Below are 56,856 nucleotides of genomic sequence, written 5' to 3' on the forward strand. Positions count from 1 at the left end.
GTCGAGTACCTCAGCGACGGCGACAGCGCCGTCGCCGCCATGCAGTACTCCTACCTGCCGAGCGCGATGTCGATGATCACCGACCGCGACACCCCGCGCGAGGCCGGCAAGGCGCTCTTCGACAAGGTGTATGCCGTGTGGCGCACCCTGCCGGCCGACCACCGTCCCCGGCTCGTCGTCGGCGGCGAGTCGTTGGGCTCCTACGGCGGCCAGGCGGCCTTCGCCGACGTCCACGACATGCTGGCCCGGGCCCAGGGGGGTGTCTGGGTGGGCACCCCGAGCTTCACCGACATCGCGGCGCAGCTGACCGCGCAGCGCACACCCGGCTCACCCGAGATCGTGCCGGTCGTCGAGGACGGTCTGCACATCCGGTTCGCGGCGAGCGGTGACCAGCTCACGCACGACTACTACGGCCGCGACTACGGTGCCTGGGAGTTCCCGCGGTTCGTCTACGCCCAGCACCCGTCCGACCCGGTGGTCTGGTGGAACCCGGCCCTGCTAGGCGCCGAGCCGGACTGGCTGCGCGAGCCGCGCGGGCGCGACGTCAACCCGGACGTCACGTGGATCCCGTTCGTCACCTTCTGGCAGCTGACCACCGACATGGCCGTCGGCCACGACCCGCCCGACGGCTACGGCCACCGCTACGGGCCCGAGCTCGTGCCGGCGTGGGGCTCGGTGCTGGGCGGTTCGCCCACCGAGGACTACTCCAAGGTCATCGCCGGGATCGAGAAGACGGTCAACCGGGTGGCCTGACGGGCGACGCGTCGTTCCTGTCGTGAGCGTCGTGCGCGTGCGCGTGCGACTCGTGGTCCCGTTCGGCGCGAAGGTGGTAGGGCACGCTCGTCACGACGACGCCGGGGAGGGTGAGCAGGCGCAGCTTGAGCCGCAGCGCGCTCTGGTTGTGCAGCATGCCCTCCCACCAGCGGTCGACGACGTACTCGGGGATGAAGACGACGACGAGGTCGCGGGGGTTGTCGGTGCGCAGCCTGCGGACCTGGTCGACGACGGGCTTGGTGATGTCGCGGAAGGGCGAGTCCAGCATGGTCAGCGGCACGGGCATGTCGGCGTCCGTCCACTCGCGCTCGATCGAGCGCATGTCCTCGGCGTCCACGCACACGGTCAGGGCGGCGAGCGTCGACGGCCGGGTGGCCCGGGCGTACGCGATCGCGCGCAGCGCGGGCTCGTTGACGCTCGAGACGAGGACCAGGGCGTGGACCCGGCTGGGCAGGAGGCGTGCCTGTCGCCTGGGGCTGAGCTCGCGGGAGACCTTGGCGTAGTGGTGGTTGACCCCACGCATGAGCAGCAGGAGCACGGGCACCGCGATGACGACGAGGTAGGCACCGCCGGTGAACTTGGTGACGAGGACGATCACGAGGACCAGCCCGGTCAGGGCGGAGCCGAACGCGTTGACGAGCCGGGCGCCGTTCATGCGGCGGCGCACTCCCGGGGCGATGACGATCCGCAGCTCGCGGTTCCAGTGCCGGACCATGCCGACCTGGCTGAGGGTGAAGCTGGTGAACACCCCGAGGATGTAGAGGTGCAGGAGCTGGTCGACGTCGGCGCTGTAGGCGACGACGAGCAGTCCGGCGACGAGGGCCAGCCCCAGGATGCCGTTGCTGTAGGCCAGCCGGTCGCCCCGGGTGCGCAGCTGGGTGGGCATGAGCCGGTGCTGCGCCAGCAGGGACGCGAGCATCGGGAAGCCGTTGTATGCCGTGTTGGCAGCCAGGACGAGGACGAGCGCGGTCGAGGCCTGGACGACGTAGAACATCACGCTTCCCGCTCCGAAGACGGCCGAGGCGAGCTGGGCGATGACGGTCGGCTGGGGCGCGGTGGCGCAGTCGCCCGGGAACCCGACGAGGTCGCACGTGGACTCGGCGACGTGGACCTGGGCGACCATGGCCAGCGCGGTGATCCCGACGAACATCGTGACGGCGAGGACCCCCATCGCCAGGAGGGTGCGGGCGGCGTTGCGTGCCTTGGGTGGCTTGAAGGCCGGCACCCCGTTGCTGATGGCCTCCACGCCGGTGAGGGCGGTGCAGCCGGACGAGAACGCCTTCAGGGCGAGGAAGAGCAGCGCGAGACCCGTCAGGCCGGTGTGCTGGGCCTGGACGGACCAGCCGGCGCTCTCCGCGACCGGGGCGTCGCCCATGAGCGCCCGGGTCAGGCCGACCCCGCTGACCGTCAGGATGCACGCCACGAAGACGTAGGTCGGAACCGCGAAGGCCCGGCCCGACTCACGAGTGCCGCGCAGGTTCATCAGGGTCAGGCCGGCGATGACGGCGACCGCGATGGTGACTCGGTACGGGTTGAGGCCCGGAACCGCCGATATGACGTTGTCGACGCCGGCGGCCACCGAGACCGCGACCGTCATGACGTAGTCGACCATCAGGGCGGCGGCGACGACCATGGCCGCGCCCTGCCCGAGGTTGTCGCGCACCACCTCGTAGGAGCCGCCACCGCTGGGGTAGGCCATGACGACCTGGCGGTAGGAGATCACGACCGCGACGAGCAGCGTCACCACGCCTGCCGCGATCCAGGGGGTCAGGTAGAGGTAGGCCAGGCCGCCGAGCGTGAGGACCTTGAGGATCGCCTCCGTCGCGTACGCGACCGAGGACAGCGGGTCCGACGCGAAGATCGGCAGGGCGATCCGTTTGCGCAGCAAGGTCTCCCCGAGGTCGTCGTTGCGCAGCGGGCGCCCCACGAGGAGGCGTTTGGCGGTGGTGAGCTGGCTGGGCACGCTTCGACGCTAGGAGCGGTCCCGCATGGGCGGCGCAAGGGTTTCGGCCGGGGCTGCAAGGGTTGCGCAAGGATGGTGGCGTGACCGAAGACGTGGCGCTGCCGCTGGGCGCGCTGCCCGAGCTGGCGCCGGCGAGCGGCCTTCCGCGCCGGCGACGCGTTGCGGGCCTGGCCCTCGGGTTGCTCCTGCCCGTCGCCCTCACCGCCGCGCTGCTGGAGCTCGGGTCGGCCGTCGGTCTCGCGGGGGACGCGCTGGTGCTCATGCTGGCGGTCGTCGTGACGGCCCTCGTCGGTGGGCTGTGGGCGGCCGTCGTCTGCGCGCTGCTGGGCTCCACCTTGCTCAACTACTGGTTCATCCCGCCCGTGCGCACGTTCCAGATCGGTGAGCCCCACAACTACTGGACGGTCGTGGCGTTCGTGCTGGTCGGCCTGCTGGTCAGCACCGTCGTCCACCGGGCCGCATCGACGGCGACCGCGGCGGCGCGGGCTGCTGCCGAGGCGCGCACGCTCTCGGACGTGGCCAAGGCGACGTTGCGGGGCGAGGACGCGCTTCCCACGCTGCTCGAGCACATGCGCCGCGCCTTCGGGATGACCTCGGCGAGCCTGCTGCGGCGGGATCCCGCCGGCTCCGAGAGGTGGCAGGTGGTGGCGGCGCGCGGCCCGGAGGCGCCGCGCGAGCCGGCACTGGCCGACGTGCAGCTGCCCGCGGGCGACGACCTCGTCATCGCCCTGTGCGGCCGCCCCCTCAGCCCGTCCGACCGGGCGATCCTCGGGGCCTTCGCCGCCCAGGCCCAGGCACTCCTCGAGCGTGACGAGCTGGCCCGTGCCGCCGCCGTCGCCGCCCGGCTCGAAGCCTCCGAACGCCTCCGCGACGCGCTGCTGGCGGCCGTCGGCCACGACCTGCGCACCCCGCTGGCCTCCGCGACCGCGGCGGTGACGAGCCTGCGCAGCCGGGACGTCACGTGGAGCGAGGACGAGCGGGAGGAGCTGCTCGCCACCGCGGACGAGTCGCTCTCGCGACTGGCCTCGCTCGTCTCGGACCTGCTCGACCTGTCGCGCCTGCGGGCCGGGGTGCTGTCCGTGCTGCGACAGACCCTGTGGCTCGACGAGCTGGTGCCGCCGGTGCTCGACGAGCTGGGCCCCGACGCGGCCGAGGTGGTCGTCGACCTGCCCGAGGACCTGCCCCCGGTCGTCGGCGACGCCGCCCTCGTCATGCGGGTCCTCGTCAACGTCGTCGGCAACGCCCTCCGGCACGCCCCGGCGAACGCGGCTCCGCCCCGGGTGACGGGCCGGCAGAGCGGCGACAGGGTGGAGCTGCACGTCGTCGACCACGGTGCCGGGGTCCCGGCCCGGGACCGGGAGCGCATCTTCAGCCCCTTCCAGCGGCTCGGCGACACGGACAACACGGCAGGCCTGGGGATCGGCCTGGCGCTGTCCAGGGGCCTGGTCGAGGCCATGGGTGGGACGCTCGAGGCCTCGGACACCCCGAACGGAGGGCTCACCATGGTGCTCGCCCTCCCGACCGCAACGGGGACCGCAGCCGCGGTGGCGCCCGGCACCTCGCCCGAGCCGGCGCCCGGTCCAGCACCCGGTCCAGCACCCGGTCCGGCGCCCGGTCCAGTACCCGGGGGCCGACCGTGACCCGCATCGTCGTCGTCGACGACGACCCGCAGCTGGCTCGGGCGCTCCGCATCAACCTGCGCGCCCGTGACCACGACGTCCATGTCGCCACGTCGGGCGCCGAGGCCCTGCGCACCGTCGCCGAGGTCTCGCCCGACCTCGTCATCCTCGACCTCGGGCTCCCGGACCTCGACGGCGTCGAGGTCATCCACGGGGTCCGCGGCTGGAGCGAGGTGCCGATCATCGTGCTGTCCGGTCGTGGTGGAGGCCCCGACAAGGTCGCCGCCCTGGATGCCGGGGCCGACGACTACGTGACGAAGCCCTTCGGCATGGACGAGCTGCTCGCACGGATCCGAGCCGTCACCCGTCGGTCGACCCCTGGGGACACCGTTGCCGCGCCGCGGGTCGAGTTCGGCGCGGTCGTCGTGGACCTCGCCGACAAGGTCGTCACGCGCCGGTGCGCCGACGGGACGACGGAGCCCGTGCACCTGACACCCACCGAGTGGAGCCTGCTCGAGGCGCTCGTGCGCCAGCCCGGGAAGCTCCTGTCGCAGCGGCAGCTGCTGACGCAGGTGTGGGGCCCGGCCTACGTCAGCCAGCCGGCCAACCTGCGGCTCTACATGACCCAGCTGCGCCGCAAGCTCGAGCCCGAGCCCACCCGACCACGTCACCTGCTCACCGAACCGGGCATGGGCTACCGGTTCCGCCCCGAGAGCCCGGCGTAGAGACCGCGGCCTGACCCGAGCTGCCTCCGCGGGCACCCTGTCCGAGGGCGAGGCTCAGCGGCCGCCGCGGCCACGACCCTCCCCGTCGAGCCAGACGGGCTGCTCGAGCAGGTGAGCGGTCCGGATGTCGTGCCGGAGCCGCCGCTGGTGGCGCAGCAGCGGCGCGTGGTGGTCGGGCGGGACGTCCGCGAGCAGGTCCGTCAGCATGCGGGACAGGCACCGCGTGACCTGGGGCTGGCCGATGCCGGCCTCGAGGACCTCGAGGAGCGCCTGGTCGACGACGTCGGACCAGGTCGCGGCCGGCAGGACCACCTTCCCGGCTCCCGCGTCGACGACGACGGGTCCGAGCGGCAGCTCGGCGGCCACCCTGAGCACCCCCTCCACCTCGGCGAGGGAGCGCGCCGCGGTCGTGGGGTCGTTGATCCCGGGCGAGAGGGCCTTGAGGGAGATGTCGGTCAGGATGCGCAGCGCGTAGAGCGGGTCGTGCTTCAGCGAACGCTCGTGCCGGACGAGGAGGCACCGGCTCAGCTCCCGGTCCGGGAGCCGCGTGCCGATGCGGGGGGCCAGCAGGGCCACGGCGGCGCCGACGGAGACGGGGTCGCCGACGCGGACCAGCACCTGCAGGTGGGCGCCGTGCTGCCGCGCCAGGCGTTCGAGGCGCTCGGCGTCCACGCCGACGACCTGGCCCGGGCGGCCGGCATACCTCACCGTCCTCGCCTCGTCGGCGAGGTCCGGCACCTCCCGGACGCGGCGGCCCGCGCGGCCGCGGGCGGCGGTGTGGTGCCGCCGCAGCTGTCGACGTGCCAGCGAGCCCATCGTCCCGATGAGCGAGTCGACGGTGACCCGTCGGGAGACGACGGTGATGAGCACGAGGAAGCCGATGAGGCTGAGGACGAGCCACAGCACCGCGGCGGCGACACCGAGGACGGGGACGGTCGAGGCCTGCCCTGCCGAGCCGATGCCGATCAGGGTCATGAACGAGAAGGTCGTGGTGGCGAGGAAGGTCGCCAGCACCCACTGGATGGAGCGAGCCCGCATCAGGTAGGTGACCGTCCGCGGCGAGTAGGCCGAGGAGCCGAACTGGATGACGAGGAGGATCACCGAGAAGACGAAGCCGGTGAAGGTCACCATCCCGCCGCCGATCGCCGCCAGCAGCGTCTGGGCGGAGGAGGCCGACAGGAGCGGCTGCTCGGCGGAGCCGATCGTCGCGTCGATGCCCTGGACGGCCCGGGAGGTCGCGAAGCCCAGCACGATCCCGACGAGCGGGATCACCCAGAAGGCGTTCTCCCACCACAGGCGCAAGCGCTGGAGTGGCAGCGTCACCTGCATGGGGCCCTCCCGTCGGCGCACCTGTGACGAGTGAATCGTCCCGGGGCGGTGGGCAGTTCGGCATCATCCTGGCGGGGTGAGAACCAGGCCCCTCCCGCCGACGCGACGGCCGAGGCAGTCAGCCGAGCGGTGGGCAGGAGGGCTGCAGCGGGGCGGCGCCGGTCAGCAGCCGGAACATCGCGGTGAGCTCGGCGCAGCTGCGGGTGCTGAGCTCCTGAGCCCGCAGGGGGTCGTCGCCGAGGCCCCAGGCGATGACGTCGGCCGCCTGCTCGATGCCGCGCTTCTCCCACGGGATGGCGGGTGCGTCCCAGCCCGGAAGCCCCACCCGGGTGACGAACTGCCGCTGGACCTCCTCGTCGAGGTTCTGCCACATCCAGGCGTGCGCCAGCTCGTGCAACGCCACGCTGCGCTGGAACGCCGTCGTGGTGCGGTCGACCCGCAGGCAGAGGTAGACGCGGGCGCTGGAGCCGGGCTCGACGGCCATGCCCCAGGTGCCTCCTGAGCACTGCTCCGGGTGGGCATCCCGGCCGAAGGCGACGAACGCGACCCGCGGCGCTCCGAGGCGGGCGGCGGGGAAGCGCGCCATCGCCCAGCGCACGAGCTTCTCGGCTCCCGCGGTGCCGTTGTGCACCTCGACCTGACGACCAGCGGCGGTGACGGTGCCGGTGACCTGGTCCTGGACCGGCGGCGGGATCGCCGCGTGGGTCCACCAGCCGTCCGGCAGCTGCGCCCTGTTCACGCAGCGGCGCATCGAGGCGACGTCGTGGTAGCGGCGCTCCGCCACGATCCGGCCCCGCTCGATCTGCAGCCGGGCGACGGCCCCTCCTGGACAGCCGTTGCCGTCGTCGCCGGTGTAGGCCAGGAAGACGTTGAGGTGGCTCTGGTAGCCGCTCCAGTAGGCGTAGACGGCCGGCCCGCCGCCTGCCGGGACGGGGGACGGCCGCAGGCGGGCCCCACCGTGAGCGGCGTCGTACGACGCGATCACGGACCGGCCCTTCAGGCGCACCCCCAGCAGCGAGTCGAGCAGGGTGGCGTCCTCGGCGTAGAGCCCGCCGACCGCGGCGGCATCGCGGCGCGACCATGCCGACAGGTAGCGGTCGATGACGGGTCGGGCGGCGCGCAGGTCGCCGCCGTACCAGGCGCGCCCGTCGTAGACGGGCGACTCGAGGAACTGCAGCGACGTGGCGTGGAGGGTCTGCGTCACGCCGCCGTCGCCGGCGATCTCGGACACCTGCGCCTCGTCCGGCTCGGCCGGCGGGGTGCCTCCCGAGGAACGCTCGACGGGGTCGGCGGGGAACCGGTACTCGACGACGGCGCCGGAGACGTCGACGTAGGAGCGCCCCATCGTCCCCTCCTCCAGCGACTCCCCGAACGCCATCGAGAGGAAGTCGGCGAGCGCCTCGCGGCCCTTGATCGGTTCGCCCTGGTTGCAGCACAGCAGGTGGACGGTGCGCGGCGAGTCGAACCGGACGAGCTCGGCGACGGACCGGTGCCCGGCGAGGTCCCGCGCCGCCATCCACTCCACGGCCTGCTCCGCCCACGGCGGCGCCTCCGTCGAGCCGGCTACCAGGACCAGGGACGACGCGGCGACGGCTGCGAGGACGGCTGCCGCCCACCGGCGACGACGCCGCGCTCCAAGCCGCCCCATCCCACGACCGTGCCGCCTGCGCCCGCCGCCGGCGTAGGGGCGAAGGTCCCTCGGTCGCTAGGCTCGGCAGGTGCCAGCGCAGCGCTTCCACGGACAGATCGCCGGTGTCGGGTCGGAGTCCGGCGTGCGCGTCGTCGTCGGCTCCTGGCACACCACACCGCTCGGCGCCTTCGGTGACGCGATGGTCGAGACGCCCGCCGGCCACCGCGTGCTCATCGCGCCGAGCCGGCCGGTGGCGGAGTTCATCGAGGCGACCTACGACTTCGACGAGGTGCGCCTCGAGCCCATCACGGTCACCTCCGACCGCGGTCGGTGGCGCGTCGTCTCACCGTCGCTCACGCTCGACCTCGCGGTCGGAGGGCGTATGCCGCTCGGCCGGCTCCTGCGCGCCGTGCCCGAGCGCCTCGCCGCCAGTCCGGCGTGGGCGACGCTCGTCGACCCGGTCGCGCGACGGGTGCTGCGCGGGGTCCGGACGCGCGGCACGGCGCTCGCCGGCCGGCGGGAGTTCTACGGGGCCACCGACCTGCACCAGGTGACGGCCCTGGAGGGCAGCTTCGAGGGTCGGCCGCTCGGGGCCCTCGCGCCCGTGGACCCGCCCTGCCGCTTCGGCTTCTCCTCGACACCGCGGCGCCCGTCCGTCACGACCGTGGTCACCACGGTGCAGGTCAGGTGCTCAGGGCACCGAAGCGGGCGACGTAGTGCCACACCCGCTTGAGGGCCTGCTCGTCGTGGCGGCCCTCGCGTGACGCTGCACCGATCACCTGCGGAGTGACCACGCCGTCGACGGCGAGCGACTCACCGAGGGCGACGAACTCGGCGCCGCGGTAGTCGGGATGGGCGCGCAGGGTGTCGACGTCCAGGCGGTAGCCCGGGTGCCACTCGACAGGCACGCCGATCCGGAGTGCGTCCGCCTCCACGTCGGTGCCACGGTAGCCGGGGTCGAGCACGAGCGCCTCGACGTCGGTGGCGAGGTCGACGACACCGTGGACGTGCGCCTCGACGTAGTCGTCGAGCAGGTCGTGGTCGGAGGCCGTCGCGAGCTCGGCCAGGACGAACGCCGTTGCGGTGCCGAAGTGCTCGGGCTCGAAGACGCTGTCGGGGAAGCAGAAGGTCGTGCGCCCCAGGGTGTCGGCCGCCAGTCGCAGGTGGGCTGAGCCGAAGCGGGGAGCCGCGCCGTGGGGCCGACGGTGCAGGTCGAGTGCGCCGTACTTCGGACGCAGTGCCGGGTCGGCGTCGTCGTAGGCCCCGCCGAAGAGCCTGCTCTCCCAGCGCCAGCGGCTCCCGCCCGGGTGCGCGGTGAGGCCGCCGTTGCTCGTGCTGGTCTCGAACTGCGACCGGTAGACGCCGTCACGGGCCAGCACGCCCAGGATCGGCTCCCCGGCGACCAGCCGGTCGGGATGGAAGTTCAGCGTCACCCGCAGCGCCGGGTCGAGAGCCGCCCCCGACGCGAGCCCGCGCACGTGCGCGAGGGCGCGGCGGACGGCATACGGCTGGGTCATGGCACGACATCCTCACAGAGGGGACGGGGACGATCGCGGCCCGACCGGGTACGAATGGGCAATGGGCACGATGATCGAGTTCCCCGAGCACGACCTCCACGCCTACCGCTCCGACCCGGAGGGGCAGCCGCGCGGTGCGGTCGTCGTCATCCAGGAGATCTGGGGGCTGGTCGACCACGTGAAGGACGTCGCCGACCGCTTCGCGGCGCAGGGCTACGTCGCCGTCGCCCCCGACCTGCTCGGGCACGTCGGCCTGACTCCCGAGGTCGGCGGTCGCATCTTCGACCTCATGATGCGCGGCACCGAGGAGGACCGGCTGGCCGCGCAGCCGCAGATGCGCGCGGCCACCACGCCGGCGCGGCAGCCGGAGTTCGCGGCATGGGCCGTGCCGGCCCTGCGACACGTCGTCGACTCGCTCGTCGGCGAGCCGGGCGTGGACGGCCGGGTGGGCGTCGTCGGCTTCTGCTTCGGGGGGACGTACGCCTTCGCGCTGGCGGCCGCGGACGACCGGGTCCGCGCCACGGTGCCCTTCTACGGCACCTTCCCCGAGAACGCCGACCCCGCCACGATCGCCTGCCCCGTCCTCGCCTTCTACGGCGAGGAGGACCACGGGATCACCGACCGGGTGCCCGAGCTCGAGTCGCGCATGGAGCAGGCAGGCGTCGACTTCAGCGCGCGGGTCTACCACGGGGTGGGGCACGCCTTCTTCAACGACACCTCGCCGTCGAAGTACGACCCCGAGGTGGCCGCCGACGCGTGGCAGCGCACCCTGGCCTTCCTCGAAGAGCACCTTTCGTCCCCACCGCCGCCCGATGTGCAGTAAGCCTGTCGCATGACCGACCCCGCCCCGCCGCAGGACCCGACCGGGCCGCTCGTCCTCGGCCCCATGCTCCGCTACATCGGCGAGACGGACGCCACGGTGTGGGTCGAGACCGCCGGCAGCGCCGTCGTGACGGTCCGCGCCGGCGGGCACGAGTGGAGCGCCCCGACGTTCCGGGTCGAGCGCCACCACTACGCGCTCGTCGTCGTCGACGGGCTCGAGCCCGGCGCGGACCTGGAGTATGCCGTCAGCATCGACGGCACGCGGGTGTGGCCCGAGCCGGGCAGCCCGTTCCCGGCACCGCGCATCCGCACCATCGACCGGCACCGGCCCACCCGGCTGCTCTTCGGCTCCTGCCGGACCACGGTGCCCCACGACCGTGAGGGGAACCGCACCAACGGCGTGGACGCGCTGCGCACCCTCGCCCTCGCGCTTGCCCGCGGAGAGCAGGAGTGGCCCGACCTCGTGGCCTTCCTCGGCGACCAGGTCTACGCCGACGAGACCCCCGAGGCGATGCGCGAGTTCATCGCCTCACGGCGCTCCCTCGACGAGCCGCCGGGCAGCGAGATCAAGGACTACGAGGAGTACGCGTACCTCTACTCGCTCGCGTGGGGCGACGACGCCAACCGGTGGCTGCTCTCGACCCTGCCGAGCTGCATGATCTTCGACGACCACGACATCCGCGACGACTGGAACACCTCGTGGTCCTGGCACGAGGAGATGGGCCGCACCCCGTGGTGGCACGAGCGCCTCATGGGTGGCCTGTCGTCCTACTGGGTCTACCAGCACATCGGCAACCTCTCACCCGGACAGCTGGCGGAGGACGAGGTCTACGCGCGCGTCCTCGAGGCCGCTGCGACGGAGGGCCCCGACGCCGTCGAGCTCGACCTCACCGAGGCGGTCTTCGACCTGTCGCGCCGCGTGGACCGGCACCCGGACGTCTACCGCTACAGTTACCGGCGCGACCTCGGCGACAGCCGCCTCGTCGTCGTCGACTCGCGGGCCGCGCGCGTCCTCGAGCCCGACCACCGCTCGATGCTCGACCCTGCCGAGCTGCGCTGGCTCGACGAGCAGCTCACCGGCGACGTCGACCACCTGCTCATCGGGACGTCGCTGCCCTTCCTGCTGCCGCCGGGCCTGCACGACCTCGAGTCCATCGACGAGGTCCTCGCCACCGGCGCCCGCGGGCGGCTCGCCGCCAGGGCGGCGGAGAAGGCCCGGCAGTCGATCGACCTGGAGCACTGGGCGGCGTTCAACGACGGCTTCGTCGACGTCTTCGACATGGTGATGTCGGTCGCCCGAGGTGAGCGCGGCGCCGCCCCGGCCAGCGTCGTGTTCCTCTCCGGCGACGTCCACAACTCCTACGTCGCCGAGGTCGTCGACGCGCGGTCCCGCCACGGCGCCCGGTCGCGGATCGTGCAGGCGGTCTGCTCGCCCATCCGCAACCCCATGCCGCGCACGGTCCGCGTCATGATGTCGGCCTTCGCCCGAGGCCTGGTGCGGCCGATGCGGTTCGTCGCCGAACGGTCCAAGCGCGTGCCCGACCCGCCCTGCACCTGGACGGTGACCGACGGACCGTGGTTCGACAACTGCCTGGCCCAGCTGACGGTGCAGGGCCGCGACCTGTCCATCGTCTGGCGCGGGGGAGAGGTGCGCGGCGGCGACGAGGAGCACCCGGTCCTGACGACCGTCGCCGGCGTGCGGCTCCCGGCGGGCGGCTGAGCAGCAGGGACAGTCGACGACCTGGCCGAACGCCTCTCGTCACAGCCGTCGCAGGTGCATGCTGGGATGAGCTCCCGCGGGAGGTGACCATGGCACGTCGACCAACGGGCAGCGCGAGCGTCGGCCAGCTGCTTGCCGCGGTCGCCTGCTGCCTCGTTCTCGCCACGGGGTGCACCGGGAGTGCGGCTCCGGGGCCCGGGACCGGCGACAGCGGGTCGACATCCGCGCCGGTCGACCGCTCGACGAGCCCCACCGGCGCCGGCGGGGGAGCCGGCAGCGGCGGTGACACCGCCAGTCCCAGCGGCGGTGACACCGCCAGTCCCAGCGGCGGCGCCGGTGACGGCGGAGGCGCAGGTGGCCAGGCGCCCGGCTCGCCGATCGACGTCCCCACGATCCCCCAGAAGGACGAGCCCATGTCAGGGCTCCGCGACGCCATCACGAGCCTCTTCGTCGAGGCGTGCGGCGGATCCGGTCTCTGCGTGCAGCTCGAGTTCGGCGACGGCGCCTGCTTCGTCGGTTACGACCCCGCCACCCAGGCGCGGCGGGGGTCCAAGGTCCGAGTGCTGACCGAGTCCCAGGAGGAGTGCGACCGGGCCCGCGCAGGCGGCGGATCCACGACGACGACCGACGGCACCCCGGAACCCGGGTCGCCGACGGGGCCGCCGACGGGCGACACCAGCCCCGGGACGACCGGCACGCCGACGGGTGGCAGCACGCCGGACGGTGGACAGTCCGATGTCCCCACCGGATGAGCGGAGCGAGCCAGAGGATCTCGGGCCGACACCGGAAGAGCCGCCGCCCCTCCTGCTGCACGAGCTGCCTCCGGTCCTGAAGGTCCTCGGGCAGGTCGTCGCACCGGCGACGCTGATCACCGCGCTGCTCATCTTCTTCGGCTGGTCGCACACGACCGCGCTCTTCGGCTGGTTCGGGATCGACCCGACGTCGCTCGGCTTCTCGAGCACCGACTACCTCCTGACGAGCCAGGACGGGCTCTTCCTGCCGGGCGTGGTCATCACCCTCCTCGTCCTGGTGGCGACGCGTGTCCTGGCCCTGGTCCGCCGCTCCGGCCCGGCCGCCGGGGCGCCCGCCGCCTGGGTGGCGCCTGCCGTGGCGATGGTGGGGGCCCTGCTGACCGCGAACGGCGTGCTCGGCCTCTTCCGCCAGGCGATGTTCGGCAACGTCCCGGCGGTGGCGCCGCTGTGCCTGGTGGTCGGCGTCACCCTCCTCAGCATCGCCGGCCACCTGCTCCGCGCGCCTGCTCCGAGCTACTCGCGCGGCGTCGGGATCGCCGAGCTGACGGCCCTCACGCTCGTCATCGCCATGGGTCTGTTCTGGGCAGCAGGCGACTACTCGGCGGCCGTGGGTCGCCAGCGCGCCGCCGAGCTCGCGGCATCGCTGCACAGCCGTGCGCAGGTGGTGCTCTACAGCGACAAGCTGCTCGGCATCTCCGCGCCGGGGGTCCGCACGGTGCGGTGCAGCGGCGAGCCGAACGCGTACCGCTACCGCTACTCGGGACTGGTGCTCCTGCTCAACTCGGACTCCCAGTACGTCTTCCTGCCGACGGGATGGACCCGGCGAGCGGGGAGTGCGATCGCGGTGCCGAAGAGCAGCCAGGTGCGGCTCGACTACCGCAGCGCCGGCGCCGTCGAGGGCACCCTCCCGGCGTCGTGCTGAGCAGGTCCGTCGCAGCGGAGAAAGTCGCGGCGCCCCGGAACAAAGCCGCCATGCGAGAAGTTGAGTCTGGTGAGCGCAAGATTTGCGAGTCCGGTTTTGACAATCCACGGACGACCGGAGCAGATTGAGCGAAGGACCTGCAAACCAGACCACAGCAACACCCGGATCCAAGGAGTCACCCATGGCACGTGCGGTCGGAATCGACCTCGGTACCACCAACTCGGCCGTCTCCGTCCTCGAGGGCGGCGAGCCGAGCATCATCGCGAACGCGGAGGGCGGGCGTACGACCCCGTCCGTCGTGGCGTTCTCCAAGAACGGCGAGGTGCTCGTCGGTGAGGTCGCCAAGCGCCAGGCCGTCACCAACGTCGACCGGACGATCCGCTCGGTCAAGCGCCACATGGGCACCGACTGGAAGTCGCCCGAGATCGACGGCAAGCGCTACACCGCGCAGGAGATCAGCGCCCGCATCCTCCAGAAGCTCAAGCGCGACGCCGAGTCCTACCTCGGCGAGACCGTGACCGACGCCGTCATCACCGTCCCCGCCTACTTCGACGACGCCGAGCGCCAGGCCACCAAGGAGGCCGGTGAGATCGCGGGCCTCAACGTCCTGCGCATCGTCAACGAGCCCACCGCGGCGGCGCTCGCCTACGGCCTCGACAAGGGCAAGGAGGACGAGCTCATCCTCGTCTTCGACCTCGGTGGTGGCACGTTCGACGTGTCCCTCCTCGAGGTCGGCAAGGACGCCGAGGACGGCTTCGCGACGATCCAGGTGCGCGCCACCAACGGCGACAACCACCTCGGTGGCGACGACTGGGACGACGTCATCGTCCAGCACCTCATCACCCAGGTGAAGAACAAGACCGGCCAGGACCTGTCCAAGGACAAGATCGCCATGCAGCGCCTGCGTGACGAGGCCGAGCGCGCCAAGAAGGAGCTCTCCACCGCGACGAGCACCAACATCTCGGCGCAGTACATCTCGATGACGCCCGAGGGTCCGATCCACCTCGACGAGAACCTCAGCCGCGCGCAGTTCGAGCAGATGACCAAGTCCCTGCTCGACCGCACGAAGGCCCCGTTCCACAAGGTCATCGAGGACGCCGGCATCAAGGTGTCCGACATCGACCACGTCGTGCTCGTCGGTGGCTCCACCCGCATGCCGGCCGTGAGCAACCTCGTCAAGGAGCTGACCGGCGGCAAGGAGCCCAACAAGGGCGTCAACCCCGACGAGGTCGTCGCCATGGGCGCGAGCCTGCAGGCCGGTGTCCTCAAGGGTGAGCGCAAGGACGTCCTGCTCATCGACGTCACGCCGCTCTCGCTCGGCATCGAGACCAAGGGTGGCCTGTTCACCAAGCTCATCGAGCGCAACACCGCCATCCCGACGAAGCGCTCCGAGATCTTCAGCACGGCCGACGACAACCAGCCGTCCGTCCTCATCCAGGTCTTCCAGGGTGAGCGCGAGATCGCTCAGCACAACAAGTCGCTCGGCACCTTCGAGCTGACCGGCATCGCGCCGGCGCCGCGCGGTGTGCCGAAGATCGAGGTCACCTTCGACATCGACGCCAACGGCATCGTCAACGTCTCCGCCAAGGACCAGGGCACCGGCAAGGAGCAGAAGATGACCATCACCGGCGGCTCGGCCCTCTCCAAGGACGAGATCGACCGGATGGTCAAGGACGCCGAGGCGCACGCCGACGAGGACCGCAAGCGTCGCGAGGAGGCCGAGGTCAAGAACCAGGCCGAGCAGCTCGTCTTCTCGACCGAGTCCTTCCTCAAGGAGTCCGGCGACAAGGTCCCGGCCGACGTGAAGACGCCGGTCGAGGAGTCGCTCGCCGACCTCAAGGCCGCCATCGCCGAGGGCTCCGAGGCCGGTGTCGACGAGATCAAGGCCAAGATCGAGGACCTCAACACCAAGTCGCAGGCCATGGGTCAGGCGGTGTACGCCTCCGAGCAGGCCTCGGCCAACGCCTCCTCCGCGGGTGCCCAGGACGGCCAGACGGCCGATGCCGGCGCCGGCCACGCGGCCGACGACGACGTCGTTGACGCCGAGGTCGTCGACGAGGACGAGGCCAAGGAAGCCAAGTGACCGCGTCCGAGTTCGAGTCGGAGCGCGCGGCCGACGGTGCGTCAGGCGAGCAGCCCGACGTGACCGCCACGGGCGCGACGGGTGCCGGCGGCGACGCCGCCGGCACCCCGCCGCGGGCCGAGGCCCACGGCGAGCGCCACCACACCTACTACGAGGGCGGTCCCGGCGCCTCGTCCGAGCCCGGCGGCGAGGACGAGTTCGACCACGCCCCGGGCGGGCCGAGCGAGTCGACCCCGTCCGACGGGGCGGGTGCGACGGCCGAGGCCGGCCACGCGCCCGACGCCGGCCGGACGGGCGACGAGGAGTCCGAGGGCACCGCCCTCGCCGAGGAGGAGAGCATGGCCGCGACACTGCTCGCGGACCTGCAGCGGCTGCAGGCCGAGTACGTCAACTACAAGAAGCGCGTCGACCGCGACCGCGAGGTCATCCGCCACACGGCGGTGGGCAGCGTCGTCGAGTCGCTGCTCCCGGTCCTCGACGACATCCACATGGCCCGCCAGGCCGGTGACCTCGCCTCCGGCCCGTTCGCCTCCATCGCCGAGAAGCTCGAGGCGACGCTCGGCCGCTACGGCGTCGAGCGCCTCGGCGAGGCCGGGCAGGAGTTCGACCCCAACGTGCACGAGGCCCTCATGCACGTCGAGGCGGAGCTGCCCGATGGCGCGACGGGAACGACCGTCGTGCAGGTGCTGCAGCCGGGCTACCGCATCGGTGACCGGCTCGTCCGCGCCGCCCGGGTGTCGGTTGCCGACCCCGCGTGACACGTCGGCCGCGGGGCTGCCCGCGCAGCCCGGCGGCATACCCGATGATGGGAGCAGCGTGAAGGTTTCCGTGACGAAGGAGGTGCGCCATGGCTAGTCAGGACTGGTTCGAGAAGGACTTCTACGGGATCCTCGGCGTGCCCCAGGACGCCGACGCGGCGACGATCAAGAAGACCTACCGCAAGGTCGCGCGCGACCTGCACCCCGACCACAACGTCGGGGACCGCAAGGCGGAGGAGCGCTTCAAGGAGGTCGGGGAGGCGTATGCCGTCCTGTCCGACCCCGAGAAGCGCCGCGAGTACGACGCCATCCGCGCGATGTCGCACGGGGGTGCCCGCTTCACGGCGGGCGGCCCCGGCGGGCAGGGCGCGGGGTTCGAGGACATCTTCTCCGCCTTCGGCGGGGCGGGCGGCCCCGGTGGCCAGCGCGTCCGGTTCAGCACCGGCGGCGGCGGCGCACAGCCCAACCTCGAGGACATCCTCGGCCAGATGTTCGGCGGAGCAGGGCCCGGCGGCGCGCCCGGTGCCGGCTACGGCGGCTACGGCGCGCCGGCAGGTCCGCGCCCGGGGGCCGACGTCCAGGCCAGCACGACCATCGGCTTCCGCGACGCCGTGGAGGGCTCGACGGTCTCGCTGAGCTCACCCGACCTCGGCCGCATCAACGCCCGCATCCCGGCGGGCGTCAAGGACGGGCAGCGGATCCGCCTGCGCGGCAAGGGCCGCCAGGGTGACCCCGGCGCCCCGGCCGGCGACCTCATCCTGACCGTGACGGTCGAGAAGCACCCCGTCTTCGGCCGCGACGGCGACAACCTGACCGTCGACCTGCCGGTGACCTTCGCCGAGGCGGCGCTCGGGGCGACCGTCGCCGTGCCCACCCTCGACGGCGGCTCCGTCAAGGTCAAGGTCGCGCCCGGCACCCCCAGCGGCCGCGTCCTGCGGCTCAAGGGTCGGGGCGTCAAGCGCGGCGGCCACACCGGCGACCTGCTCGCCAAGGTGCAGGTCATCGTGCCGCAGCGACTGACCGACGAGGCGCGCGAGGCCATCGAGAAGATGGCCGCGGCCGAGAACGGCCACGACCCCAGGGCCGAGCTGTTCCGGCGCGCCCGCGCCTGACCACCGAGCTGACGACCGAGCTGACGACCGACCCGACGAGTGATGGAGGAGGTGATGGCGATGGCCCGCAAGAGCGCCCGCCCCACGGGGCACGATGACGACGCCCCGGTCTTCGTCATCTCCGTCGCGGCCGAGCTGGCCGGCATGCACGCGCAGACCCTGCGCCAGTACGACCGGCTCGGCCTCGTCTCCCCGTCGCGCACCCGCGGCGGGGGCCGGCGCTACAGCACCCGCGACGTGCAGCTGCTCCGCGAGGTGCAGCGGCTCTCGCAGGAGGGTGTCTCGCTGGCCGGCATCCAGCGCATCCTCGAGCTCGAGAACCACGTCGCGGCGCTCCAGTCGCGGGTGGAGGAGCTGTCCGCCCAGCTGGCCGAGGCGCAGGCCGCGCAGGCGGCCCTGACGGCCGGCGCGCGCGTGTTCGCCGTGGGCCCGCGGGGCGAGGTGGTGACGGTGCGGCCCGGCCAGCGGCCTCCCCGCGCGCCCTCCTCGCAGGCCCTCGTCGTGTGGCGTCCGAACCGGTAGGTCACTGGGTTCTGGGCCCGCCTTACATGTGTAACACTGTGCAGGCCTCATGCAGCTGGGGCGCCGTTGCCGATTGCCCCGGAGGCAGTTCTTGATCCCACTCCCGGACGTCGCGTGACCCCGCACCAACCGGAGGGTGACATCCACGGCGGGGCCGAGACCGGACACCGCCTCGGCGTCGTGTCGAGCCCCAGCGAGATGCAGCAGATCTTCTCGCAGACCGACTGGTCGGCAACGCCCCTGGGTCCCGTCGAGACCTGGCCCACCAACCTGCGCGTCCTCGTGGACGTGTGCCTCTCGTCGCGCTTCCCCATGCTCATCTGCTGGGGACCCGAGCTGCTCATGCTCTACAACGACGGCTACCGCGACCTCCTCGGGCCCAACAAGCACCCCGGCGCGTGGACGCTGCCCGTGCGCGCCGTGTGGCCCGAGGTCTGGGACATCATCGGCCCGATGCTGGACGGCGTCACCAGCGGTGGCCCGGCCACCTGGGTCGAGGACGCGCTGCTCGTGATCAACCGCGCCGGCTTCCTCGAGGAGGCCTACTTCACCTGGTCCTACGGGGCCATCCACGACGACGACGGCAAGGTCGTCGGCGTCCTCAACGTCGCCACCGAGACCACGGCCAAGGTCGTCGCCGAACGCCGTGCCCGCGTCTCCGCCGAGCTCGTCGAGACGCTCGCCGACGCGCGCGGCCCCGAGGACGTCCGCCGCCGCGCCGTCGGCGTGCTCGGCTCGCACCCGCACGACCACACGAGGGCTGAGCTCGTCTGGACCGGCTCGGCCGAGGGCCCGGCCGAGGACGAGCGGACCGCCGCCGCCGGCGAGGTGGTGCACCGCGTGCCCGTCGTGGAGCCCGGACAGGTCGGGCCCACGGCCCACCTCCTGCTCACCGACAACCCGCGCCGACCGTGGGACTCCCAGCTGCAGGTCTACGCCGAGCTGTGCGCCTCGCACGTGGCCATGGCCCTGAGCGGCATCCGGCACCTGCAGGAGGAGCGCCGACGGGCCGAGGTGCTGGAGGAGCTCGATGTCGCCAAGTCGGACTTCTTCGCCAACGTCAGCCACGAGCTGCGCACCCCGCTCACCCTCATCGCCGGGCCCGTCAACGACGCCCTGGCCGACGACGGCCTGGAGCCCGAGCAGCGTCAGCGCTTCGAGCTGATCCGCCGCAACACCGAACGCCTCACCGTTCTCGTCGACCGCATCCTCGACCTCACCCGCGTCGAGGCCGGAGCCGTCGAGCCACACTGGGTCGAGGCAGACCTCGAGGAGCTCACCACCGGCATCGCCGCGAACTTCCGACCCGCGATCGAGCGCACCGGTCTCGAGTTCGAGGTCGTCACCGACGAGGTCGACCACGAGACGTACGTCGACGTCGACATGTTCGAGCGGATCGTGCTCAACCTGCTCTCCAACGCGCTGAAGTTCACGCCGCGGGGCCGCATCTGCCTTCGGCTCGAGACCCACGCCGGCGGCTACCAGGTGTCCGTCACCGACACCGGCGTCGGGATCGCCGAGAAGGACCTCGACCTGGTCTTCGACCGGTTCCGGCAGCTCGGCCGGGGCGACGACCGTCGCTCACGCGAGGGCGCCGGCATCGGCCTCTCGCTGGTCCGGCAGCTCGTCGAGCTGCTCGACGGGACCGTGGGCGTCAGCTCCACCCCGGGAGAGGGCAGCACCTTCACGGTCTCGCTGCCGTGGGGCAGGCCCGCGTCGCGCGAGGCGCTGCGCCCCTCGATCCGTCCCCGCTCCGCGGAGTCCTTCATCCTCGAGGCCAGCACGTGGGTGGTCCGCGACGACGTGGCCGAGCAGATGGCGGCCGACACGCCGCAGTCGGCGGCTCCCGTGTCCGAGGTGTCCACATCCACCGGCGTGCGTCCGACGCTGCTCGTGGTCGAGGACAACCACGACATGCGCGACTACATCGCCCGGCACCTGGTCAGCGACTACGACGTCGTCTCCCTCCGCGACGGTGTCGAGGCGCTCGACCACGTCCGGGCCCAGCGGCCCTCGATCGTCCTGGCCGACGTCATGATGCCGCGGATGGACGGCCTGACCCTCGTGCGCGAGATCCGCGCCGACCCGGCGCTGCGCGACCTGCCCGTCGTGCTGCTCTCGGCCCGGGCCGGCGTGGACGCCAGCACCACCGGGCTGCTCGAGGGCGCCGACGACTACGTCACCAAGCCGTTCGACCCGCAGGAGCTCCGCGCCCGGCTCGCGGCCAACCTCGTGCGCTCGCGCTCGCGGTCCCGCGACGCAGCCTGGCTACGCGCCATCGTCGAGGCCATCGTCGAGCCGTTCGTCATCGCCGACGCGCAGGGCCGCGTGCTCGACATGAACCCCGCCTTCACGCGTACGTTCGGCTGGTCGCTGGCCGACGGGCCGCTCGTCCCTCCCTACCCGTGGTGGGCGCCTGCCGACGCGAGCGGCGCCGAGCGGGACCGGCACGAGGAGCGCATTCGTGAGCTTCAGGCGGGGCGCCCGGTGCTCGACGACCGCTACCGCATCGTGCGCAAGGGTGGCGGCGAGGCCTGGGTCCACACCCGCGCGGCCAGCGTGCCGGCCACCGCGGAGCACGAGGGGTTCATCATCGTCGTCGTGCGCGACGAGACCCGCGAGCACGAGTCGCGGATGCGGCGCGAGCTGGCGGCGCGGATCGCCGTCGACCTCGCCAGGGCCGACGACCTCGACCAGGCGCTCGCCACCGCCGTCACCGGCTTCACCGTGCTCTTCGACGGCGAGGTCACCCTCAGCGTCTCGCCCACCAAGGGGCAGCCCGTCGTGCTCTCGCCTCGCGGCCGCGTGTCGACGACAGAGCTCGAACCCGGCGTCCGCCGTGGGCTCGACTCGACGCCGTTCCGCCACGACGTCCTCGTGGGTGAGAAGCGCGAGGGCCTGCTGCTGTTCCCCACGGCCCAGGAGTGCGACTGCCGGGCGTGGGTCCAGTTCGACGAGCCGCGGCTGGTCTCGAGCGACGAGCTCGTCGTCGGTGACCTGCTCGCGCAGTCGCTGGGGCAGGCCGTCGACCGTGTCGTCGACCTCCAGGCGCGCGCCGAGAAGGAGAAGCAGCTCGAGCAGGCCATCGAGAGCCACCGCCTCATCGGCCACGCCGTGGGGGTGCTCATCGAGCGCCATCGGATCACGGCGAAGCAGGGCTTCGAGATGCTGCGGCAGGCCTCCCTGAGCCGCAACATCAAGCTGCGCGAGATCGCCACGCGCGTGGTCGAGACGGGCCAGGACCCCGACACCGCCTGACCCTCTGGGGGCTGACTCCGGGCCGGCTGAGCGCTCGGCTTGCGGCCGAAGCGCCATGTCGCCGTGGCGTTTTGGAGGTCCCGGTGCCGGGATGCAAGACTGTGCTGCCTCCAAGATCGCGGGCCTCTCCCGGCATACCTTGGAGGCCCGCGTGACGACCCCGCCTTCGTTCCCCTCGACGAGCGACGACGGCTCTCCCGCCCGTCCGGCCACGGCCGAGCGGATCGCCGAGGCGGCACGACGGATGGTCCTGCTCGAGGAGCTCGAGGACGTCATGACCATCGCCGCAGCAGCCATCGGCGATGCCATGGGCGGCGACGCCGCGCTGCGGGTCACCACCGACCAGCACGACCTGTACGCCACGGCCTCCGGGGTCGTGCCCCCGGCCGCACTGCCGCCCGAGGCCCGCACGGCTCTCGTCGAGGGCACGGGTGAGGGCGTCCTGCTGGAGTCCATCGCCGAGCTCGCCCGCTGCCGCGGCTGGGTCGTGCCCGACGGGAGGGTCGAGCCCCTCGAGGCGGCACGGCTCGTGGGCGAGCTGCTGCTGCACTCCCTCGTGCAGGCCGTCCAGCGCACCCTCATCGTGGGGCGCAGCCGCCGCAACGAGGCCAACCTCGAACGGGCGCTGGACAGCCACCGGCTCATCGGCCAGGCGATGGGGATCCTCATCGAGCGCCACCGGATCGTCTCGCAGGAGGCCTTCGACCTGCTGCGCCGCGCCTCGCAGGACAACAACGTCAAGCTGCGCGAGGTCGCCGAGCACGTCATCGAGACCGGCGCCGAGCCCGGGGACGTCGTGTGAGCGTCCTACGCTGGGTCCCGTGAGCACCCGCATCGAGCACCTTCTCGTGCTGCCCGACCGCGAGGTCGCCGAGGAGCTCGCCGACGAGCTGGAGTCCGAGGGCCTGACCGAGGTGCGCGTCGTCCGCGAGGCCCTCGCCGGCGAGGACGACTCCGAGGACCACGAGTGGGCCGTCTACGTGCGCACGCCTCCGGTGCCCGCGTATGCCGCCCGCTTCGAGGCGCTCGCCGCCGCCCACGGCGGCTGGTACGACCCCGACCCGCAGGGCTGAGCCGCGCGCGGCATCGCCTCGGCGGCCCGAGCCGGGTCAGCGGCCGAGGAGCGCGTCGACGTCGGCCTGGGCGTAGCCCTCGCGGAACTGCGTCGTGCGGAACCGCGCCCTGGGCAGCTCGTCGGCAAGGGCGGCGCGGTCCATGGGCCGAGCGTACGGCCGGGGGGGCCTTCCAGCGGGACGCCGCGCGACGGCATACGGCCTGATCGCTCCTGACGTGAAGTTGAGTGGAATAGACTCAACTCAGACCCGGTTGAACCCAGCGAACCCATCCCTTTCCCAGGAGTACGCATGGACCTACAGCTGACCAACAAGGCTCAGGAGGCCTTCGCCCAGGCCGCGACCACCGCGACGGGCAAGCACCACCCGAACATCGAGCCGGCTCACCTGCTGCTCGCGTTGGCAGCCCAGAGCGGCACCACGACCCCGGCCCTGCTGACCGCGGGCGGCTCCAGCGTCGCGGCGGCGACCGCGGCGGCGGAGCGTGCCATGGCGTCGATGCCCCAGGTCACCGGCGGCGTCCAGCAGCCGCAGCTCTCGCCGATCGGCCTCCGCGTGGTCCAGCAGGCCCAGCAGTACATGACGGCGATGGGCGACTCGTTCGTCTCCACCGACCACCTGCTCCTGGCGATCGCCCGCACCGGGCAGTTCGGCCTCGACGCCGACGCCATCGAGAAGGCCATCCCCGAGCTGCGCGGCGGGCGGCCCGTCACGTCCGACAACCCGGAGGGCACCTTCGAGGCCCTGGCCAAGTACGGCACGGACCTCACGGCCCGGGCCCGCGAGGGCAAGCTCGACCCCGTCATCGGCCGCGACGCCGAGATCCGCCGCGTCGTGCAGGTGCTCTCCCGCCGCACGAAGAACAACCCCGTCCTCATCGGCGAGCCCGGCGTCGGCAAGACCGCCGTCGTCGAGGGCCTCGCCCAGCGCATCGTCGAGGGCGACGTGCCCGAGAGCCTGCGCGACAAGACGCTCTACAGCCTCGACCTCGGGGCGATGCTCGCCGGCGCGAAGTACCGCGGCGAGTTCGAGGAGCGGCTCAAGGCCGTCCTCGAGGAGATCAAGGGCAGCGACGGGCAGATCGTCACCTTCATCGACGAGATCCACACCGTCGTCGGCGCGGGCGCCGGTGGCGAGGGTGCGATGGACGCCGGCAACATGCTCAAGCCCATGCTCGCCCGCGGTGAGCTGCGCCTCGTCGGCGCGACGACGCTCGACGAGTACCGCAAGCACATCGAGAAGGACGCCGCGCTCGAGCGCCGCTTCCAGCAGGTCTTCGTCGGCGAGCCGTCGGTCGAGGACACCATCGCGATCCTGCGCGGGCTCAAGGAGCGCTACGAGGCCCACCACAAGGTGACCATCGCGGACTCGGCGCTCGTGGCCGCCGCGTCGCTGTCCGACCGCTACATCTCGGGGCGGCAGCTGCCCGACAAGGCCATCGACCTCATCGACGAGGCCGCGTCGCGGCTGCGCATGGAGATCGACAGCAGCCCCGTCGAGATCGACGAGCTGCGCCGTGCCGTCGACCGCCTGAAGATGGAGGAGTTCGCGCTCGAGCAGGAGACCGACGCCGCCTCGCGCGACCGCCTCGAGCGGCTGCGCAAGGACCTCGCCGACCGCACCGAGGAGCTCGCCGCCCTCAACGCCCGGTGGGAGGCGGAGAAGTCCGGCCTCAACGCCGTCGGTGACCTCAAGGCCCGGATCGACGACCTGCGCACCCAGGCCGACCGCCTGCAGCGCGAGGGCGAGCTCGCGGCCGCGTCGAAGATCCTCTACGGCGACATCCCGACGCTCGAGAAGGAGCTCGCCTCGGCCCAGGAGCGCGAGGCCGCGGCAGCCCCCGGCCAGGACGAGCCGATGGTCAAGGAGGAGGTCGGCGCCGACGACATCGCCGACGTCATCTCGGCCTGGACCGGCATTCCCGCCGGCCGGCTGCTCGAGGGCGAGTCCGAGAAGCTGCTGCACATGGAGGAGCACCTCGGGGCGCGCCTCATCGGCCAGACCGACGCGGTGCGTGCAGTGTCCGACGCCGTGCGCCGCACGCGTGCCGGCGTCTCCGACCCCGACCGGCCCACCGGCAGCTTCCTCTTCCTCGGGCCGACGGGTGTCGGCAAGACGGAGCTGGCCAAGAGCCTCGCGGACTTCCTCTTCGACGACGAGCGCGCCATGGTGCGCATCGACATGTCGGAGTACTCCGAGCGCCACTCGGTCGCGCGCCTCATCGGTGCGCCTCCCGGCTACGTCGGCTACGAGGAGGGCGGCCAGCTCACCGAGGCCGTGCGCCGGCGCCCGTACTCCGTGATCCTGCTCGACGAGATCGAGAAGGCCCACCCCGAGACGTTCGACATCCTGCTCCAGGTGCTCGACGACGGCCGCCTCACCGACGGCCAGGGGCGCACGGTCGACTTCCGCAACGTCATCCTCGTGCTCACCTCCAACCTCGGGTCCCAGTTCCTCACCGACCCGCTGCTGTCGCCGGAGGAGAAGCGCAACGAGGTCATGGCGGTCGTGCGGGCCTCGTTCAAGCCCGAGTTCCTCAACCGGCTCGACGAGATCGTCGTCTTCGACGCGCTCACCCTCGAGGACCTGACGCGGATCGTCGACCTGCAGGTCAAGGCGTTCGCCCAGCGGCTCGCCGACCGGCGCATCGCCCTCGAGGTCACCGACGACGCCCGCCGCTGGCTGGCCGACAAGGGCTTCGACCCGGCCTACGGCGCGCGTCCGCTGCGCCGCCTCGTGCAGCGCGAGATCGGCGACCGGCTGGCCCGGGGCCTGCTCTCCGGCGAGGTCCGCGACGGGTCCACCGTCAAGGTCGGCGTGAACGGTGACGGGGAGTCCCTCACCCTCGTCTGACCCGACCCCGGACGTCCTGCGCCCGCCGACGCGTCGGTCAGCTGGTGACGTCCTTGCCGGCGAACCGGGCCCACGCGAGCAGCCAGAAGACGACGGCATACCCGAGGTCGACCCACAGGCCGCGGGCGACGTTGTCCCAGAACGGCGGGTCGCGGAGCAGGTCGGCGAAGGCCTGCCACTGGTCGACGAGCAGCCACGGGTGCAGCCACGAGATCTGCGGCACCGCGTCGGCGATCCACGACAGGATCGTGAAGATCATCAGCGCCACCGTTGCGGCCAGCGGCTGCTCGGTGAGCGTCGAGATGAACAGCCCGACCGCGGCGAGCGCGGCGAGCCCGGCAGCGATGTAGAGCCCGACGAGGACGACCCGCCCCACCCCGCTCCAGAACGGCAGCTCGGTGCCGGACAGCGTGGGCATCGGGCCGGTGCCGAGCAGGGCGATCCCGACGACCGCACCGGAGAGGGTGACGACGGCGACGCCCCAGAGGGCGCCGACGACGAGCGAGGCGTACTTGACCGCGAGCAGCCGGGTGCGCCCGACCGGCACGGTGAGCAGGTAGCGCAGCGTGCCGAGGTTCGCCTCGCCGGCCACCGCGTCGCCGGAGAGCATCGCGATGGCCAGCGGCAGGAAGAGCCCCATCTCCACGCCGAGCGCCGCGAGCGGGACGAACAGCCCGTTCGAGGTGATCGAGGAGAGGAAGTCGGGGCCACGGCCCGCGCGCGGCGCGGAGATCCGCACGGCGACCGCCATGAGCACCGGCACGGCGGCGAGGACGAGCAGGCCCATCTGGTTGCGGCGCCGGCCGCCGATGAGGCCGAGCTCCGACCAGAGCAGGCGTCCGGAGAGCCGCCCGGACCAGGTCGTCCGGGCCGGTGGTGCCGTCCCGCCGGCGGCCGCGGACGCGGTCACGGACTCAGCCACTGACATCGAAACCCTCCCCGGTCAGCGCGACGAACAGGTCCTCGAGGCTCGGGCTGCTCACCGTGAACTCCCGGACGCCGACGCCGCCCTGGACGAGCGCCGCGACGATCTTCTCCGGCTCGACGCCGCCCGGCACACCGCATACGCCTCCGGGGATCGGCGCGACGGCGTCGACGCCCAGCTCGGCCATGATGCGCGACGCCTCGGCCGGCTGCTCGGTGAGGACGCGTGCGACCGGGGCGGCTCCGCCGCGCACCTGGGCCGTCGAGCCCTGGGCCACGAGCCGCCCCTCGCTCATGACCCCGAGGTGGGTGCACATCTGCTCGACCTCGGACAGCAGGTGGCTCGAGACGAAGACCGTCGTGCCGTCGGAGGCCAGCGACGCCACGAGGTGGCGCACCTCGCGGGTGCCCTGCGGGTCGAGGCCGTTGGTCGGCTCGTCGAGCACCAGCAGCTCGCGGGGCATCAGGAGCGCCGCGGCGATGGCGAGGCGCTGGCGCATGCCGAGCGAGTAGGCGCGGTAGCGCTTGCCGGCCGCCGGGAGCAGGCCCACCCGGTCCAACGCCGCGTCGACCCGCGACGCCGCGGTGTGCCGGTCGGCCGTCAGGTCCGCGGCGTCCAGGCGGCGCAGGTTGTCCCGCCCCGAGAGGTAGGGGTGGAAGGCCGGGCCCTCGACGAGCGCGCCGACGCGAGGGAGCACCTGCTGGGCCGCCCGCGGAATCGAGTGGCCCAGAAGGCTGCTCGTGCCTTCCGTCGGGCGAACCAGGCCGAGCAGCATCCGGATCGTCGTCGTCTTCCCGGAGCCGTTCGGCCCGAGGAAGCCGTAGACCGACCCGCGGGGCACGGCGAGGTCGAGGGCGTCGACCGCCGCCGTGCCGCGGAACCGCTTCGTCAGCCCCCGGCTCTCGATCGCGAGCTCGCCGGTCACTTCGCCGCCAGGGCCGCGTAGAGGCTCTCCGGTGCGACGGCGCCGACGGCCACCCGACCGTCGTCGGTCACGACGGCGGAGAACAGGGTGCCCTCGAGGACGTGCCCGGAGCCCCACGAGCCCGACGTGGCCGGGAGCGCCTTGAGGACCGTGGCCAGCTGGCGCGCCGTGGCGTCCGTCCCAGCGCCACTGCCCGAGGTGGTGCCTGACGTCGCGCCGGCCGGCATGCGCGTCACCAGCACGGTGCTCCAGCCCGAGCCGACGACGCGGGTCGCGCCGGCTGCCTTGGCCGCGGCGTCCGCCTGCTGCTTCGACGGTGCCGGGTTGGTGCCGGGGGCGCCCTTCGGGGTGGCCTGGTCGGACTGCGTCACGGTGGTGCCCGCCGGCGGCGTGAAGGCGAACTGCCGCGCCTCGGGGGCCGAGAAGTCGACGGCCGTGAAGCCCACCTCGAAGGCGGGGTTGGACAGCTTCGTCGAGTAGACCTGCACCCGCAGCGGCACGTGCTTCTCGGCGTCGATCGCAATGCGCACCGACGCGACGCGCGTGGCCGTGTCCTTGGGGGTGAGGACGAGCTCGTATGCCGACCGGCCGGCCACCGACGCCGCGCCGGACGTCGTCACCGCGGTGTCCCTGCCCATCGCCGCCAGGGCCGCGGACGCTGCCTGGTCAGGGGTGCTCGGGACGCCGGTCGGGAGGCCGCCCGAGGGCCGGCCGGGCACGGTGGTGCCCTGACGGGGCCCGCGCTGGTCGGCAGGGACGGTGTGGTGCACGGCGGTCTTGTCGGTGCTCGACCACAGCCACAGGTCGGAGCCGTTGCGGATGACGTCGGACTCGCCGCTCGTGCCGACGAGGGCGAGGCGCTGGCGGGTCGGCCCGTCGACCCAGATGCGCCAGGTGTGGGTGCCGGACAGCAACGAGGTGAGGGAGCTGCCCCCCGCGCCGGCCAGGCCGCCCGCACCCCCGGACCCGCCACCCGCCGGGCCGCCTCCTGTGAGGCCCGCGAGCGAGGGGAGGCCGAGGTCGGAGGTCTGCACGACCGTGCCGGACAGGCTCGAGACGTCGGCCGAGCGCACGTCGGCGAGCAGCTGCTGCGCCGTGCGCGGCGGGAGGCCGGAGTCGGCGGACGCCGTCTGGTTGAGGGTGAGTGCCACGACGCCGATGGCTCCGACGGCTGCGACCGGCAGGCCCCAGCGGGCGGCCGGGTGCTCGGTGAAGATGCTCATGGCGCCATCCTGCGCCGGGCCGCCTGAGACGTGACTGAGAACGCACGGGTGCGGCGACGGGCTGCTCGGCGGCGGAGGGCCGGTGCGGCGTGCCATGGTTGCGGTGTGCGGGTGCTGCTGGTGGAGGACGAGGCGCGGATGGCCGCGGCCCTGGTGCGGGGGCTGCGTGCCGAGGGCTTCGTCGTCGACCACGTCGCGGACGGGATCTCCGGTCTGGACGCGGCTCGTTTCGGCGGCTACGACGTCGTCGTCCTCGACATCATGCTGCCCGGCCTGTCCGGCTACACGGTCGTGCGCACCCTCCGCGAGGAGGAGAACTGGGTCCCGGTCCTGCTGCTCACGGCCAAGGACGGCGAGTACGACGAGGCGGACGGGCTCGACTACGGCGCCGACGACTACCTGACCAAGCCCTTCTCGTTCGTCGTCCTGCTCGCCCGCCTGCGCGCGCTGGTCCGGCGCGACCCCGCCCCGCGGCCCGTCGTCCTGAGGCAGGCGGGCGTGACCCTCGACCCCTCCAGCCGGCGCGTCGAGGTGGACGGCGAGGGCGTTGCCCTGGCCCCGCGCGAGTTCGTCCTGCTCGAGCACCTCATGCGCGCCGGCAGCGTCGTCGTGCCCAAGGACGAGCTGCTCGACCGGGTGTGGGGCGGCCTGGAGGACCCGAACGTCGTCGAGGTCTACGTCGGCTACCTGCGGCGCAAGCTCGGGCGGTCCCGGATCGAGACGGTCCGGGGCGCCGGCTACCGGATGGCGCAGTGAAGACGGCGCAGTGAAGACGGCGCAGTGAAGACGCTCCCGTGACCGAACCGCGACGACGCAAGCCCCTGTCGGACAGACGTCCTGGACGTCTCGCGCGGCTGGGACTGCGCGGGCGCCTCATGCTCGTGGGGCTCCTCGGGGTCGCCGGCGCGCTCGTCATCGGCGGGGTGCTGCTCTACGTCATCCTGACCGGGTCGCTGTCCCGCTCGGTCGAGGCGGCCGCCCGCGCGAGCGCCGAGCAGGTGGCGTTGCTCGTCGACGCCGGTCGGGTGCCCGACCCCGTCCCGGTGTCCGGCGCGCAGGTGCTCCAGGTCCTCGACGCCCGGGGTCGTGTCGTGAGCGGGTCGGTGACGGCCGACCGGCTCACCCCCCTCGTCACCGCCGACGAGCGCCGGCGCGCCCTGGCGGGTGAGGCGGTGCTCGTGCCGGGCAGCCGCTCGGGGCTCAGCGGCCGGCTGCAGGTCGCGGCGGTGGCGGCCGGGCCCGAGAGGTCCGGTGAGCGCCCCTACACCGTCGTGGCGGCCGCCTCGACGGCAGACATCGAGCAGAGCGCACGCACCGTCCGCTGGCTGCTGCTCGCGATCTTCCCACTGCTGCTCGCGGCGCTGGCCGCCATCGCGTGGCGGGTGATCGGCGCCGCCCTCGGGCCGGTGGAGGCCCTGCGACGCGGGGCCGAGCACATCGACGACGCCTCGTCGGAGCGGGAACGGCTGCCCGTGCCACCCAGTGAAGACGAGATCAGCGCCCTCGCGACGACGCTCAACGCGATGCTCGACCGGATCGCGACGGCCCGCCGGAAGCAGCGCGCCTTCGTGGCCGACGCGGCGCACGAGCTGCGCAGCCCGCTCGCCAGCATGCGCACGCAGCTCGAGGTGGCGCAGCGCCTGGGGGAGGGCGGGCGGCTGCCCGAGGAAGTCCTTCCCGACGTCGAGCGGCTCTCGGGCCTCGTCGACGACCTGCTGCTCCTCGCCCGCGCCGACGACGCCGGGACCGCGGCATCCGCACGACCCGCGGCCACCGTCGACGTCGCGGCGCTGGCCGTGCGCGTCGCGGAGCGGTACCGCACGGCAAGGGTCCCCGTGCGGGTCGCGCCGGGGCTCGGGAGCCGCCCGGTCGAGGCGAGCACCTCCGCCGACGACCTCACCCGGGCGGTGACCAACCTCGTCGACAACGCGGCCCGGCACGCGCGCAGCTCGGTGACGATCGACGCCCGGGCCCGGGCCGGACGCGTGGAGGTCGTCGTCACCGACGACGGGCACGGCATCCCCGCCGAGGACCTGGACCGGGTCTTCGACCGCTTCACGCGCCTCGACGAGGCGCGCGACCGCGACAGCGGCGGCACGGGGCTCGGCCTCCCCATCACCCGAGCCCTCGTGCGCCGCTGGGGCGGGGAGGTGCGGCTGGAGGACGCCGCCCCCGGTGTCACGGCCGTCGTCACCCTGCCGGCGGCGCGCCCGGTCGGGTCAGGGTGAACAGCTCTGCCGCCCAACCGAACTCACGCGCGGCGGCGACGTTCTCCGCGCGGTCGTCGGTGAACCACACGTGCTCGCGACCCAGCTCGCGCCCGAGGTCGGCCTCGATGGCGGCGTGCGCGGCGGCATACGCCCGCGGATCCGGCTTCGCGAGGCCGAAGTCGGAGCTGTTGAGCACCCCGTCGAAGAGCCTGGCGACGCCGAGCAGCTCGAGCTCCTGCGGCACGTAGTCGGTGCCGTTCGTGAAGACGTAGGTCCGGTGACGCCCGGAGCGGAGTGCCTCGAGACGCTCGACCGTCTCGTCGACGACGGAGCCGCGGTGCTCGCGCCAGCGGGTCATGTGCTCGCGGACCCGGGCCGGCTCGGGAACGACCTCCTCGAGAGCCGCGCAGATCGCGGCATACCACTGCTCGAAGGTCTGGCGCCCGGTGATGGTCGGCAGCAGCAGGTCGCTGCGGAACGCCGTGGCCGAGACGTGCCCGGCCGGCAGCCCGAGGGCCGCCTCGATCGCGGCATCGGCGCCGCCCGGGGCGAAGTCCCGGACGACGCCGTCGAGGTCGAAGACGTAGGCGGTGTGCCCGGTCACACGGAGGAGTCGCGCTGCTCGCGCTCGCCGACGACCGTGGAGCCGTTGTGCTCAGTGGGATCCGTGGGCTCGGTCGTCTCTGCGCCGTGTGCCGTGTCGGTGGCCGTGTCGGTGACCGTGGTGTCGGTGGCCGTTGCGTCGGTGGCCGTCGGGTCGGTGCCCTCGGGGTGCCAGGAGGCGGTGCCCTCGTGGACGTTGCCGTGGGCGCGTCCGGTCACGACGTCGGCAACCGACGGCTGCTCGCGCTCGCGCAGCTCGGCCTCGCGGAGCGAGACCTCCTCCTCGCGGTGGGCCAGCTCTGCCTCACGGGTGTCGAGGCCCTCGTGGCGCGCGGACAGCTCGTTCTCGCGGCGGCGCAGGTCCTCGTCGCGCAGGCCGGCGTCCTGCAGGCGCTCCTCGTGCTCCCGGCGGGCGGTCGCGGCGTTCTCCTCGATCTCGGCGACGCGGGCGCGTTCCTTCTCCTCGCGGCGCAGACGCGCCCGCCGCCGGGCCGCGGCCGAGAGCAGGGCCCAGCCCAGGGCGAGCAGCAGCATGGCGACCGCGCCGTAGAGCACGAGCTCGAAGGGTGAGGCGTCGCGGGTCAGGCCGAGCGCCGTGACGGCGACGGTCGTCGTCGCGGGATGGGTGGCCACGTAGGCCAGGACGCCGACTGCGGCTCCCAGCAGCAGCAGGATGACTCCGAGCAGTGCCATGGTTCGTGCTCCTTCGTCAGGTGGCGAGGCGGTCCCGCCGCGGTCCCCGAACCTAGCCATACCCACATCGGCCCGGCCACCCGAGCCGGCCCGAGGCTCTCGGTTAGCCTGACGCGCATGCGCATCACCAGGACACTCGCGGCCGCGGCCCTCTCGGCGCTCTGCGTCGCCTCGGTCGCCGCCTGCTCGAGCAGCTCGGAGGGTGGCGCGACGGGCCAGACGCAGCTCTCGCCGGCGCAGCGCCTGGCTGCGGCCAAGGCCAAGGTCGACGCCGCCCCCTCGGTGCACCTGCAGCTGGCCAGCGCCAACGTCCCGCAGGGCGCGAGCGGGGTCGTGTCGGCCGACGGGTGGGGCAAGCACCCGCCGGCGTTCAAGGGCACGTTCAAGGTCTCGCTCAAGGGCGTGCAGGCCGACGCCGAGATCACCTCGATCGGCGGCGACGTCTACGCGAAGCTGCCCCTGGTCCCGGGCACGAACAAGATCGACCCCAAGGCCTTCGGGCTGCCGGACCCCGCCGTGCTCTTCTCGCCCGACAAGGGCCTGACGACGCTGCTGACGGCGACGACCTCGCCGGCCGATGGCGACAAGGTGCGCAGCGGCGCCGAGGTGCTCTCGACCGTCAAGGGGACCGTGCCGGGCAAGGCCGTGACCGACCTCTTCCTGATCGGCGACAGCTTCGGCACCTACTCGGCGACGTACGGCCTCACCGACTCCCAGGAGCTGCGCCAGGTCGCCATCGCCGGACCCTTCTTCGGCTCCGGCACCACGTCGACCTACACGTTGACGCTCGACCAGTACGGCAAGCCCGTCACCATCACCAAGCCCTGAGCCCCCGTGACGAGCCCGTGATGCCAGCCGCCGCGCCCGCGAGCACCTCCCGTCTCGCCCTGCTCGCGGCGGCGTCGGCGGCCGTGGCGCTCGCAGCAGCCGACACCTACGTCGTCGTGCTGGCCCTGACCGACATGATGGCCGGCGTCGGCATCGGGATCGACGCCCTGCAGCGCGCCACCCCGATCATCTCGGGCTTCCTGCTCGGCTACATCGCCGTGCTGCCCCTGATCGGTCGCCTCTCGGACCTGCTCGACCGCCGCCGGATCCTGCTGGGCTGTCTGCTCGTGTTCATGGCGGGGTCGGCGGTCACGGCCCTGGCCGTGGAGATGCCGGTCCTCGTCACCGGCCGCGTGCTCCAGGGCGTCGGCGGTGGCGGCCTCGTCCCGGCCACGCTGGCGCTGGTCGCCGACCTCTGGCCGGCCCACGAGCGCGGCACACCGCTCGGCGTGGTCGGCGCCGTGCAGGAGCTCGGCTCGGTGCTCGGGCCCGTGCTCGGAGCCGTGGTGCTCGCGTGGTCCGGGTGGCGGGCGATCTTCTGGATCAACGTCCTCGCCGCCCTCGTGCTGTATGCCGTCATCCACCTCCTCGGCGCCCGCGGGCTCCCGACAGAACAGGGCGGGAGGACGCGTACGCCCTCGGGGAGGGTGGCCCGGGCCGGCACGGCCGTGCTGCTGGTGCTGGGACTCGCGGCGACGGGGCTGGCGCTGGCGGCACCCGAGTCGCTGGTCACCGACGTGGCGCTCGGTGCGCCGTTCGTCCCGTTCGTCGGAACGTCCCGCCTGCTCACACCCATCGGCGTCGCGGGTCTCGGGCTGCTGCTCGCCGTGGCGGTGCTGAAGGCGCCGCGGTGGTGGCGCGCGCTACGCCGGGCCGACCTCGTCGGTGCCCTCCTCGTCGCCGTCGCTCTCGGCTGCCTGGTGCTCACCTTCGCCTCCTCCGACCCTGAGAAGGCGGTCGTCGGGCCGCTCGGCTACCGCCTGCTCCCACTCGGCGTCCTCGCCCTCCTCGCGCTGGCCTGGCGGCAGCGGAGCGCGACCGACCCGCTCATCCCTCGTGGCGTGGTCGGGGCCCGGGGACTGCTCTCGCTCCTCGTCAGCCTGCTCGTCGGCGCGGCGCTGGTGTCCGTCGTCGTCGACGTGCCGCTCCTCGCCCGACTGACCGACCGCTACGACGAGACGGGGGCCGCCCTCGTCCTCGTCCGGTTCCTGCTCGCGGTCCCGGTGGGCGCGCTGCTCGGCGGCTGGTCGCTGCGCCGCCTCGGCGACGGGGCGGTGGCCGGTCCGGGCCTGCTCCTCGCCGGCGCCGGGCTGCTCGTGATGTCGCGATGGACGCTGGAGTCGGTCACCGACACGGTGCCGGCGACCGTGGTGCTCGTCGTGGTGGGCCTCGGCATGGGGCTGGCCCTCGCGCCCGTCAACAACGCAGCACTCGCCGACTCACCGGCCGACGCGCACGGCGTCGCCAGCTCTCTGGTCGTCGTGGCCCGGATGGTGGGGATGGTGGTCGGTCTGGCCCTGCTCACCTCGATCGGCCTGAGCCGCTACTTCGACGCGGTGCGGCGCCTGCCCGACCAGCTCGACACGGGCGCCCTGGTCGGGGCCGGCGTGGTGCAGGTGCAGACGGTCTTCCTCGGTGGAGCCGTCGCCGCCCTGCTCGGCGCGGCGGCTGCCTTCGGGCTCGGGCTCGTGCGCCGCCGGGTGGGCGGGACAGGGCCGGCGGACGCCGACGTGCCGCGCTTCATCGCTCTCTGAGCGGCTCCTATATCACGCATCTCGCCGCAAAGCAAGTCGCGCCCTTGACGGCGGTTGTCGGCCGGTTCGACTCTGGAAGCTCGGGCCGGCGGTGGAGGCCGCCGCAGCGACGAGGAGGATGAGATGGACGAGCACATCGTGAACCGCCGGCGGGTCCTGATGGGGACGGGCGCCGCCGTGGCGATCGGGAGCGTGGCAGGCGCCTCATCGGCGTCGGCGAGCGGCAGCAGTGGCTCAGGCCTGACCGGGAGCTGGGTGGTCTCCCGAAAGGACAACACGGCCGACGCGGTGAAGACGACGACGGTCATCAGCTTCACGGCCGGCGGGGTCCTGATCAGCCAGGACATCTCTCCCGCGGACTCGGTCTTCACCGGCACGTGGGAAGGTCGAGGAGGCGGCGGCTTCCAGGGCACGATGTGGATGGGCCAGCCGGGTCCGGCGGGGCCGGGCAAGCCCGGAGTCACGATCCGAGTGCGCATCCGAGGCGGCTGGACCCAGGGCAAGATCTGGGGGACCTACTCGTACACCGTCTTCGACGCCTCCGGTGCCGTCCAGACGCAGGGCACGGGATCGTTCAGCGGTCGCCCGATCGACGCCTGAGCATCCCTGCGCCACGACCACGCTCGGTCAGTCCCCGACCTGGAAGACGACCGGCGCGTGGTCGGACGCTCCCTTGCCCTTGCGCTCCTCGCGGTCGATGGCGGCGCCGACGACGCGCCGCGCGAGGGCGGGGGAGCACAGCGCGAAGTCGATCCGCATGCCCTGGCGTTTGGGGAACCGCAGCTGCGTGTAGTCCCAGTAGGTGAAGGTGCCCGGCTCGCTCGTGTGCGGGCGCACGACGTCGGCGAACCCAGCATCGACCACGGCCTGGAAGGCTGCCCGCTCGCCCGGTGAGGTGTGCGTGCGGCCCTCGTAGTAGGCGACGCTCCAGACATCGGCATCCGTCGGGGCGATGTTCCAGTCGCCGAGCAGCGCGATCTGCGCGTCCGGGTCCTCACCGAGCCAGCCTCGGCCGGCGACGGCCAGTGCCTCGAGCCAGGTCAGCTTGTAGCCGAGGTGCGGGTCGTCGAGCGCGCGGCCGTTGGGGACGTAGAGGGACCACACGCGTACGCCCTTGCACAGTGCCCCGATCGCGCGCGCCTCCGGGACCGCTGGGTCACCCCAGCCGGGCATCCCGTCGAAGCCCACGCGTACGTCCTCCAGCCCCACCCGGGAGGCGATGGCCACGCCGTTCCAGTGGTTGAGGCCGTGGTGGGCCACGTCGTAGCCGAGGGCCTCGAACCGGTCGAGCGGGAACTGGTCCGCGCGCGCCTTGGTCTCCTGGATGGCGAGCACGTCGACGTCGGTGCGTTCGAGCCACGCGGCGACGCGGTCGATGCGGGACCGGATGGAGTTGACGTTCCAGGTGGCGATGCGCACAGTCGGTCACCCTAGACGGCCGCGGCGACACCCGGTGCCTAGGGTGAGGCGCATGACTGCAGAGCGCACGACGCGACCCACGGCCCTCGTCACCGGCGCGAGCGCCGGCATCGGGCGGGAGTTCGCCCACCAGCTGGCCGCCCGCCACCACGACGTCGTGCTCGTGGCCCGCGACCGTGGCCGGCTCGAGGAGCTCGCAGGCGAGCTCACGAGCAGGTATGCCGTCTCCGCCGAGGTGCTCGTCGCCGACCTGTCGGACCGGTCGGCGCTGCAGACGGTCGCCGACCGGGTCGCCGACGGGCAGCGGCCCGTCGACGTGCTCGTCAACAACGCCGGCTACGGCCAGCGGCGCTCGTTCCTGCGCAACGACGTCGCGGTCGAGGAGGCGGCGTTCGACGTGTTGACGCGCGCGGTGCTCGTTCTGTCGCACGCGGCCGGTGTCGCGATGCGCGACCGGGGGCGTGGGCGCATCGTCAACGTCTCCTCGGTCGCAGGGTTCATCGCCTCCGGTTCCTACTCGGCCGCGAAGGCGTGGGTGACGACCTTCACCGAGGGACTGGCCGCCGAGCTGGCCGGCTCGGGGGTCACCGTGACGGCGCTGTGTCCCGGCTTCACCAACACCGAGTTCCAGCAGCGGGCCGGCATCAGCAAGCCGGGGCCGGAGTTCCTGTGGCTCGACCCGCGCAAGCTCGTGGCCGACTGCCTGCACGACGTCGACAAGGGCAGGGTCGTGTCGGTGCCGGGCACCCAGTACAAGGCCGTCGTCGGGCTGCTCAGGGTCCTCCCCCGCTCGGTCGTCCGCAACCGAGCCCGCCTGGTGCGCCGCTGAGGCACGCTGCCGTCACGTCGACGGCGGAGCGGGCCCGGGAGATGTGCCTCGACTTGTCCGACATTTCCGTCCCAAAGACTCGTGTTCGACTGCGCTTCAATCGAACTCGCGCTTCGTGTTGCGATTGCGCCTGTGCGCCCAAGTCCCGGTGTTACGGTGAACGCGAAGCAGCCGACAGGCAACGCGAATCAGCCGACAGGCTCTGCAGCAGAGGGGCAGCAGGGCCGGGCCGGGGGTGAGTGGGTCCGCTTGGCGGCGCTCATAGGGGGTTGACGAGGCAGATGAATGGGAGAGGCTGCCCTCGAGCTGGGGGTTGATTGACACAGAGGCGTCGACCGCGCTCCGGTCGGTCGCAGCGCTGTGACGCGCACTCGGGCCCTTGAGGCCCACGCTGATTTCTCCTGCCCCGGGCGAGTCGCCCGGGCCAGGAACCACTGGCCGCCGCGGGGGCGGGGCCGGTGCCACGGGGTAGGTAGATCGTTCTATTGGGGATCACATGTCAGTTCAGAACGTGGATTTGAGACCTCGCCGCGCGCCGTTCGGCGCGCACGCGCAGATGGACGTGGTGCAGCACATGCCGCCCCCTCGCACGGGCGACCCCGCCCTGCGCGCGCTCTGCCACGACCTCATACAGCCGCTCGCCACGATCCGCATGCTCGCCGACCCGCGCATCGGTGACGACGACCCTCGCCTGGCCGCCATCCGGCACGAGGTCACCTGGCTCACCGACCTCGTCGAGTCCGTGCTGGACGGGCCCGCGGAGGACCGGCACGAGCCGCTCGACCTGATGGACGTGGCGGCGTACGCGCTGTCGTGCTGTGCGCCCTCGGCCGCGGTCACGCTGGAGGGGAGCTCCGACGTGCGCGTCGTCGCTCCCCGGGTCGCTCTCGTCAGGGCGCTGATCTGCCTGCTCGACAACGCCGCCCGGGCCGCGGGCAAGGACGGATGCGTCACCGTCTGCGTTCGAGCCGGCGGCTCACGGGCCGTGGTGACCGTCGCCGACGACGGGCCCGGCCTGGGCAACCTCGTGCCGCAGCACTCGATCGGGCTGGTCACCGTTGCACGTGTCCTGCGCGAGTGCGGTGGGCGACTCGAGCTCACGGACGGCGCCGGCGGCGGGGCGGTCGCCACGGTCGAGCTGCCACTGCTCGCGCAGGGCCACGCGCGATGAGGATCGTCGTCTGCGACGACCACCGTCTGCTCCTCGAAGCGCTCGGGGCCTCCCTGGTGGCGCGCGGCCACGACGTCGTGGCTCTGGCCGTGACGCCCGAGGAGGCCGTCTGCGCCGTGACCGAGCACGCTCCCGATGTCTGCCTCCTAGACCTGCACTTCCCGGAGGGCACCAGCCTCACGGCCCTCGAGGCGATGACGAGGCGCCAGCCGGACACCAAGGTCGTCGTCTTCTCTGCGACGGCCGACCCCCAGTCCGTCGCGGGAACGCTGTCGCTCGGTGCGGCGGGGTTCCTCCGCAAGTCCATGTCCGTGGACGAGATCTGCGTCATGATCTCCCGGGCCGTCGAGGGTCAGGTGGCGGTGGAGGCGAGCCTCCTGAAGCAGGCGTTCCTGCCGCCTTCGCCGTCGGACCCGATGTGGGCCCTGCGGTTCCTGACGGACCGGGAGTGGGATGCCCTGCAGTGCATCACCCAGGGCCTGACGACCCAGCAGATCGCCCGGCGGCTCGGTGTCCAGGCCAGCACGGCGCGCACCCACGTCCAGAACCTCCTCACCAAGCTCGGCGTCCACTCACGGCTCGAGGCCGCCGCCCTCGTCGCCGACCTCGGCGGGCCCTCGCTGTGGCCTGCGCGACTGCGCTCCTGAGCCACGATGTCGCCGCGTCCGCGCTCACCCCTTTGTCCAGCAGGTGACGTAGTCGCCGGTCGTCCAGACGTCGGGTGTGCCGTCGGTCCGGGCCCCGGATGCTGAGGGCATGACAGAGTCGCCGCTCCGGGTCGTGGTGTTCGCCGCCCAACAGCTCCTGCTGGAAGCCCTGGCGGAGACCCTGGAGGCGGTGCCCCAGATGCGTGTCGTCGGACGAGCCTCGAGTGTGAACGTCCTGCTGGGGGTTCTGGGGCGTGTGCCCGCGGACGTGCTGGTCCTCCACGCTCTCGACACCCCGGAGACGTCTCTCGAGCTGGCGCGCTCGGCACTGGAGCGCGAGCCGGATCTGGGCATCGTGCTCGTGACCGAGCCGTCGGCCGCAGACCTCACACGCCAGGCACTCGAGATCGGCGTTCGCGGCTGGATCCGTAGCGACGAGCCCCTGCAGCGACTGGTCCTGGCCGTCCGGGAAGTCGCGGTGCACGAGGTGTTCATCCCGGTCTCCCTCCTGACGTCGGTCCTGCCGACGACGGCCGAGCGGGGCACCTCCTCGCCGCCCGTCGGCCACCACGCCATCGAGCTCACCCCGCGTCAGCGCGATGTCCTGCGCTGCCTGATGGACGGTCGTTCCCGGACCGAGACGGGGCGGCTGCTCAACATGTCGCCCAACACGGTGCGCACCCACATCGGCGCGATCCTCCAGCGGCTGCAGGTCCACACCACTCTGGCCGCCGTGGCCGAGGCCCGTCGGACCGGGCTTCTCATCCGCAGTGCTGAGGAGCTGTCTACCGCGAATGGCGTAGAGGCGCTCGGGCGCTCATCGGGTGTGCCGGTGCAGGGCGCTTCCTAGTGTCGACGGAGTGGGACCGCCCGCACGCCTGCCGGCACGCTACCGAGAGTCAGGGCTGAACATGACCATCCAGACACCGCCACGACGACGTGTGGCGTCCACGCGCCCGGTTCCCTTCGCACGCACGGTGATCGGGCCCGAGGCGCGCTCCGCAGTGGACCGTGTGCTGGAGTCGGGATGGGTCACGACGGGGCAGGAGGCCATCGAGTTCGAGCGGGAGCTGGCCGACTACGTCGGCGCCTCTCGCGGCGTTGCCGTCAGCTCCTGCACCGCTGGGCTCGAGCTGGCGCTCAGGGCTCTCGGGCTGCCACGTGACGCACGTGTGCTCATGTCCACCGACACCTTCTGCGGCGCCGCAGGCGCCATCGCGCACGCCGGCCTGACGCCCGTGCTGGTGGACGTCGACCCCCGGACCGCCGTCCCCACCGAGGAGAACATCCGGGCGGCCGTGCGCGAAGTCGGAGGGGTGTCCGCGATGGTCGTGGTCCACCTGGGCGGCCACCCCGTCGACGTCGAGGCGGCTGCCGCCGCGGCCGGGTTGGGGCTCGACCACGTCATCGAGGATGCAGCGCACGCGCTGGGCACCGAGGTCGGGGCACGACGGGTGGGCTCCATCTCCCGGGCCACCTGCTTCAGCTTCTACGCGACCAAGAACCTGGCCATCGGCGAGGGCGGCATGGTCACGACCAGCGACGAGGACTTCGCGGACACCCTGGTCCGAACCCGACTCCACGGCATGTCCCGGGACGCCTGGCGCCGTTACCGACCGGGCGCCGGCTGGCGCTACGACGTGGCGGACGACGGCCTCAAGGCGAACCTGACGGACGTCCAGGCGGCCATCGGCCGGGCCCAGCTGCGCCGTTTCGGCGCCGACCAGGCGCGACGCGAGGCGATCGCCGCCCGCTACGACGCCCAGCTCGCGGGACTGCCGTCCATCACCCTTCCCCCCCGCCCGGTCGAGGGCCGACACGCCTGGCACCTCTACGCCGTACGCGTGCAGCCGGGCTTCCCGGTGCCCCGGGACGAGCTCATCGAGCTCCTGAGCGCCCGCGGCATCGGCACCTCCGTGCACTTCATCCCCCTCCACCGACTCACCTGGCACGTCGAGCATTGCGTGGTGCCCGCGACGGGACTGCCCGGCGCCGACGAGGTCTTCGAGGGGACCGTCTCTCTTCCCTTCGACCAGAACTTGACCGATGACGACGTCGACGAGGTGTGTGCGGCCTTGTGGCAGATAGGAGGCATTCGATGACTTCTGAGGTTGGCACCCGTGCGAGGAACGGCAGCGCGGGCCGTCAGACCGGTTTGCGGACCCTGATCGTGGGCGCGGGCGAGGCCGGCAAGGCGTTGGCCCGAGACCTGCAGCGCGTGAAGGAGTTCGGGCTCTGCCCGGTGGGCTTCCTGGACGACGACCTGACCAAGCGCAGGGTCCGGCACCTGCCGGTGCTCGGCCGACTCTCCGACGTGCTCAGGGTGGCGACGGCCGAACGCATCGATGTCGTGGTGCTCGCGATCCCGGGACTGCCGGAGGCGGAGGTGACCCGGCTCGCGACCGCCGCTGCCCGCGTCGGGGCGAGTGTGCGTCGCCTGCCGTCGTTCGTGGGGCTGCTCCAGCGTGATGTCGTGGGCACGGACCTGCGCTCCCTGCACGTGGCCGACCTCATCGGGCGGAGCGAGCTGCACGTCGCTTCTCCCGAGGTCGCCGAGATCATCACGGACAGAACGGTGCTCATCACCGGAGCCGGCGGGTCGATAGGCAGCGAGCTGTGCCGGCAGGTGAACGGTTTCGCACCCACCCGGCTCATCATGCTCGACCACGACGAGACGAACCTGCACCGTCTGCAGCTGGAGCTGCGCGGTGAGGCTTTCCTCGACAGCCACGACGCCGTCGTCGCGGACATCAGGGATGCCGAGCGGATGCGTCAGGTCATGGCGTACTACCGGCCCGAGGTCGTCTTCCACGCGGCCGCGCTCAAGCACCTCCCGATGCTCGAGCAGCACCCGTGCGAGGGTGTGAAGTCCAACGTGGAGGGGACCGAGAACGTCCTGCTCGCCGCCCTCGAGGCCGGGGTCGAGCGGTTCGTCGTCATCTCCACGGACAAGGCCGCCGACCCGACCTCGGTCCTGGGGGCCACCAAGGCCCTGGCCGAACAGGTCGTCAAGAGGAACTCCGGAGGCCGCACCCTCGTGTCGGCCGTGCGGTTCGGCAACGTGCTCGGCAGCCGAGGCTCCCTGCTGCCGGTACTCGTCTCCCAGATGGCCGCCGGACGCGACGTGACGATCACCCACCCCGACGTCACGCGCTACTTCATGACCATCGAGGAGGCGGTCGGGCTCGTCCTGGAGGCCGCGCTCCTGACCACCGGCTCGGAGACGTTCGTCCTCGACATGGGGGCCCCGGTGCGGATCGTCGACCTGGTGGCCAACTTCGCACGTCAGCTCGACGTGCGTGACGTCCGGATCCGCTTCACCGGCCTGCGTCCGGGCGAGAAGCTCCACGAGTCGCTCTTCAGCGAGTACGAGGACTGCCTCCCCACCAGCCACCCCCGCATCTTCAGCGCCGAGACCCTTCCGGTGCACGAGGACTTCGACTCGCTGCTCCTGTCGCTCTACGACGCGGCTCGGCGCAACGCAGCAGACGAGGTGCGCCGCACTCTTCGTGCCGCCCTGCCGATCTACCGCCCCGAGCCGGTCGGTGCGATGGCGGCGGTCCAGGCGTCCGCGCCGTACCCCGACGACTACTGATGCACCCCTGTACTCACTTGGAAGAAAGGTTCGCCACATGAAGATCAATGTGATCGCGGGTCGCGGCGACGAGCCGCTGGGCGGCTCGTCGACCGGCCATCACGGCGCGCGCGTGTTCGACAGCGACCACCTGCCCGCGGACCGTGACATGGTCGACTCGTTCAACTCCGCGACCCTCGGGATGGATCTCGCGGCGCCACCGGTCGTCCTGCCGGACTTCCACCACAAGTCGGCCATGGAGATGCCGTCCAGCATCGCCGTGGCCACCGCAGGCACCATCCGGCCGACGTTGACGAGCTCGTCGATCAATTGCGGGATGGCGCTCATCGCCCTCAACTGTGACCGGCCGACCGACGCGGCCGTGACCGACTTCTACCGTCGGGTGCGCGAACGCTATCCGTACCCGACGACCAACCGGCGCGACCTGTCCTACCGCGAGGTCGTCAGCGCGGCCACCGAGGGCGCCGCCTTCGCCGTCGAACGGCACGGGATCGACCCGGCCGAGCTCGAGCGCGTCGAGGAAGGCGGCCGGATCGACCTCGCACGGTGGGGCGGCGGCGACCGCCTCGTCTCCGAGCTGCCGGCGCTCACGTGGCAGCTGGCCAGGCTTCGCTTCGGCACCGTGGGCCCGACCAACCACTTCGTCGAGCTGCAGGAGGTGGAGGAGATCCTCGATCCCGAGGCGGCTCAGCTGCTCGGGATCCGGCAGGGGCAGGTGACCCTGCAGTACCACGCCGGCGGTGGCGTGCTCACGGGCGAGATCGGCCACCTGTTCGCCCGCCGGCGTGACGCCAACCGCGTCATGAAGGCCGCCATGGCCGTCCAGAAGCCGCTCTTCCACCTCGCCACCGCACGATCGGCGCAACAGGTCCGCGAGCGGATGCGCCTGTTCTTCACGTCGGCGTGCCCGCCGGTGGAGCTCGACTCGGACGAGGGGCAGCGGCTCATGCTGGCCAACGCGGCGGCCATGAACTACGGCTATGCCTTCCGGATGGTCACGTACCAGGCGCTGCGCCAGCTGGCGGCTGACGCCTTCGGTGGGGAGCCGGGCAGGCTCGTCGTGGACTCGCCGCACAACTCGATCTACGAGGAGGAGGTGGCGGGGGAGCGTGCCGTCGTGCACCGCCACAACTCGTGCCGGGCCTACCCCGCGCACCTGATGACCCCCGGCACCACCTTCGCCCAGACGGGACAGGCGGTCCTCCTCCCCGGTACCCACAAGACGTCCTCGTACCTGGCGGTGGCCGCTTCCAGCGGCCCGAGCCTGCACTCCGCGTGCCACGGGGCGGGCACTGTCATAGACCAGTTCGCGAAGAACGGGACCTCGAAGTCGGACCCGAGAGGCCGGTCCACCCTGCGGTTCCGCTACGACGACACCGCACCGACGGAGGCCCCGCACCTCGACGACGCCGGGGTGAACGCGGCCATGTCGGTGCTCACCAGCCACCGGATCGTGCGACCGGTGGCACGTATGCGGCCGTTCGCCGTCCTGCACTAGTCCACCGAAGAGAGACGTCCCATGCGCATCGACGAGGCCTTCCGACGAGTCATCGGCGGCTACTGGTGGTTGATCGGCCTGCTCGTCATCGGGTCGGTCCTGGCGGCCGGCCGCTACGCCGTCCACCAGCAGGCCCAGTACCAGGCCGTCGCCCGGGTCCAGATGTCCGGAGGGCTTGCCAGCACCAACGTGCAGGCGGACGCCGCGACGCAGTGGCTCCAGGGCGTGGTCACCACTCCCAACATGGTCAGTCAGGCCATGGCCGCCGCCGGAATCCCCGGTGACCCGACGAAGTTCGCCATCCACTCGATCGACGTGAGTCGAGTCGGCGTCTCCACGGTGAACGACGTGGTGGTCACCACGGAGGACCCCAGGCGCTCGGTCATCGCCGCGAACTCCCTGGTGCAGCAGGCGCTGAAGTACGCCAACACCTCGCGCCAGAGCGATGCCGCGCACATGACCAGCCTCAGCCGTCAGATCGACTCCCTCACGCGTCAGCGCGACGACCTGATCCGGCAGCTCGCCGTGGCATCGCCGGGGCCGGTGCTCGAGATCCAGGCCCGGATCGCGGCGATGGCACCCACCCTCACCGACCTGCTGCGCCAGCGCTCGGACCTGGTCCTCGCCGCGTCCCAGCGCTCGAGCATCGGCCTGCTCGACCCCGCCACGGCACTGCCTGACCCGGTCGGACCGAAGGTTCCGCAGATCGTGGCGCTGGCGGGACTGGCCGCGCTGATCTTCGCACTCTTCCTCGTGGCGATCCTCGAGGCGGTGCGCCCGCACGTCCGGGGACGCAGATGGGTCGCGGCCGAGCTGGACGCCCCCCTGCTCGGGCACTTGCCCACCCTGGACCTCACCGGCCCGAAGGGCCAACGCAGCCTGCGCGAGTTCGGTGACGCCGCACGAATGGTCGGTGCCCGGTTCGCCGGCCGGCCGGTCCTGCTGCTGCCGGTCGAGAGGAAGTACGAGCCGTGGGCGGCGCGGGTGTGCCGGGAGCTGGAGATGCTCACGGGAGTGCACATCGAGCACTCGGCCGACGCTGCGGTCGCGCGGCCCGGACGAGCCGGTGCGCTCGACGGCTCGAAGGACCCCGTCGTGATCGCCCTCAGCCCGACCGTCGAGTCACAGCGCGTCCTCGAGGACGTCGCGCGCCACGCCGAGGTGATGGGCTGGCACGTCGTGGGCGTGCTGACCTTCCGACGCCGGCGCCTCCTCGACCGGCGGGCACTAGCCGAGGGTGGCCGCCATGCCCGTCCGCCCGTCGAGCCGGTCTCACCGGTGGGTGCGCCGAAGGCGACGGATTCGGCCGGGCCGACGAGCAGTGCCCCACACCCGTTGCAGCCGGATCGGGGCGCCTCGAAGCATCTGGCACCGCACGGCGGAGCGCCGAACAACCACGAGCTGCGGGGAACGAAATGAGTCGCCGGTCCCGGTCGTGCGGCCTGACGGTCGAGGTCGAGGCCGGCTCCGGGTCCTGGAGGCACGTCGTCGACCGCGCCCTGGGTGAAGGGCCGCAGCCCTCCGCGGCGACCTGGGGCAGCCGCGCGCCAGGCGTCGCCCCTGACGTCATCGTCCGCGTGGATCCCTCGTGCGAGCCGTTCCCGGTCTCCGGTCTGGCGACCCTGACTCGCGGCGCCTGGGCCGACGGGCGCCGCGTCGTGCTCACCGATGCGTGCGGCAGCGGCCTCGACCTCCTCGTGGAGCCGTCGGGGGAGAGGCTCACCGTCACGGCACGCCCGCGCCCGGGAATGAGCCATCGCGCACTGCGTCTCGCGGCGCCGGGGCGGACGGAGCTGTTGTGGCGGGCAGCGCTCATGCAGTACCCGGCGCTCTGGTGGGCCGGTGTCCGCGGAGCCGTGCCACTGCACGTCTCGGCAGCCCGGGTGGGGGACGAGGGCGTGGTCATCGCCGGACCGGGGGGAGTGGGCAAGTCGACCTTGCTCGGCAGCCTCACGTCCGAGGGCGGCGCCCCGGTCAGCGACAACCTGTGCACCTACGAAGGCGACCGGCTCCACGCGCTGCCCGAACCGCGTCGCGTGGACGCGGGCAGGGCAGGACGCCTGCGTCCCACGATGCCGCACGGCCGCGTGGAGCGGCCCTGGGAGGGCCGAGAGCCCTCGGTCCGGCCGTCGCTGCTGCTCGTGCTCCGGCGCGGGACCGCAGAGCGGCCGACCGTGCGACCGGTCTCGCCGGAGACGGCCTCGCGCGCGCTCGTCACGGGGACGTACGCGGCGGGCGAGCTGCGTCGCTACTGGGCCTTTGCCGCCACGCTGGCCCTGGGCACGGGCCTCGGGCCGGCGCACCCTGCAGTCGTGGGGGAGGCGGAGCGGCTCGCCCGATGCGTCCCGTGCGTGGAGGTGGTGCTGCCTGCACACCCTGGGACGTCCCTCGCCGAGATCGTCGACCTGGCGCGCCGCATCGAGCGCCCGCCGCTCGCCGAGGCCCTCCCGGAGACCGTGGAACCGTTCCCGCACGGCAGCCACCCGACTGCCGGTGCCCCGATGACGGGAGTGCCTCGATGACCCAGCGAGTGGCCCACATCATCACCCGCTGCGTGGCGGGCGCCGGCGGCGTTGCAGTGCGTGGGGCGGTGAGCCTGCCGCGGGACCTCTACAGCAGCACTCTCGTCGTCGGCTCCGGGGACGTCCTGCTCGATGCCGCTCGCGCCCACGGCGTGGACGTCGTCGTCGTGCCGGACCTCGTCTCCCCGATCAGCCCGGCCCAGGACGCCCGGGCCTACAGGTCACTGGACAGCTTCCTGCGGTCCGAGAGCTTCGACATCGTGCACACCCACAGCGCCAAGGCCGGCGTGCTGGGACGGGTTGCCGCCTCGCGGGCCGGCGTGCCCCGCATCGTGCACACGCTGCACGGATTCCCTTGGCACGACTTCCAGCCGGCGGTGGTGCGCCAGGCGTACATCCGAACCGAGCGGACCCTGGCGCGCATCACGGACGCCTACCTCGCCGTGGGCACGGGAGTGGCGGTGGAGGCCCTTCGGCGACGGGTGGTGCGCCCGGACCAGCTCGTCACCATCGGGCCCGCAGTCGAGCCCGCACCGGTGATCGCGTCGCCGGCCTCACGGGCGAGGGCGCGGACGCTGCTCGGGCTGCCGGAGGACGCGACGGTGGTGGGCACCGTGGGACGGATGGACTTCCAGAAGGCTCCCGAGGTCATGCTCGAGGCGCTCACGCGCATGCGGACCCCGGCGGTCCTCGTATGGGTCGGTGGTGGTCCGCTCCTCGAGGAGACGGCCCGTCGCGCGGAGGCCGCGGGCATCCGGGACCGCGTGGTGCTGCTCGGCAACCGCGAGGACGTGCCCCAGCTGCTGCCCGCCTTCGACGTCTTCGCGATGTCGAGTCGCTACGAGGGTCTCCCGTGCGCCATCGTCGAGGCCCAGGAGTGCGGCATACCCGTGGTGGCGACCTCGGTCAACGCCGTCTCCGACGTGGTCGTGCCGGGCGTGAGCGGACTGCTGGTGGCGCCTCAGGACCCCGCTCAGCTCGCAGCGGCGCTGGACCACGCGCTCACGCACCCGCGACAGGCGGCATCCTGGGCAGAGCACGCGCGGGCGCAGCTGGGCACCCGCTACGAGGCAGGCACTCTCGGCGCAACCCTCTGCGAGGTCTACACCCCCGAGCAGGCCGGTCCGCAGTCGGTGCCGATCCCCCTGCACGGCTGGGGCAGGGCATCGTGAACGCCCTCGACGCCGCGCTCGAGCTGCTCGTCCCCAGGCAGACGCCGGTCGTCCACGTCCACGGGGACCGGCCCGCCTCGGGTACGGCGATCCCGCTGCTCGCGCGCGGGGAGCAGCTCGTGCTCATCGACGGCCGTCGCCTCAGCGCGCGCCGGCTGCGACGGCTGGCGCAGGACGCAGGTCTCGTCGTCGACCGCGAGCTGGTGGTGCTGCCCGGCCTGAACGCGCCGGCCTTCGTCGTCGAGGACGGGGTCGAGAGCATGGGGTGGTTCTGCAACGCCTTCGCCACCGTGCCGCCCGGACGCGCCCAGGGTTCCTTCCTCATCACCGCGGCGACGCGGCTGGCGCGTCACCGTCCCCTCGTCGGCTGGCTCGGCCGGCTCGTGCCCGGGCGCATGGTCATCGCCCGCCGCCCATGACCACCTCGACCCGCCTGCCGGGCACGGCCGGCTCACCGAACCTCGTGACCGTCGAGGACGTCCTGAGGCAGCACCTGGGTGCTCGCGCGGTTCGCCTGGCGGTCGTGGCGATGTCGCGCGACGACAACCCGAAGGCGGTCGTCATGGCGACGGAGTCCGGGTCCACGAGCCCCGTGCTGGCGGTGAAGGTGGCCCTCACCCCCGGTGCTGCGGAGTCGGTCCGGGCGGAGGCGGCAGCGCTCCAGGGCCTGGCAGAGCTCGACCCCGGGCGGGTCGGCGGCACCGTCCCCCGCGTGGTGGCGCTGCACGACGGCACGGCGGGAACACTTCTCGTGACGACCGTCTCGCACGGGCGTCCGCTGTCGGTGGACTACCACCGGTGGCACCACACCGCTTCACGTCGCCGGGTCGAGGCCGACTTCGAGGCGGCGGCGGCCTGGCTTCGCGAGCTGCACCCTGTCGAGGCCGCGCCGGCGCCCGAGCCGGACTGGGCCGCCCTGCTCCAGGACCGGTGGCCCGACGACGGGCTAGGCGAGGAGGCATCACTGGTATGCCGTGTCGCCCGGGATCGCCTGGGCGAGCGCGACGCGGGCCACGTGACCCACGGCGACTTCTGGTGCGGCAACATCCTGCGCTCGGGCCGTCGCGTCACCGGTGTCGTCGACTGGGAGCACACGCGGTTCGGCTCTGATCCTCTCTGGGACCGGGTGCGGTTCGCCCTCGCCTACACGCTCTACCTCGACCGGCACACCCGCGCGGGCGCTCCCGTCCACGGCCATGCCGGCCTCCGGGCCGGAGCCTGGGGCGAGCCGCTGCGGTACCTGCTGCGGGGTCAGGGCTGGTACCACGACCTCGTGGCCGCCTTCCTGGCCCCCGGGCTGGGATCCGGCGCCGCCGGCGCGACGTGGCGCGACGCCGTCGTGGTCGGGCTGGGGCAGGTCGCGACGACCGCCGACCAGCCGGAGTTCGCCCGTGCACACGCCCGCCTGCTCGCGGAGGTGGGTTCGTGACCACGCAGCTTCGGACCTCAGGGGCCGTCAGGTCCGGCAGGGAACGCCGGCTCTGGGCGAGCCACCACCCGGTGCCGCCGGCGTCGCCGGCCCTGCGCTGGGTCATCGCCGCGGCCATCGCGTGCATGCCGCTCCTCGCGCCGACCGGGCCCGGGAACACGTCTCCGGCAGACCTGCCGATCGTCCTGGCGATCGGGGGCGTCCTCCTCTGGCTCACGCGCAACCGCGTTCGGCTGCGCGTGCCGTATGCCATGGGGATGTGGTTGCTGATCCTGGCCGGCGCCGTCGCGGCCCTGGCCAACACCGAGATCCGTTCGACGGCGGTGCTCGGCCAGGACCTCTTCCTGCTGCTGTGGGCAGCCACCATCGCCAACGCCGTGCGGGCCGACCGCTCCCTGGTGCGTCTGGTGTGCACCAGCTGGTGCTGGAGCGGGATCGTCTCCGCGGGTCTGATGGTGGCGGGCCGCCTGGCCGGCATCTCCTGGCTCGCGGGCCAGTCCGTGCGAGACGGCTCCCGCGCCGCGCTGACGTTCGGCGACCCCAACGTCGCGGGGAACTACTTCGTCAGCAGCCTCTTCCTCATCCTTGCCGCTCGCTGCCCGCGCCGTCGCGTGCTGCGCGTCGGAGCCGTGCTCCTGATGGTGCTCGCGGTCGTCTACACGGGGTCCAACGGCGCCATGCTCGGGATGGTGGTGGGTCTCGGGGCGGGAGTCCTCGTGGGTCAGTGGCGGTCGCGCGGGCCCATCGCCGCGACCGGTCTCGCCTGTGTCCTGGTCCTGGGCGGAGGCGCCCTCGTCACGTCGGTCGACTGGGCGTCGTTGCAGGAACAGGCTGCAGCCGGGGGACCGGTCCTCCACGACTCGATAGGTCGCAGCGACTCATCGAGCCAGGACCGGCAGGTCCTCTTCGCCGAGGGCACACGGCTCTTCTGGAACGGCACGCTCATCGGCGTCGGCCCCGGCCGGACGAAGCCGACCCTGGCCGCGATTCCCGCCCCGTACGTCAAGGAGGCGCACAACGACTACGTGGCGACGCTCGTCGAGCTCGGGGTCATCGGCGGCGTCGGTCTCGTCGTGCTGATGGCCTCGATCGCGGTGCGACTGGCCCGGGTCGCGGGACGGCCAAGGGGCAGAGGTGACCCGTCCGCAACCGGATGGCTCCTCCCGTCGCCGCACTTCCTCGTCGCCATGGCGGCCTCGTTCGTGATGGCGGGCCTGTTCTACGAGGTGCTCCACTTCAGGCATCTCTGGGCCTTCCTCGGTCTGCTCGCCGGGCTGGACCTGATCCGTAGCGACACCCTCCGTCCGTCCGAGAGGCGATGACATGGACGTCAGCGTGGAACCCAGTCGCCGGCCCCGTCGCTTCCGCATCCCGGGACGGGCCGTCCTCGACAACATCACGGCCAGGCTGGTGGCGGTGGTCGCCCTGGGGCTCGGCACGATCCTCGTCGCGCGGGTCGGAGGTGCCGAGGACGTCGGTCTGCTGGCCTTGCTGCGCGTCGTGCCGGGCCTCGTCGGCGTCCTGGCCGCCTGTGGTCTGCCCGGCGCGATGGGTTACTTCCTCGCCGGCCCGCACTCTGCCGACAGGCGACTGTGGCCCTCGATCCTGGTGGTGCTGGTCGCGGGCATGGGGCTCGGCGTGGCGGCATGGATGCTGCTCCTGCCCGTGATCCACCACTTCCTGTTCCCGGCGACGAGCACGCTCGTCATGCTCCTCGCCGGTGTCAGCGTCGGAACCCAGCTGCCGCTGGCCGTCGTCAAGTCCAGCCTGCAGGGACTCGACGACCGGCAGGGCTCGAACGTGGTCACCGCCGCCGAGGAGGTGGCTTTCCTCCCGGCCTTCGGCATCGCCTACCTCGTGGGACTGCGGGGGCCGCTGCTGCTCGTGGTCGTGCTCATCGTCGCGGACGTCGTCGTCGCAGGGGCAGGCTGGGTCCGCCTGGTGCGCAAGGTGCACGGTCGCGGGATGCGCATGACCGGGCAACCAGACCGGGGTCTCGCCCGCAGCATCGTGACCTTCGGGCTGCTGGGTCAGGTCGGCGGCCTGGTCAACCTGCTCAACCTGCGCCTCGACTTCCTCATCCTGGGCTCCCTCGCCGGACCGGCACCCCTGGGCATCTATGCGGTGGCGTCGAAGTTCGCGGAGCTGGTCCGGCTACCGGCGCTCGCCGTGACGTGGGTGAGCTACCCGCGGATCGCCCAGCTGGGCCCGGAGGGCTCCGCCAACCTGGTGCGCCGACAGGTGCCGTGGCTCGTGGGACTCGGCATCGGCGGCGCCGTCGTGCTGGGGCTCGCGGCAAACCCCCTGCTCCCTGCCCTCTACGGTCAGGAGTTCCTGGCGTCCGTCGTGCCGGCCGCCATCATCGCGGTGGGACTCGTCGCGTCCCCGGCGGGCGGTCTCGCGAGCGGCTACCTGCTCGGGACGCGCCGTCCCGGCACGAACTCGCTGCTGCAGACCGTCGGCCTGGTGGCCACCCTCGGACTGGACCTGCTGCTCATCCCCACCTTCGGCGTGGTCGGGGCGGCGGTCGCCAGCGCCGTCGCGTACCTGGTCACCGACCTCAGCGCCCTGCTCGTCGTGCGGCGGCTCACCTCGGGGGTCCCGTGAGGCGGGGGCGGGTCCTGGCAGCCCTCGCAGCCGCGTCGGCCCTGTGGCTCGGGGGGTGCGGTGAACCGGCGCCCGTCGCGGCTCCCCCCGGGACCGAGCAGTTCAACATCGCGCCTGGCGAGTTCAAGGGCCAGACAGCCCACGACGCCAGGTATGCCGGGCTCGTCGACGCCCTCCGGTCGAAGGGCACGGGCGTGTGGATCGAGTCCGACGTCGTCAAGGCCTACCAGGCCGGCCCGGCGCGGTACCACCAGGTGCTCGGGATCGACCTCAGCCTTGCGCGTCGCCCGGGCGTTGCCGGGATCAAGATCGCCGACGAGCTCGGCTACCACGACGGTACGACGAGGGAGCAGGCCGCGGCCGTGGTCCGCCAGGCGGTCAGGGACATCCACACCGCATCCCCGGGGACGAAGGTGCTCATCGACGTCGTGGTCCCCGAGCTGGGGTGCCTGTCGTGGGCCCCGAACTCGACGCCGTCCATGCGGATGTGCGGGGCGAACGCCGTGACCGCGAACCCCGGGGCGAGCATCGCGGCGGTGGACGGCTACGCCGCCTCCGGGGTCGACGTCATCGACCTCAGCGCAGGACTCCAGGACGAGAGCTGGTACGTCGCGCAGGGCACCACGGCCGACGCGGCGATGCGACAGTGCTGGCGCGAGGCTGTTCGCCGGTGGGGGTCCCGGGTCACTCTTCAGGCGCGCAAGGCCCTGGCGCATGCGGGGCCGTACCCCGGCGACGACGCGCAGGCGCAGGCCGAGGTCCACACCTACGTGGACATCCCGCTGGCCGAGGGCGCGAAGGCGGTCGACGTCTGGACGTGGGCCCAGAGGTACCAGGGCCAGCTCGTCACGCTCACCGACCCCGGTGGCGCGCCGAACGCCCTGACCCGTGCGCTGCAGGAGAGGCGCAAGAAGGGGGCGCGCCTGTGGACGAACATGACACCGTCGACCTACCAGGTGGACCGCGCCCACGACGTGCTCGCGGTGGCGAGCCAGTTCGACGTCGTCCTCGTCGCCGCCGGCACCGGGTGAGCGCCGAGCGCCGGGCCACCGCCCCGCCGGCCCTGCTGGCCGTGCACCGGACGAGGCCGCCGTCCGTCAGCCAGGGAGGGAGCTGCCCGGTCGACTCCGAACAGCCCCCAGGACCTGCTCCTCCGTCGCGGTCTCGAGCCGGACGCTCTTGAAGCTCTGGGACCTGATCCCCAGGATCCCGAGCACGGTCCTGACGGCCAGGGCCAGGTCGTACGCAGGCGTCCGCCGGCGCACGTAGGCCAGGTCCCTGGCGATCTTCCGGGGGAGCTGCACGGTGACGTAGTAGTGCTCGGCCTCGCCCGGGTCGCTCGGAATGCGCGACTCGTCCTCGAAGTAGCTGAGGCTCCCCGGCCCGACGATGCCGGGCGGGACGTCCAGGCTCTCCAGCATCCAGGGTTCATAGCAGTTGTGCACGATTGCCGGATCCTCCGGACGGGGCCCGAAGAAGCGCATGTCCCCGTTGAGGACATTCCACAGCTGGGGGAGCTCGTCCACCTTGGTCGAGCGAAGTATGCGGCCGGCAGGAAAGACCCGAGGGTCATGGCGGGCGGTGAGGCGCGGGGCGTTCGGGGGCATGACGTGCATGGTGCGCAGCTTGTACATCGTGAAGTGGCGTCCACCGCGACCGACTCTCTCGGCTCGGTACAAGACCGGTCCACCAGGGGACTGCCGGCGGATGAAAGCCGACGCCACCGCAAGCACCGGGGCGCTGGCAGCCAGGCAGAGCGCGGCTATCGCACGCTCATGAAGCGGCGTATTCCGCTTTGTCGATCCTCGACGAATCCGTGCTGTCGGCCAGAGCACCTGAGTAGAGTTCCTTTCCATGGCCAAAGTACTGTTCATCGGCGCCGTGCACGAGGCACTTCCGGCATTCGAGGCACTGTGCGCCAGCCACGATGTGGAGGTTTCCGGCGTCGTTACCCTGAAGAACGCCATGGCGGTTTCAGGTGGGTGCTCCGTCGACATTTCGACGGCCGCGGAACGCCATGGCATCACGACGCACATTCTATCGGACCTGAACACCCCGTTACTGGTCGAAGACATAGTTCCGTTCGGGGCGGATATGGCATTTGTCGTGGGTTGGAACCGTTTGATTCCGCAACCTGTTCTCGACGTTTTCCCGCTCGGCGTCTACGGATTTCACGCGTCCGCCCTGCCCAGGGACCGCGGCCGCGCGCCCGTGAACTGGGCGATCATCAAGGGCTATACACGCACGGCGAACACGATGATGCGGCTCTCGGCGGGCGTTGACCTCGGAGATGTGGTCGATCAGCGGTTCACGCCCATCTTCTACGACGACACGTGCGCCACCGTGTACTCCAGAATCGCCGACCTGGGTGCGCAGATGATCATCTCGAACCTGCCTGCAATCCTCGCGGGGCGACTGTCCACAACTCGCCAGGACCCGTCGGAAGGCAACAACCTGCCGAAACGAACGCCCGACATGGGGGTGGTCGACTGGACCATGGCTCCGACCGAGATCCACAACTGGGTTCGAGCCCAGACCTCTCCCTATCCGGGGGCCTTTTCCGAATTGAATGGACGACGGGTGTCGATCTGGAGCACCAGCCCTCCATCGGTGAATGCGAATCTCGGAGGAGATCTCCGTCCCGGAACGATAGTCCAGGCCGACGCCGGCGGCGTGGTCGTGCAGGCGGAGCTCGGCACGATCAGGTTGACCTCCCTGACCTGGGCCGACGGGAGTCCCGTGGACCACGAGCAGCTCGACGTCGGCAACGCCTTCTCTCAACCGGCGGGCGACTGGGCGTCCTGGGCCAAAGGTCTCGGCGCCCGGCCCGAACGACTTGTCTTCGGAGCTGCCTGATGGAGGTTCTGGTCGTCGCGGCGCATCCCGATGACGAGCTGCTCGGCGTCGGCGGCACGGTCATCAAGCACGTGGACGCCGGCGACTCCGTCCATGTCGTCATCATGTCCGAGGGCTCCTCATCCCGGTATGGCGACCACATGAAGAGCGAGCTGAGATGCGCCGCCCGACGGGCGTCGGAGGTGATGGGCAGCGCCTCTCTCACTTTCGGCGACCTGCCTGACCAGAGACTCGACACGTTGCCGATCATCGAGGTGACCCAGCAGATCCAGAGGCTGGTGCAGGAGATCAGGCCGTCGGTCGTGTACACGCACGGTGCAACGGACGCCAACAGGGACCACACGGTGGTCAGCGAGGCCACGTGGACTGCGGTGCGTCCCTACTCTGCACCGTGGGTCAAGCGGGTCGTGTTCTTCGAGACCCCGTCGTCGACGGAATGGGGGATGCCCCTGACGGGAAAGGCGTTGGTGCCCAACTTCTTCTCGGACATCTCGCAGCAGCTGACGCGAAAGCTCCAGGCGATGGCCGAGTACGAGAGCGAGACCAGGCCCTACCCGCATCCACGGTCCTTGCGTGCTCTGGAGGAGCGCGCCCGCCACTACGGCTCGCTCTGTGGGCTGGAGGCAGCCGAGCCGCTCGTGCTCGCGCGGCTCGTGGAGTGACGACCGCGGGCACCTCGTCCTCAGTGGCCGCAGATGTGGCGCAGGGCGGTCAGGTCGCCGCTGATGCTGGCGCCGATGTCGGTGTGGCGTTGGGCCGAGGTCGCCGAGGGCGTGGTCACGGTGGCCCGGTACGCGGCGAGGTCGTCGGCGAGGTTCTGCGCGAGCTCACGTACGTCGTCCGACGTCGTGGCTCTGGCGGCGCTGGTGGCTCGGCCCTGGGCAGAGCTGACTGAGGCGGAGGACGCGCCGGGGGTCGTCGCGGTGACGGCGGCGGCGACGACCAGGCCCAGGGCCGGGCAGTCGGGGGGAGTGCCGGACGGCGTGGCCGCGAGCCCCTGGGTCGGGGCGAGGGCACGGGGCCCGTCGTGCGCCAGCAGCGCCGCGCCCAGCGCGAGCACGGCGGTGAGGGCGACGCCGAGCAGGATCTGCCAGCGGTGCGAGGTGGTCGTCGAGTGGCTCATGGTGTCGTCCTGCGCTCAGGGCTGGTACTCGTAGGCGCCGCGGTCGTCGTAGCTCCGGGGGCCCACGCCGGTGTCGACGGTCGCCGGGTCATCGACCCTGGCTCGTCCGGCAGCGTCCGTGTCGGGCTCACCACGTGCCCCGGAGTTGGCCGAGTCGATGGCGGGCGAGCCGCTCTGGAGGGTGAAGTCGCCGTTGGCGGGCCCGGTCCAGCGAGGGTCGGCCTGCAGGGCACCCGACTCCTGTCCGCTCGCGGTCTGGAAGGCCGCCAGGGTCGAGTACGACGTGGAACCCCAGACCATCATCGTGCCGGGGATGCTGAGGTTCACCAGATCGTGGTCGAGGGTCGTGCCCAGCTGTGAGGTGGCATCGACACGGATGTTCCCCCTGGTCCTGGGGCACTTGACCGTGCCGCCGGCGCCGTCGGGGCAGCTCGCGGCGTTGTCGACGCTGATGTTGTCGGCGATCGTGAAGCCGCTCGGCGTCCCGGATGCCACTCCCTCGAGGTTGATGCCGGCGGAGACGTTGTCGAAGACGGTGTTGCCGACCACCGCGCTGCCGGTGACGCCGTAGTCGTCGATGCCGTGGTCGCCGGTGATGCAGCCGGAGGTGTTGCCGGTGCTCGGGGCGTTGCAGTTGGTGAGGACCACCGTCGTGAACCCCTTGTTGTGGTAGCTCACGTTGTCGACGATGGTGTTGTTGTCGCCGCCCGGGTAGGACTGGATGCCGGAGTCCTCGTTGTCGTGCACCCGGTTGCCCTTGACGAGGTTGCCGGGGGCTCGGAGGTCGATCCCGACGCCATTGCGCACGTAGCCGTAGGCGTTCCACGAGCTCTCGTTGCCGGTGACCTGGTTGCCGGTGGCGCCGTTGGTCAGGTAGATGCCGGACGCCGAGTTGTCGGTGACGAGGTTGCCGGTGACGACCGAGTTGGTCATCGAGTTGAGGTAGACCCCGTGTGCGCTCGAGCCGGACACGCGTTGCCCGGAGGTCCTGACGGTGTTGCCCGACAGGCTGATGCCGGTGGCGTTGTAGACGTAGATCCCGTTGCTCGTGCTGTTCTGGATCGTGAAGCCCGAGACGCTGATCCAGCTCTGGTTGGAGATCGTGAAGCCGTGCTTGGCGCCGGAGATCGTCACGGTCGCGCCCGCGGCCGGCTGGAAGGTGATGGGGGAGCCCGAGGTGCCTGAGTGCCAGGGGAAGACCTCGTCGGTGTAGGTGCCGGACGAGACGAGCACGGTCTGTCCGGCGACCGCCACCTTGGCTGCCTTGGCGATCGTGCAGAAGGGGACCGTGGCGGTGCCCGACCCCGTGTCGGAGCAGCCGCTGCCTCCGACGTAGAGGTAGGTGGCGGCTCCTGAGGCCGCTCCCGTGGAGCTGAGGGCGAGGCCCAGGGCGCC

General features: G+C 72.3%; 52 protein-coding genes (2 of these 52 cut by a window edge). 38 read left to right on the forward strand and 14 right to left on the reverse strand.

What is annotated here, in order from left to right; all coding sequences use genetic code 11:
- Window positions 1-753: the end of an alpha/beta hydrolase gene (locus ABD241_RS11950; protein ID WP_344062499.1), read on the forward strand. The gene continues 963 nt to the left of window position 1, outside the view; only the last 753 of its 1,716 coding nucleotides appear in the window; its start codon lies beyond the left edge, outside the window; it ends in the stop codon at window positions 751-753.
- Here the strand turns inward: ABD241_RS11950 and ABD241_RS11955 are convergent.
- Window positions 737-2,737, reverse strand: a complete 2,001-nt coding sequence (locus ABD241_RS11955; protein WP_344062502.1) for an APC family permease — start codon at window positions 2,735-2,737, stop codon at window positions 737-739. The genes ABD241_RS11950 and ABD241_RS11955 overlap by 17 nt on opposite strands.
- A gap of 80 nt (window positions 2,738-2,817) precedes the next feature.
- Between ABD241_RS11955 and ABD241_RS11960 the strand changes: the two genes are divergently transcribed.
- Together ABD241_RS11960 and ABD241_RS11965 are read left to right on the forward strand one after the other, a co-directional pair.
- Window positions 2,818-4,377 carry a sensor histidine kinase gene (locus ABD241_RS11960; RefSeq protein ID WP_344062505.1) on the forward strand — a complete coding sequence of 520 codons (1,560 nt, stop codon included), beginning with the start codon at window positions 2,818-2,820 and terminating at the stop codon, window positions 4,375-4,377.
- Window positions 4,374-5,081 carry a response regulator gene (locus ABD241_RS11965; protein WP_344062508.1) on the forward strand — a complete coding sequence of 236 codons (708 nt, stop codon included), beginning with the start codon at window positions 4,374-4,376 and terminating at the stop codon, window positions 5,079-5,081. The genes ABD241_RS11960 and ABD241_RS11965 overlap by 4 nt, the downstream gene beginning before the upstream one ends.
- A 54-nt stretch (window positions 5,082-5,135) precedes the next feature.
- On the opposite strand, the gene ABD241_RS11970 is transcribed toward ABD241_RS11965, so the two are convergent.
- Both ABD241_RS11970 and ABD241_RS11975 read right to left on the reverse strand, forming a co-directional pair.
- Complete coding sequence (locus ABD241_RS11970) at window positions 5,136-6,410, reverse strand: DUF2254 domain-containing protein (protein ID WP_344062512.1); 1,275 nt, start codon at window positions 6,408-6,410, stop codon at window positions 5,136-5,138.
- Window positions 6,411-6,528: 118 nt separating this feature from the next.
- Window positions 6,529-8,058: a hypothetical protein gene (locus tag ABD241_RS11975; protein ID WP_344062515.1), complete on the reverse strand. Its 1,530-nt coding sequence runs from the start codon at window positions 8,056-8,058 to the stop codon at window positions 6,529-6,531.
- A gap of 70 nt (window positions 8,059-8,128) precedes the next feature.
- Here ABD241_RS11975 and ABD241_RS11980 point away from each other — a divergent pair, with 70 nt between their 5' ends.
- Window positions 8,129-8,773, forward strand: a complete 645-nt coding sequence (locus ABD241_RS11980) for a hypothetical protein (protein WP_344062518.1) — start codon at window positions 8,129-8,131, stop codon at window positions 8,771-8,773.
- Here the strand turns inward: ABD241_RS11980 and ABD241_RS11985 are convergent.
- Window positions 8,724-9,557, reverse strand: coding sequence for a DUF3626 domain-containing protein (locus ABD241_RS11985; protein WP_344062521.1), 834 nt, complete (start codon window positions 9,555-9,557; stop codon window positions 8,724-8,726). The two genes, ABD241_RS11980 and ABD241_RS11985, sit on opposite strands and share 50 nt — an antisense overlap.
- Before the next feature lie 61 nt (window positions 9,558-9,618).
- Here ABD241_RS11985 and ABD241_RS11990 point away from each other — a divergent pair, with 61 nt between their 5' ends.
- From ABD241_RS11990 to ABD241_RS12040, 11 genes are all read left to right on the forward strand, one after another.
- The gene (locus ABD241_RS11990) at window positions 9,619-10,380 is read left to right on the forward strand and encodes a dienelactone hydrolase family protein (RefSeq protein WP_344062524.1); all 762 of its coding nucleotides are present in this window, start codon (window positions 9,619-9,621) and stop codon (window positions 10,378-10,380) included.
- A gap of 9 nt (window positions 10,381-10,389) precedes the next feature.
- Window positions 10,390-12,099: an alkaline phosphatase D family protein gene (locus ABD241_RS11995; protein ID WP_344062527.1), complete on the forward strand. Its 1,710-nt coding sequence runs from the start codon at window positions 10,390-10,392 to the stop codon at window positions 12,097-12,099.
- 89 nt (window positions 12,100-12,188) lie between these two features.
- The gene (locus tag ABD241_RS12000; RefSeq protein WP_344062529.1) at window positions 12,189-12,851 is read left to right on the forward strand and encodes a hypothetical protein; all 663 of its coding nucleotides are present in this window, start codon (window positions 12,189-12,191) and stop codon (window positions 12,849-12,851) included.
- Window positions 12,835-13,773 (forward strand): hypothetical protein, encoded by a 939-nt coding sequence (locus ABD241_RS12005; RefSeq protein WP_344062531.1) that lies wholly within the window; start codon window positions 12,835-12,837, stop codon window positions 13,771-13,773. Before ABD241_RS12000 ends, ABD241_RS12005 begins: the two co-directional genes overlap by 17 nt.
- A gap of 181 nt (window positions 13,774-13,954) precedes the next feature.
- Complete coding sequence (gene dnaK / locus ABD241_RS12010; RefSeq protein WP_344062533.1) at window positions 13,955-15,856, forward strand: molecular chaperone DnaK; 1,902 nt, start codon at window positions 13,955-13,957, stop codon at window positions 15,854-15,856.
- The gene (locus ABD241_RS12015; RefSeq protein ID WP_344062535.1) at window positions 15,853-16,614 is read left to right on the forward strand and encodes a nucleotide exchange factor GrpE; all 762 of its coding nucleotides are present in this window, start codon (window positions 15,853-15,855) and stop codon (window positions 16,612-16,614) included. The genes dnaK and ABD241_RS12015 overlap by 4 nt, the downstream gene beginning before the upstream one ends.
- A gap of 89 nt (window positions 16,615-16,703) precedes the next feature.
- Window positions 16,704-17,726 (forward strand): DnaJ C-terminal domain-containing protein, encoded by a 1,023-nt coding sequence (locus ABD241_RS12020; protein WP_344062538.1) that lies wholly within the window; start codon window positions 16,704-16,706, stop codon window positions 17,724-17,726.
- 60 nt (window positions 17,727-17,786) lie between these two features.
- On the forward strand, window positions 17,787-18,248 hold the full coding sequence (locus tag ABD241_RS12025; protein WP_425580752.1) for a heat shock protein transcriptional repressor HspR: 462 nt from the start codon (window positions 17,787-17,789) through the stop codon (window positions 18,246-18,248).
- A gap of 114 nt (window positions 18,249-18,362) precedes the next feature.
- Window positions 18,363-21,506 (forward strand): ATP-binding protein, encoded by a 3,144-nt coding sequence (locus ABD241_RS12030; RefSeq protein WP_344062543.1) that lies wholly within the window; start codon window positions 18,363-18,365, stop codon window positions 21,504-21,506.
- A 151-nt stretch (window positions 21,507-21,657) separates the two neighbouring features.
- Entirely contained in the window at window positions 21,658-22,308 is a 651-nt protein-coding gene (locus tag ABD241_RS12035; protein WP_344062545.1) for an ANTAR domain-containing protein, read from the forward strand.
- A 19-nt stretch (window positions 22,309-22,327) separates the two neighbouring features.
- Window positions 22,328-22,579: a hypothetical protein gene (locus ABD241_RS12040; protein ID WP_344062548.1), complete on the forward strand. Its 252-nt coding sequence runs from the start codon at window positions 22,328-22,330 to the stop codon at window positions 22,577-22,579.
- 36 nt (window positions 22,580-22,615) lie between these two features.
- Here ABD241_RS12040 and ABD241_RS12045 read toward each other — a convergent pair whose 3' ends face one another.
- A complete protein-coding gene (locus tag ABD241_RS12045) occupies window positions 22,616-22,723 on the reverse strand; it encodes a DivIVA domain-containing protein (protein ID WP_344062551.1) in 108 nt (35 codons plus the stop codon).
- Window positions 22,724-22,870: 147 nt separating this feature from the next.
- Here ABD241_RS12045 and clpB point away from each other — a divergent pair, with 147 nt between their 5' ends.
- A complete protein-coding gene (clpB, locus tag ABD241_RS12050; protein ID WP_344062554.1) occupies window positions 22,871-25,432 on the forward strand; it encodes an ATP-dependent chaperone ClpB in 2,562 nt (853 codons plus the stop codon).
- 37 nt (window positions 25,433-25,469) lie between these two features.
- Here the strand turns inward: clpB and ABD241_RS12055 are convergent, their stop codons facing one another.
- Genes ABD241_RS12055 through ABD241_RS12065 form a run of 3 tightly spaced genes read right to left on the reverse strand, consistent with a single transcriptional unit; the run spans window position 25,470 to window position 28,505 of the window.
- Entirely contained in the window at window positions 25,470-26,360 is an 891-nt protein-coding gene (locus ABD241_RS12055; protein WP_425580753.1) for an ABC transporter permease, read from the reverse strand.
- Window positions 26,347-27,282 (reverse strand): ABC transporter ATP-binding protein, encoded by a 936-nt coding sequence (locus ABD241_RS12060; protein WP_344062560.1) that lies wholly within the window; start codon window positions 27,280-27,282, stop codon window positions 26,347-26,349. The genes ABD241_RS12055 and ABD241_RS12060 overlap by 14 nt, the downstream gene beginning before the upstream one ends.
- Window positions 27,279-28,505: a LolA family protein gene (locus ABD241_RS12065; protein ID WP_344062563.1), complete on the reverse strand. Its 1,227-nt coding sequence runs from the start codon at window positions 28,503-28,505 to the stop codon at window positions 27,279-27,281. The genes ABD241_RS12060 and ABD241_RS12065 overlap by 4 nt, the downstream gene beginning before the upstream one ends.
- A 105-nt stretch (window positions 28,506-28,610) precedes the next feature.
- On the opposite strand from ABD241_RS12065, the gene ABD241_RS12070 reads away from it, so the two are divergent.
- Window positions 28,611-29,261 carry a response regulator gene (locus tag ABD241_RS12070; RefSeq protein ID WP_142180952.1) on the forward strand — a complete coding sequence of 217 codons (651 nt, stop codon included), beginning with the start codon at window positions 28,611-28,613 and terminating at the stop codon, window positions 29,259-29,261.
- Between the two features lie 38 nt (window positions 29,262-29,299).
- Entirely contained in the window at window positions 29,300-30,733 is a 1,434-nt protein-coding gene (locus ABD241_RS12075) for a sensor histidine kinase (RefSeq protein ID WP_344062566.1), read from the forward strand.
- Here ABD241_RS12075 and ABD241_RS12080 read toward each other — a convergent pair.
- A complete protein-coding gene (locus ABD241_RS12080; RefSeq protein ID WP_344062569.1) occupies window positions 30,696-31,319 on the reverse strand; it encodes an HAD family hydrolase in 624 nt (207 codons plus the stop codon). The two genes, ABD241_RS12075 and ABD241_RS12080, sit on opposite strands and share 38 nt — an antisense overlap.
- Window positions 31,316-32,011: a hypothetical protein gene (locus ABD241_RS12085; protein WP_344062572.1), complete on the reverse strand. Its 696-nt coding sequence runs from the start codon at window positions 32,009-32,011 to the stop codon at window positions 31,316-31,318. The genes ABD241_RS12080 and ABD241_RS12085 overlap by 4 nt, the downstream gene beginning before the upstream one ends.
- Window positions 32,012-32,128: 117 nt before the next feature.
- Here ABD241_RS12085 and ABD241_RS12090 point away from each other — a divergent pair, with 117 nt between their 5' ends.
- From ABD241_RS12090 to ABD241_RS12100, 3 genes are all read left to right on the forward strand, one after another.
- Window positions 32,129-32,839, forward strand: coding sequence for an LppX_LprAFG lipoprotein (locus tag ABD241_RS12090; protein WP_344062575.1), 711 nt, complete (start codon window positions 32,129-32,131; stop codon window positions 32,837-32,839).
- Between the two features lie 20 nt (window positions 32,840-32,859).
- Window positions 32,860-34,593, forward strand: a complete 1,734-nt coding sequence (locus tag ABD241_RS12095) for an MFS transporter (protein ID WP_344062578.1) — start codon at window positions 32,860-32,862, stop codon at window positions 34,591-34,593.
- 123 nt (window positions 34,594-34,716) lie between these two features.
- Window positions 34,717-35,193 carry a hypothetical protein gene (locus tag ABD241_RS12100; RefSeq protein WP_344062581.1) on the forward strand — a complete coding sequence of 159 codons (477 nt, stop codon included), beginning with the start codon at window positions 34,717-34,719 and terminating at the stop codon, window positions 35,191-35,193.
- Window positions 35,194-35,220: 27 nt separating this feature from the next.
- Here ABD241_RS12100 and ABD241_RS12105 read toward each other — a convergent pair whose 3' ends face one another.
- Window positions 35,221-36,012 (reverse strand): exodeoxyribonuclease III, encoded by a 792-nt coding sequence (locus tag ABD241_RS12105; RefSeq protein WP_344062585.1) that lies wholly within the window; start codon window positions 36,010-36,012, stop codon window positions 35,221-35,223.
- 52 nt (window positions 36,013-36,064) lie between these two features.
- Here ABD241_RS12105 and ABD241_RS12110 point away from each other — a divergent pair, with 52 nt between their 5' ends.
- The 15 genes from ABD241_RS12110 to ABD241_RS12180 all read left to right on the forward strand — a co-directional run bounded on the left by ABD241_RS12110 (window position 36,065) and on the right by ABD241_RS12180 (window position 52,513).
- Window positions 36,065-36,841: an SDR family NAD(P)-dependent oxidoreductase gene (locus ABD241_RS12110; RefSeq protein WP_344062588.1), complete on the forward strand. Its 777-nt coding sequence runs from the start codon at window positions 36,065-36,067 to the stop codon at window positions 36,839-36,841.
- A gap of 511 nt (window positions 36,842-37,352) precedes the next feature.
- The gene (locus tag ABD241_RS12115; protein ID WP_344062591.1) at window positions 37,353-38,012 is read left to right on the forward strand and encodes a sensor histidine kinase; all 660 of its coding nucleotides are present in this window, start codon (window positions 37,353-37,355) and stop codon (window positions 38,010-38,012) included.
- A complete protein-coding gene (locus ABD241_RS12120) occupies window positions 38,009-38,659 on the forward strand; it encodes a response regulator (RefSeq protein WP_344062594.1) in 651 nt (216 codons plus the stop codon). Before ABD241_RS12115 ends, ABD241_RS12120 begins: the two co-directional genes overlap by 4 nt.
- A 109-nt stretch (window positions 38,660-38,768) precedes the next feature.
- Window positions 38,769-39,509, forward strand: a complete 741-nt coding sequence (locus ABD241_RS12125) for a response regulator transcription factor (protein ID WP_344062597.1) — start codon at window positions 38,769-38,771, stop codon at window positions 39,507-39,509.
- Between the two features lie 61 nt (window positions 39,510-39,570).
- The gene (locus ABD241_RS12130; protein WP_344062600.1) at window positions 39,571-40,761 is read left to right on the forward strand and encodes a DegT/DnrJ/EryC1/StrS family aminotransferase; all 1,191 of its coding nucleotides are present in this window, start codon (window positions 39,571-39,573) and stop codon (window positions 40,759-40,761) included.
- The gene (locus ABD241_RS12135; RefSeq protein ID WP_344062603.1) at window positions 40,758-42,254 is read left to right on the forward strand and encodes a polysaccharide biosynthesis protein; all 1,497 of its coding nucleotides are present in this window, start codon (window positions 40,758-40,760) and stop codon (window positions 42,252-42,254) included. Before ABD241_RS12130 ends, ABD241_RS12135 begins: the two co-directional genes overlap by 4 nt.
- Window positions 42,255-42,291: 37 nt before the next feature.
- On the forward strand, window positions 42,292-43,752 hold the full coding sequence (locus tag ABD241_RS12140; RefSeq protein WP_344062606.1) for an RtcB family protein: 1,461 nt from the start codon (window positions 42,292-42,294) through the stop codon (window positions 43,750-43,752).
- A 21-nt stretch (window positions 43,753-43,773) separates the two neighbouring features.
- A complete protein-coding gene (locus ABD241_RS12145) occupies window positions 43,774-45,171 on the forward strand; it encodes a YveK family protein (protein ID WP_344062609.1) in 1,398 nt (465 codons plus the stop codon).
- Window positions 45,168-46,274 carry a hypothetical protein gene (locus ABD241_RS12150; RefSeq protein WP_344062611.1) on the forward strand — a complete coding sequence of 369 codons (1,107 nt, stop codon included), beginning with the start codon at window positions 45,168-45,170 and terminating at the stop codon, window positions 46,272-46,274. The genes ABD241_RS12145 and ABD241_RS12150 overlap by 4 nt, the downstream gene beginning before the upstream one ends.
- A complete protein-coding gene (locus ABD241_RS12155) occupies window positions 46,271-47,446 on the forward strand; it encodes a glycosyltransferase (RefSeq protein WP_344062614.1) in 1,176 nt (391 codons plus the stop codon). Before ABD241_RS12150 ends, ABD241_RS12155 begins: the two co-directional genes overlap by 4 nt.
- Complete coding sequence (locus tag ABD241_RS12160; protein WP_344062617.1) at window positions 47,443-47,865, forward strand: hypothetical protein; 423 nt, start codon at window positions 47,443-47,445, stop codon at window positions 47,863-47,865. The genes ABD241_RS12155 and ABD241_RS12160 overlap by 4 nt, the downstream gene beginning before the upstream one ends.
- Window positions 47,862-48,875 carry an aminoglycoside phosphotransferase family protein gene (locus tag ABD241_RS12165; protein ID WP_344062620.1) on the forward strand — a complete coding sequence of 338 codons (1,014 nt, stop codon included), beginning with the start codon at window positions 47,862-47,864 and terminating at the stop codon, window positions 48,873-48,875. Before ABD241_RS12160 ends, ABD241_RS12165 begins: the two co-directional genes overlap by 4 nt.
- Complete coding sequence (locus tag ABD241_RS12170) at window positions 48,872-50,197, forward strand: O-antigen ligase family protein (protein WP_344062623.1); 1,326 nt, start codon at window positions 48,872-48,874, stop codon at window positions 50,195-50,197. Before ABD241_RS12165 ends, ABD241_RS12170 begins: the two co-directional genes overlap by 4 nt.
- Window positions 50,198-50,210: 13 nt before the next feature.
- A complete protein-coding gene (locus ABD241_RS12175; protein ID WP_344062625.1) occupies window positions 50,211-51,482 on the forward strand; it encodes a lipopolysaccharide biosynthesis protein in 1,272 nt (423 codons plus the stop codon).
- Window positions 51,479-52,513: a hypothetical protein gene (locus ABD241_RS12180; RefSeq protein ID WP_344062628.1), complete on the forward strand. Its 1,035-nt coding sequence runs from the start codon at window positions 51,479-51,481 to the stop codon at window positions 52,511-52,513. Before ABD241_RS12175 ends, ABD241_RS12180 begins: the two co-directional genes overlap by 4 nt.
- Before the next feature lie 66 nt (window positions 52,514-52,579).
- On the opposite strand, the gene ABD241_RS12185 is transcribed toward ABD241_RS12180, so the two are convergent.
- Window positions 52,580-53,449, reverse strand: a complete 870-nt coding sequence (locus ABD241_RS12185; RefSeq protein WP_344062631.1) for a sugar transferase — start codon at window positions 53,447-53,449, stop codon at window positions 52,580-52,582.
- Between ABD241_RS12185 and ABD241_RS12190 the strand changes: the two genes are divergently transcribed.
- Window positions 53,337-54,338, forward strand: a complete 1,002-nt coding sequence (locus ABD241_RS12190; protein WP_344062634.1) for a methionyl-tRNA formyltransferase — start codon at window positions 53,337-53,339, stop codon at window positions 54,336-54,338. The genes ABD241_RS12185 and ABD241_RS12190 overlap by 113 nt on opposite strands.
- On the forward strand, window positions 54,338-55,000 hold the full coding sequence (locus tag ABD241_RS12195; RefSeq protein WP_344062637.1) for a PIG-L deacetylase family protein: 663 nt from the start codon (window positions 54,338-54,340) through the stop codon (window positions 54,998-55,000). Before ABD241_RS12190 ends, ABD241_RS12195 begins: the two co-directional genes overlap by 1 nt.
- A 20-nt stretch (window positions 55,001-55,020) precedes the next feature.
- On the opposite strand, the gene ABD241_RS12200 is transcribed toward ABD241_RS12195, so the two are convergent.
- Together ABD241_RS12200 and ABD241_RS12205 are read right to left on the reverse strand one after the other, a co-directional pair.
- On the reverse strand, window positions 55,021-55,461 hold the full coding sequence (locus ABD241_RS12200; protein WP_344062640.1) for a hypothetical protein: 441 nt from the start codon (window positions 55,459-55,461) through the stop codon (window positions 55,021-55,023).
- Between the two features lie 15 nt (window positions 55,462-55,476).
- Window positions 55,477-56,856, reverse strand: partial view of a right-handed parallel beta-helix repeat-containing protein gene (locus ABD241_RS12205; protein WP_344062643.1) — the 3' portion only. It continues 57 nt past the right edge of the window; only the last 1,380 of its 1,437 coding nucleotides appear in the window; the start codon falls outside the window, past its right edge; it ends in the stop codon at window positions 55,477-55,479.

This window comes from Terrabacter lapilli (genome assembly GCF_039531305.1).
GTDB classification, from domain to species: domain Bacteria; phylum Actinomycetota; class Actinomycetes; order Actinomycetales; family Dermatophilaceae; genus Terrabacter; species Terrabacter lapilli.

Bases quoted from the DNA above. Each gene is read 5' to 3' on its own strand.
- ABD241_RS11970 (WP_344062512.1), bottom strand. From the start codon at position 6,410: ATGCAGGTGACGCTGCCACTCCAGCGCTTGCGCCTGTGGTGGGAGAAC.
- ABD241_RS11975 (WP_344062515.1), bottom strand. From the start codon at position 8,058: ATGGGGCGGCTTGGAGCGCGGCGTCGTCGCCGGTGGGCGGCAGCCGTC.
- ABD241_RS11985 (WP_344062521.1), bottom strand. From the start codon at position 9,557: ATGACCCAGCCGTATGCCGTCCGCCGCGCCCTCGCGCACGTGCGCGGG.
- ABD241_RS11990 (WP_344062524.1), top strand. From the start codon at position 9,619: ATGGGCACGATGATCGAGTTCCCCGAGCACGACCTCCACGCCTACCGC.
- ABD241_RS11995 (WP_344062527.1), top strand. From the start codon at position 10,390: ATGACCGACCCCGCCCCGCCGCAGGACCCGACCGGGCCGCTCGTCCTC.
- ABD241_RS12000 (WP_344062529.1), top strand. From the start codon at position 12,189: ATGGCACGTCGACCAACGGGCAGCGCGAGCGTCGGCCAGCTGCTTGCC.
- ABD241_RS12005 (WP_344062531.1), top strand. From the start codon at position 12,835: ATGTCCCCACCGGATGAGCGGAGCGAGCCAGAGGATCTCGGGCCGACA.
- dnaK (WP_344062533.1), top strand. From the start codon at position 13,955: ATGGCACGTGCGGTCGGAATCGACCTCGGTACCACCAACTCGGCCGTC.
- ABD241_RS12020 (WP_344062538.1), top strand. From the start codon at position 16,704: ATGGCTAGTCAGGACTGGTTCGAGAAGGACTTCTACGGGATCCTCGGC.
- ABD241_RS12025 (WP_425580752.1), top strand. From the start codon at position 17,787: ATGGCCCGCAAGAGCGCCCGCCCCACGGGGCACGATGACGACGCCCCG.
- ABD241_RS12045 (WP_344062551.1), bottom strand. From the start codon at position 22,723: ATGGACCGCGCCGCCCTTGCCGACGAGCTGCCCAGGGCGCGGTTCCGC.
- clpB (WP_344062554.1), top strand. From the start codon at position 22,871: ATGGACCTACAGCTGACCAACAAGGCTCAGGAGGCCTTCGCCCAGGCC.
- ABD241_RS12055 (WP_425580753.1), bottom strand. From the start codon at position 26,360: ATGTCAGTGGCTGAGTCCGTGACCGCGTCCGCGGCCGCCGGCGGGACG.
- ABD241_RS12065 (WP_344062563.1), bottom strand. From the start codon at position 28,505: ATGAGCATCTTCACCGAGCACCCGGCCGCCCGCTGGGGCCTGCCGGTC.
- ABD241_RS12085 (WP_344062572.1), bottom strand. From the start codon at position 32,011: ATGGCACTGCTCGGAGTCATCCTGCTGCTGCTGGGAGCCGCAGTCGGC.
- ABD241_RS12090 (WP_344062575.1), top strand. From the start codon at position 32,129: ATGCGCATCACCAGGACACTCGCGGCCGCGGCCCTCTCGGCGCTCTGC.
- ABD241_RS12095 (WP_344062578.1), top strand. From the start codon at position 32,860: ATGCCAGCCGCCGCGCCCGCGAGCACCTCCCGTCTCGCCCTGCTCGCG.
- ABD241_RS12100 (WP_344062581.1), top strand. From the start codon at position 34,717: ATGGACGAGCACATCGTGAACCGCCGGCGGGTCCTGATGGGGACGGGC.
- ABD241_RS12110 (WP_344062588.1), top strand. From the start codon at position 36,065: ATGACTGCAGAGCGCACGACGCGACCCACGGCCCTCGTCACCGGCGCG.
- ABD241_RS12120 (WP_344062594.1), top strand. From the start codon at position 38,009: ATGAGGATCGTCGTCTGCGACGACCACCGTCTGCTCCTCGAAGCGCTC.
- ABD241_RS12125 (WP_344062597.1), top strand. From the start codon at position 38,769: ATGACAGAGTCGCCGCTCCGGGTCGTGGTGTTCGCCGCCCAACAGCTC.
- ABD241_RS12130 (WP_344062600.1), top strand. From the start codon at position 39,571: ATGACCATCCAGACACCGCCACGACGACGTGTGGCGTCCACGCGCCCG.
- ABD241_RS12135 (WP_344062603.1), top strand. From the start codon at position 40,758: ATGACTTCTGAGGTTGGCACCCGTGCGAGGAACGGCAGCGCGGGCCGT.
- ABD241_RS12140 (WP_344062606.1), top strand. From the start codon at position 42,292: ATGAAGATCAATGTGATCGCGGGTCGCGGCGACGAGCCGCTGGGCGGC.
- ABD241_RS12145 (WP_344062609.1), top strand. From the start codon at position 43,774: ATGCGCATCGACGAGGCCTTCCGACGAGTCATCGGCGGCTACTGGTGG.
- ABD241_RS12150 (WP_344062611.1), top strand. From the start codon at position 45,168: ATGAGTCGCCGGTCCCGGTCGTGCGGCCTGACGGTCGAGGTCGAGGCC.
- ABD241_RS12155 (WP_344062614.1), top strand. From the start codon at position 46,271: ATGACCCAGCGAGTGGCCCACATCATCACCCGCTGCGTGGCGGGCGCC.
- ABD241_RS12165 (WP_344062620.1), top strand. From the start codon at position 47,862: ATGACCACCTCGACCCGCCTGCCGGGCACGGCCGGCTCACCGAACCTC.
- ABD241_RS12190 (WP_344062634.1), top strand. From the start codon at position 53,337: ATGGCCAAAGTACTGTTCATCGGCGCCGTGCACGAGGCACTTCCGGCA.
- ABD241_RS12185 (WP_344062631.1), bottom strand. From the start codon at position 53,449: ATGGCGTTCTTCAGGGTAACGACGCCGGAAACCTCCACATCGTGGCTG.
- ABD241_RS12195 (WP_344062637.1), top strand. From the start codon at position 54,338: ATGGAGGTTCTGGTCGTCGCGGCGCATCCCGATGACGAGCTGCTCGGC.
- ABD241_RS12200 (WP_344062640.1), bottom strand. From the start codon at position 55,461: ATGAGCCACTCGACGACCACCTCGCACCGCTGGCAGATCCTGCTCGGC.